This is a genomic window from Bhargavaea sp. CC-171006 (genome assembly GCF_009761675.1).
In the GTDB taxonomy this organism is placed as follows: domain Bacteria; phylum Bacillota; class Bacilli; order Bacillales_A; family Planococcaceae; genus Bhargavaea; species Bhargavaea changchunensis.
Map to the genome: position 1 here is coordinate 173,015 of NZ_QUZH01000027.1, position 56,775 is coordinate 229,789.

The 56,775-nt window shown below is 53.5% G+C and carries 57 protein-coding genes (1 of these 57 running past the window's edge); 23 read left to right on the top strand and 34 right to left on the bottom strand.

The window, feature by feature from the left end:
- Window positions 1-9 precede the first annotated feature (9 nt).
- On the top strand, window positions 10-903 hold the full coding sequence (locus DZC51_RS12985) for a hypothetical protein (protein ID WP_157296573.1): 894 nt from the start codon (window positions 10-12) through the stop codon (window positions 901-903).
- A 41-nt stretch (window positions 904-944) separates the two neighbouring features.
- Here the strand turns inward: DZC51_RS12985 and coaD are convergent, their stop codons facing one another.
- On the bottom strand, window positions 945-1,442 hold the full coding sequence (gene coaD / locus DZC51_RS12990; RefSeq protein WP_157296575.1) for a pantetheine-phosphate adenylyltransferase: 498 nt from the start codon (window positions 1,440-1,442) through the stop codon (window positions 945-947).
- Window positions 1,435-2,037: a 16S rRNA (guanine(966)-N(2))-methyltransferase RsmD gene (rsmD, locus tag DZC51_RS12995; RefSeq protein ID WP_255448128.1), complete on the bottom strand. Its 603-nt coding sequence runs from the start codon at window positions 2,035-2,037 to the stop codon at window positions 1,435-1,437. The genes coaD and rsmD overlap by 8 nt, the downstream gene beginning before the upstream one ends.
- A 47-nt stretch (window positions 2,038-2,084) precedes the next feature.
- Here rsmD and DZC51_RS13000 point away from each other — a divergent pair, with 47 nt between their 5' ends.
- Entirely contained in the window at window positions 2,085-2,468 is a 384-nt protein-coding gene (locus DZC51_RS13000) for a DUF7147 family protein (RefSeq protein WP_232524138.1), read from the top strand.
- A 1-nt stretch (window position 2,469) separates the two neighbouring features.
- Here DZC51_RS13000 and DZC51_RS13005 read toward each other — a convergent pair whose 3' ends face one another.
- On the bottom strand, window positions 2,470-2,742 hold the full coding sequence (locus tag DZC51_RS13005; RefSeq protein ID WP_157296579.1) for a YlbG family protein: 273 nt from the start codon (window positions 2,740-2,742) through the stop codon (window positions 2,470-2,472).
- 130 nt (window positions 2,743-2,872) lie between these two features.
- Between DZC51_RS13005 and DZC51_RS13010 the strand changes: the two genes are divergently transcribed.
- On the top strand, window positions 2,873-3,811 hold the full coding sequence (locus tag DZC51_RS13010) for a glycerophosphodiester phosphodiesterase family protein (RefSeq protein WP_157296582.1): 939 nt from the start codon (window positions 2,873-2,875) through the stop codon (window positions 3,809-3,811).
- 670 nt (window positions 3,812-4,481) lie between these two features.
- Here DZC51_RS13010 and DZC51_RS13015 read toward each other — a convergent pair.
- Together DZC51_RS13015 and DZC51_RS13020 are read right to left on the bottom strand one after the other, a co-directional pair.
- On the bottom strand, window positions 4,482-4,928 hold the full coding sequence (locus DZC51_RS13015; protein ID WP_157296584.1) for a YlbF/YmcA family competence regulator: 447 nt from the start codon (window positions 4,926-4,928) through the stop codon (window positions 4,482-4,484).
- A gap of 5 nt (window positions 4,929-4,933) precedes the next feature.
- Window positions 4,934-6,466, bottom strand: coding sequence for a UDP-N-acetylmuramoyl-L-alanyl-D-glutamate--2,6-diaminopimelate ligase (locus tag DZC51_RS13020; RefSeq protein ID WP_157296586.1), 1,533 nt, complete (start codon window positions 6,464-6,466; stop codon window positions 4,934-4,936).
- Window positions 6,467-6,580: 114 nt separating this feature from the next.
- Between DZC51_RS13020 and DZC51_RS13025 the strand changes: the two genes are divergently transcribed.
- Window positions 6,581-7,309, top strand: coding sequence for an amino acid kinase family protein (locus DZC51_RS13025; protein WP_157296588.1), 729 nt, complete (start codon window positions 6,581-6,583; stop codon window positions 7,307-7,309).
- Between the two features lie 9 nt (window positions 7,310-7,318).
- Here DZC51_RS13025 and DZC51_RS13030 read toward each other — a convergent pair whose 3' ends face one another.
- On the bottom strand, window positions 7,319-8,380 hold the full coding sequence (locus DZC51_RS13030) for a CAP domain-containing protein (protein WP_157296590.1): 1,062 nt from the start codon (window positions 8,378-8,380) through the stop codon (window positions 7,319-7,321).
- A 151-nt stretch (window positions 8,381-8,531) separates the two neighbouring features.
- Between DZC51_RS13030 and DZC51_RS13035 the strand changes: the two genes are divergently transcribed.
- The gene (locus DZC51_RS13035; protein ID WP_157296719.1) at window positions 8,532-8,897 is read left to right on the top strand and encodes a YugN family protein; all 366 of its coding nucleotides are present in this window, start codon (window positions 8,532-8,534) and stop codon (window positions 8,895-8,897) included.
- A 130-nt stretch (window positions 8,898-9,027) separates the two neighbouring features.
- Window positions 9,028-10,086 carry a sporulation integral membrane protein YtvI gene (gene ytvI / locus DZC51_RS13040; RefSeq protein WP_157296592.1) on the top strand — a complete coding sequence of 353 codons (1,059 nt, stop codon included), beginning with the start codon at window positions 9,028-9,030 and terminating at the stop codon, window positions 10,084-10,086.
- A 148-nt stretch (window positions 10,087-10,234) separates the two neighbouring features.
- On the opposite strand, the gene DZC51_RS13045 is transcribed toward ytvI, so the two are convergent.
- From DZC51_RS13045 to cyoE, 7 genes are all read right to left on the bottom strand, one after another.
- Window positions 10,235-10,696 (bottom strand): DUF420 domain-containing protein, encoded by a 462-nt coding sequence (locus DZC51_RS13045; RefSeq protein WP_157296594.1) that lies wholly within the window; start codon window positions 10,694-10,696, stop codon window positions 10,235-10,237.
- 26 nt (window positions 10,697-10,722) lie between these two features.
- On the bottom strand, window positions 10,723-11,649 hold the full coding sequence (ctaG, locus tag DZC51_RS13050) for a cytochrome c oxidase assembly factor CtaG (protein ID WP_157296721.1): 927 nt from the start codon (window positions 11,647-11,649) through the stop codon (window positions 10,723-10,725).
- Window positions 11,650-11,832: 183 nt separating this feature from the next.
- Window positions 11,833-12,165, bottom strand: a complete 333-nt coding sequence (ctaF, locus tag DZC51_RS13055; protein ID WP_157296596.1) for a cytochrome c oxidase subunit IVB — start codon at window positions 12,163-12,165, stop codon at window positions 11,833-11,835.
- Between the two features lies 1 nt (window position 12,166).
- On the bottom strand, window positions 12,167-12,793 hold the full coding sequence (locus DZC51_RS13060; RefSeq protein ID WP_157296598.1) for a cytochrome (ubi)quinol oxidase subunit III: 627 nt from the start codon (window positions 12,791-12,793) through the stop codon (window positions 12,167-12,169).
- The gene (gene ctaD, locus DZC51_RS13065; RefSeq protein WP_157296600.1) at window positions 12,793-14,667 is read right to left on the bottom strand and encodes a cytochrome c oxidase subunit I; all 1,875 of its coding nucleotides are present in this window, start codon (window positions 14,665-14,667) and stop codon (window positions 12,793-12,795) included. Before ctaD ends, DZC51_RS13060 begins: the two co-directional genes overlap by 1 nt.
- A 27-nt stretch (window positions 14,668-14,694) precedes the next feature.
- On the bottom strand, window positions 14,695-15,762 hold the full coding sequence (gene coxB / locus DZC51_RS13070) for a cytochrome c oxidase subunit II (RefSeq protein WP_157296602.1): 1,068 nt from the start codon (window positions 15,760-15,762) through the stop codon (window positions 14,695-14,697).
- A gap of 94 nt (window positions 15,763-15,856) precedes the next feature.
- Window positions 15,857-16,771, bottom strand: coding sequence for a heme o synthase (gene cyoE, locus DZC51_RS13075; protein ID WP_157296604.1), 915 nt, complete (start codon window positions 16,769-16,771; stop codon window positions 15,857-15,859).
- A 318-nt stretch (window positions 16,772-17,089) separates the two neighbouring features.
- On the opposite strand from cyoE, the gene DZC51_RS13080 reads away from it, so the two are divergent.
- A complete protein-coding gene (locus DZC51_RS13080; RefSeq protein WP_157296606.1) occupies window positions 17,090-18,010 on the top strand; it encodes a COX15/CtaA family protein in 921 nt (306 codons plus the stop codon).
- Between the two features lie 133 nt (window positions 18,011-18,143).
- Here the strand turns inward: DZC51_RS13080 and pyc are convergent, their stop codons facing one another.
- The 3 genes from pyc to DZC51_RS13095 form a co-directional block, all read right to left on the bottom strand.
- Window positions 18,144-21,584 carry a pyruvate carboxylase gene (gene pyc, locus DZC51_RS13085; RefSeq protein ID WP_157296608.1) on the bottom strand — a complete coding sequence of 1,147 codons (3,441 nt, stop codon included), beginning with the start codon at window positions 21,582-21,584 and terminating at the stop codon, window positions 18,144-18,146.
- 17 nt (window positions 21,585-21,601) lie between these two features.
- Window positions 21,602-22,765 carry an FtsW/RodA/SpoVE family cell cycle protein gene (locus DZC51_RS13090; RefSeq protein WP_157296610.1) on the bottom strand — a complete coding sequence of 388 codons (1,164 nt, stop codon included), beginning with the start codon at window positions 22,763-22,765 and terminating at the stop codon, window positions 21,602-21,604.
- A 66-nt stretch (window positions 22,766-22,831) separates the two neighbouring features.
- Complete coding sequence (locus DZC51_RS13095; protein WP_157296612.1) at window positions 22,832-23,113, bottom strand: Fpa/YlaN family protein; 282 nt, start codon at window positions 23,111-23,113, stop codon at window positions 22,832-22,834.
- A gap of 173 nt (window positions 23,114-23,286) precedes the next feature.
- Here DZC51_RS13095 and DZC51_RS13100 point away from each other — a divergent pair, with 173 nt between their 5' ends.
- Window positions 23,287-23,790 (top strand): peptidyl-prolyl cis-trans isomerase, encoded by a 504-nt coding sequence (locus DZC51_RS13100; protein WP_157296614.1) that lies wholly within the window; start codon window positions 23,287-23,289, stop codon window positions 23,788-23,790.
- Window positions 23,791-23,802: 12 nt separating this feature from the next.
- On the top strand, window positions 23,803-24,006 hold the full coding sequence (locus DZC51_RS13105) for a YlaI family protein (RefSeq protein ID WP_063179587.1): 204 nt from the start codon (window positions 23,803-23,805) through the stop codon (window positions 24,004-24,006).
- Window positions 24,007-24,698: 692 nt separating this feature from the next.
- On the opposite strand, the gene DZC51_RS13110 is transcribed toward DZC51_RS13105, so the two are convergent.
- Both DZC51_RS13110 and typA read right to left on the bottom strand, forming a co-directional pair.
- On the bottom strand, window positions 24,699-25,007 hold the full coding sequence (locus DZC51_RS13110; RefSeq protein WP_370513696.1) for a YlaH-like family protein: 309 nt from the start codon (window positions 25,005-25,007) through the stop codon (window positions 24,699-24,701).
- Between the two features lie 51 nt (window positions 25,008-25,058).
- On the bottom strand, window positions 25,059-26,909 hold the full coding sequence (typA, locus tag DZC51_RS13115) for a translational GTPase TypA (protein ID WP_157296618.1): 1,851 nt from the start codon (window positions 26,907-26,909) through the stop codon (window positions 25,059-25,061).
- 116 nt (window positions 26,910-27,025) lie between these two features.
- Here typA and DZC51_RS13120 point away from each other — a divergent pair, with 116 nt between their 5' ends.
- Window positions 27,026-27,211 (top strand): YlaF family protein, encoded by a 186-nt coding sequence (locus DZC51_RS13120; RefSeq protein WP_063179591.1) that lies wholly within the window; start codon window positions 27,026-27,028, stop codon window positions 27,209-27,211.
- Window positions 27,212-27,269: 58 nt separating this feature from the next.
- On the opposite strand, the gene DZC51_RS13125 is transcribed toward DZC51_RS13120, so the two are convergent.
- Window positions 27,270-28,067 (bottom strand): inositol monophosphatase family protein, encoded by a 798-nt coding sequence (locus tag DZC51_RS13125; protein ID WP_157296621.1) that lies wholly within the window; start codon window positions 28,065-28,067, stop codon window positions 27,270-27,272.
- Window positions 28,068-28,188: 121 nt separating this feature from the next.
- Complete coding sequence (locus tag DZC51_RS13130; protein ID WP_157296623.1) at window positions 28,189-28,392, bottom strand: hypothetical protein; 204 nt, start codon at window positions 28,390-28,392, stop codon at window positions 28,189-28,191.
- Between the two features lie 171 nt (window positions 28,393-28,563).
- Between DZC51_RS13130 and DZC51_RS13135 the strand changes: the two genes are divergently transcribed.
- Window positions 28,564-29,181 carry a DUF1054 domain-containing protein gene (locus DZC51_RS13135; RefSeq protein ID WP_157296625.1) on the top strand — a complete coding sequence of 206 codons (618 nt, stop codon included), beginning with the start codon at window positions 28,564-28,566 and terminating at the stop codon, window positions 29,179-29,181.
- Between the two features lie 25 nt (window positions 29,182-29,206).
- Here DZC51_RS13135 and DZC51_RS13140 read toward each other — a convergent pair whose 3' ends face one another.
- Both DZC51_RS13140 and DZC51_RS13145 read right to left on the bottom strand, forming a co-directional pair.
- On the bottom strand, window positions 29,207-29,497 hold the full coding sequence (locus tag DZC51_RS13140) for a UPF0223 family protein (protein ID WP_157296626.1): 291 nt from the start codon (window positions 29,495-29,497) through the stop codon (window positions 29,207-29,209).
- Window positions 29,494-30,474 (bottom strand): NAD(P)H-dependent flavin oxidoreductase, encoded by a 981-nt coding sequence (locus DZC51_RS13145; protein WP_157296628.1) that lies wholly within the window; start codon window positions 30,472-30,474, stop codon window positions 29,494-29,496. The genes DZC51_RS13140 and DZC51_RS13145 overlap by 4 nt, the downstream gene beginning before the upstream one ends.
- A 139-nt stretch (window positions 30,475-30,613) precedes the next feature.
- On the opposite strand from DZC51_RS13145, the gene DZC51_RS13150 reads away from it, so the two are divergent.
- Window positions 30,614-32,086 (top strand): aminotransferase class I/II-fold pyridoxal phosphate-dependent enzyme, encoded by a 1,473-nt coding sequence (locus DZC51_RS13150; protein ID WP_157296630.1) that lies wholly within the window; start codon window positions 30,614-30,616, stop codon window positions 32,084-32,086.
- Between the two features lie 46 nt (window positions 32,087-32,132).
- On the opposite strand, the gene DZC51_RS13155 is transcribed toward DZC51_RS13150, so the two are convergent.
- From DZC51_RS13155 to DZC51_RS13180, 6 genes are all read right to left on the bottom strand, one after another.
- The gene (locus tag DZC51_RS13155; RefSeq protein WP_157296632.1) at window positions 32,133-33,008 is read right to left on the bottom strand and encodes a polysaccharide deacetylase family protein; all 876 of its coding nucleotides are present in this window, start codon (window positions 33,006-33,008) and stop codon (window positions 32,133-32,135) included.
- 124 nt (window positions 33,009-33,132) lie between these two features.
- Entirely contained in the window at window positions 33,133-34,542 is a 1,410-nt protein-coding gene (gene lpdA / locus DZC51_RS13160; protein ID WP_157296634.1) for a dihydrolipoyl dehydrogenase, read from the bottom strand.
- A 3-nt stretch (window positions 34,543-34,545) separates the two neighbouring features.
- Window positions 34,546-35,892, bottom strand: a complete 1,347-nt coding sequence (locus DZC51_RS13165) for a dihydrolipoamide acetyltransferase family protein (protein WP_157296636.1) — start codon at window positions 35,890-35,892, stop codon at window positions 34,546-34,548.
- A 33-nt stretch (window positions 35,893-35,925) separates the two neighbouring features.
- Window positions 35,926-36,903 carry an alpha-ketoacid dehydrogenase subunit beta gene (locus tag DZC51_RS13170; protein ID WP_157296638.1) on the bottom strand — a complete coding sequence of 326 codons (978 nt, stop codon included), beginning with the start codon at window positions 36,901-36,903 and terminating at the stop codon, window positions 35,926-35,928.
- Between the two features lie 3 nt (window positions 36,904-36,906).
- The gene (gene pdhA / locus DZC51_RS13175) at window positions 36,907-38,022 is read right to left on the bottom strand and encodes a pyruvate dehydrogenase (acetyl-transferring) E1 component subunit alpha (protein WP_157296640.1); all 1,116 of its coding nucleotides are present in this window, start codon (window positions 38,020-38,022) and stop codon (window positions 36,907-36,909) included.
- 266 nt (window positions 38,023-38,288) lie between these two features.
- Window positions 38,289-38,936, bottom strand: coding sequence for a YkyA family protein (locus tag DZC51_RS13180; protein WP_157296642.1), 648 nt, complete (start codon window positions 38,934-38,936; stop codon window positions 38,289-38,291).
- 144 nt (window positions 38,937-39,080) lie between these two features.
- Between DZC51_RS13180 and def the strand changes: the two genes are divergently transcribed.
- On the top strand, window positions 39,081-39,644 hold the full coding sequence (gene def, locus DZC51_RS13185; protein WP_157296644.1) for a peptide deformylase: 564 nt from the start codon (window positions 39,081-39,083) through the stop codon (window positions 39,642-39,644).
- 59 nt (window positions 39,645-39,703) lie between these two features.
- On the opposite strand, the gene DZC51_RS13190 is transcribed toward def, so the two are convergent.
- Window positions 39,704-40,474 (bottom strand): Cof-type HAD-IIB family hydrolase, encoded by a 771-nt coding sequence (locus tag DZC51_RS13190; protein WP_157296723.1) that lies wholly within the window; start codon window positions 40,472-40,474, stop codon window positions 39,704-39,706.
- 275 nt (window positions 40,475-40,749) lie between these two features.
- Between DZC51_RS13190 and DZC51_RS13195 the strand changes: the two genes are divergently transcribed.
- Window positions 40,750-40,959, top strand: coding sequence for a DNA-dependent RNA polymerase subunit epsilon (locus tag DZC51_RS13195; RefSeq protein WP_157296646.1), 210 nt, complete (start codon window positions 40,750-40,752; stop codon window positions 40,957-40,959).
- A 5-nt stretch (window positions 40,960-40,964) separates the two neighbouring features.
- A complete protein-coding gene (gene rnjA, locus DZC51_RS13200; RefSeq protein WP_157296648.1) occupies window positions 40,965-42,635 on the top strand; it encodes a ribonuclease J1 in 1,671 nt (556 codons plus the stop codon).
- Window positions 42,636-42,735: 100 nt separating this feature from the next.
- Here the strand turns inward: rnjA and DZC51_RS13205 are convergent, their stop codons facing one another.
- Together DZC51_RS13205 and DZC51_RS13210 are read right to left on the bottom strand one after the other, a co-directional pair.
- Window positions 42,736-43,395, bottom strand: a complete 660-nt coding sequence (locus DZC51_RS13205) for a potassium channel family protein (protein ID WP_157296650.1) — start codon at window positions 43,393-43,395, stop codon at window positions 42,736-42,738.
- A gap of 111 nt (window positions 43,396-43,506) precedes the next feature.
- Window positions 43,507-43,791 (bottom strand): hypothetical protein, encoded by a 285-nt coding sequence (locus DZC51_RS13210; RefSeq protein ID WP_063179624.1) that lies wholly within the window; start codon window positions 43,789-43,791, stop codon window positions 43,507-43,509.
- Between the two features lie 67 nt (window positions 43,792-43,858).
- Between DZC51_RS13210 and DZC51_RS13215 the strand changes: the two genes are divergently transcribed.
- From DZC51_RS13215 to DZC51_RS13250, 8 genes are all read left to right on the top strand, one after another.
- Window positions 43,859-45,316, top strand: a complete 1,458-nt coding sequence (locus tag DZC51_RS13215) for a magnesium transporter CorA family protein (RefSeq protein WP_157296652.1) — start codon at window positions 43,859-43,861, stop codon at window positions 45,314-45,316.
- A gap of 167 nt (window positions 45,317-45,483) precedes the next feature.
- Entirely contained in the window at window positions 45,484-46,026 is a 543-nt protein-coding gene (locus tag DZC51_RS13220; RefSeq protein WP_157296654.1) for a helix-turn-helix domain-containing protein, read from the top strand.
- A 22-nt stretch (window positions 46,027-46,048) separates the two neighbouring features.
- Window positions 46,049-47,155, top strand: coding sequence for an ABC transporter ATP-binding protein (locus tag DZC51_RS13225; protein ID WP_157296656.1), 1,107 nt, complete (start codon window positions 46,049-46,051; stop codon window positions 47,153-47,155).
- Window positions 47,145-47,969, top strand: a complete 825-nt coding sequence (locus DZC51_RS13230; RefSeq protein WP_157296658.1) for an ABC transporter permease — start codon at window positions 47,145-47,147, stop codon at window positions 47,967-47,969. Before DZC51_RS13225 ends, DZC51_RS13230 begins: the two co-directional genes overlap by 11 nt.
- Window positions 47,953-48,753 (top strand): ABC transporter permease, encoded by an 801-nt coding sequence (locus DZC51_RS13235; RefSeq protein ID WP_157296659.1) that lies wholly within the window; start codon window positions 47,953-47,955, stop codon window positions 48,751-48,753. The genes DZC51_RS13230 and DZC51_RS13235 overlap by 17 nt, the downstream gene beginning before the upstream one ends.
- On the top strand, window positions 48,750-49,826 hold the full coding sequence (locus DZC51_RS13240) for an ABC transporter substrate-binding protein (protein ID WP_157296661.1): 1,077 nt from the start codon (window positions 48,750-48,752) through the stop codon (window positions 49,824-49,826). Before DZC51_RS13235 ends, DZC51_RS13240 begins: the two co-directional genes overlap by 4 nt.
- 148 nt (window positions 49,827-49,974) lie before the next feature.
- Window positions 49,975-51,195, top strand: a complete 1,221-nt coding sequence (locus DZC51_RS13245; RefSeq protein WP_157296663.1) for an MFS transporter — start codon at window positions 49,975-49,977, stop codon at window positions 51,193-51,195.
- 140 nt (window positions 51,196-51,335) lie between these two features.
- Window positions 51,336-51,488 (top strand): hypothetical protein, encoded by a 153-nt coding sequence (locus DZC51_RS13250; RefSeq protein WP_157296665.1) that lies wholly within the window; start codon window positions 51,336-51,338, stop codon window positions 51,486-51,488.
- A 94-nt stretch (window positions 51,489-51,582) separates the two neighbouring features.
- Here the strand turns inward: DZC51_RS13250 and DZC51_RS13255 are convergent, their stop codons facing one another.
- The 3 genes in view from DZC51_RS13255 to DZC51_RS13265 are tightly spaced (at most 16 nt apart) and all read right to left on the bottom strand, a layout consistent with a single transcriptional unit that may run on beyond the window.
- Window positions 51,583-54,153, bottom strand: coding sequence for a VWA domain-containing protein (locus DZC51_RS13255; RefSeq protein ID WP_157296667.1), 2,571 nt, complete (start codon window positions 54,151-54,153; stop codon window positions 51,583-51,585).
- The gene (locus DZC51_RS13260; protein WP_157296669.1) at window positions 54,137-55,897 is read right to left on the bottom strand and encodes a vWA domain-containing protein; all 1,761 of its coding nucleotides are present in this window, start codon (window positions 55,895-55,897) and stop codon (window positions 54,137-54,139) included. Before DZC51_RS13260 ends, DZC51_RS13255 begins: the two co-directional genes overlap by 17 nt.
- A 16-nt stretch (window positions 55,898-55,913) precedes the next feature.
- A protein-coding gene (locus tag DZC51_RS13265) for a DUF58 domain-containing protein (protein WP_157296671.1) crosses the window boundary here: on the bottom strand, window positions 55,914-56,775 show its 3' portion. 5 nt of this gene lie beyond the right edge of the window; only the last 862 of its 867 coding nucleotides appear in the window; its start codon lies off the right edge, out of view — the gene reads right to left on this strand; its stop codon occupies window positions 55,914-55,916.

The window sequence follows — 56,775 nt, forward strand, 5'->3', positions numbered from 1 at the left end:
ATTATTTTCGTGTATACCGTCATCATATGGTGCCTCATCGCACTGTTCCTCCTCCAGCCGGGCCTTGCCCGTGAAGGGGCTGTATTCGGCATTGAACTGTTTACGGAAGCCCTCCTCCCGTATCTGCTTCCCTACCTGATCCTGACCCAGTGGCTGCTCCGCCTCCCCGGGAAAGAACCGAAAAGACGGACAGGCACCTACTGGAAAACCTATCTGCTGGGGGCTTTCGGCGGTTTTCCGGTAGGGGCTGTCTCGGTATCGCACCAGGTCAGGGACGGACGGCTGACAAAGCGCGAAGGCGCGTTGCTGACGGCGATCTGCCACGCCCCCAGTTCCATGCTGCTGATCGGCTATGTCGGCAACGAGCTGTTTGGCCGCGCCTCGGTCGGCTGGCTGCTAATGGCCGTCATCCATGGGCTTAATCTGATCTTTCTTCTTATTCTGTCCATCCGCTCAGCCCTTCATCCGGAGAGTCAGCCGACTTCCTCGGTGATCTCAAAGAAGAAAGCCGGCTCTCCGCTCACTGAAAGCCTCAAGGAAAGTTCCCAGACCATTGTCCTTGTTGCGACGACCGTCGTCTTCTTTTCCGCCGTAGGCACCGTGGCGGCAGACCTGCTGTCCAGACTGAGCCCATTGGATACACAGATGGCAGGTATGGCGGTGTTCCCGCTGTTTGAGATGACAGCAGGCCTTCAGACGGCCCATGACCTTTTCTCGGGGCTGGATTTGCATGCAGCACTGACTGCGCTTATCCTGTCCATGAACGGTCTGAGCATTCATCTGCAGGTTGCTGTCATCGCCAGGGGTGCGGGTATCCCGATGCGCTGGTATGCTGCAGCCCGCCTTGCGCACATGCTTATCGTGCCGCCCGTGTTCATGTTGCTCTTGGCCATTTGGAATTAAAAAAACGTCCGGGAAGCCTGCTGGCTTCCCGGGCGTTTTTGTCATTGCCGAATTTCTTTGATGTTGTATTTTTCCCTGAGCGCCTGTTCGACAACGGGCGGTACGAGGTCCGATGTATCAGCCCCGTACTTGGCCACTTCCTTGACGATGCTGGAGCTGAGAAAAGAGTACTGATTGTTGGTCATCATGAAGAAGGTCTCAATCTCTTCCTCGAGCACCCTGTTCATCGAGGTGATCTGCATCTCGTATTCAAAATCCGATACTGCCCGCAGGCCGCGGACAATCGCGGTTGCGCCGACTCCTTTTGCATAATCGACAAGCAGTCCGGAATACGACTCGACTTTCACATTGTCGATGCCTGAAGTCGCCTCGCGGATGAGCATGATCCGCTCATCCACTGTGAACAGCGGGTTTTTTGATGAGTTGTTCAGCACGCACACCCGGATTTCCCCGAACACGCGCGAAGCGCGCCTGATAATATCCAGATGGCCATTGGTCACCGGATCGAAGCTTCCCGGAACTACCCCCATTTTACCCATTTGTCTCCCCCTCGCCGGCAACGTGCCGGTAAATAGAAATCACCGTGCCGCCATAAACAGATTCTTTATCTTTCCGGAAATCCCCGAAGCTGTCCGGCAGGGTCACTGAACGGTCATGTTCGCAGACGATTGTGCCTCCGCTTCCGACCAGTCCAGACTCCGCCAGTTCCCCGGCCAGCTTGTAATATGTATCCCGCGCATATGGCGGGTCCAGGAAGACCATATCAAACGGTTCCCCATTGGAGATGATCCGGCGTACAGCCTGCCGTGCATCTGCACGAATCAGTTCCACCCGGTCATCATATCTGCATTTGGCCACATTCTCAAGGATTGCCGCCTGGGCGCGCCGGTCTTTTTCGATCAGGACCGCATGATCCATTCCCCGGCTGAGCGCTTCAAGTGCCAACCCTCCGCTTCCGGCAAAAAGATCCAGCACCCGGCCGCCATCAAAATATGGCCCGATCATATTGAATACGGACTCCTTGACCTTGTCCGAAGTCGGTCTGGTACCGGTACCTGATGACGATTTCAGTTGCAGGCCCCTGCGTTCTCCGGAAATGATTCTCATCTTCTCACCTTCCTGTTTTGCACTAATCCCTGCTCTGCCGGTATGATAGGATGAACAGAGAAAGGAGGACCCGCATGATTACACAACGCTTTATTGAACTCGGCGAAGGGCTCGGTGACGTCTTTGAACTGTGCGAGCTGATCCGTTCAAATTCCGGCCGCCTTCATCGCGCCTTCATCTTCACCGCAAGAGACAGCGGTGTCCTGTCGCTGGCCGCGGCCTTTGAACCCGCCGGAGAGGGCAGCTTCATGCCGATCTACATCTGCCGGGAAGGCATCCGGAACAGCAGCAAAGGAAGTGCCCGTGTCACCCGCTTTCAGGAAGCCGCTGCAGAAGCCGGCGCCACTCCAGTCACAGTGGAAGTGCGTCCGTCAAAAGACTTTTCTGATCGGGACCAGTACTTCAGGCACATCACCGGCATCCTGCGGCTCAACCATCTGATTCCGCCGCTCCGGTAAATCAGATGCCTCCCTTATAATCATACTCCTTTGCCTTGTCAGGTTTCGCGTTCTCAAATTCCGTTTTGATGAACGGCTTCATTGAGAGCTGGACCGACCGGACATATTGGAGTTTCTCAAGTTTTTTTGCCGTATCTTCCGCATCGTCGAAATCGCAGTACAGTACGGCATACTTCATCCGCTTGGAAATATATTGGACATGTCCATATTTCCTGAGCGCCTTCACCTGTTTGAGATGGTGAAGGTGGACGACGATTCCGCGCCGTTCAATCATGATCATCCCTACTTTCCTACCATAAAGAATACCATAAGGCGGAAAATCACGGCAACCGGATGGATAATGACACAGAAACCGGTTTCTTTTATACTGGAGATAGTTTTCTCGGATACAGGGAGGGGTCAGAATGACAAAGAAAAGAAAAGTCGCCCTGACGGTTGCAGCGGCCGGAGCCGCCGCCTGGGCCGGTTCGAAAATCTTATCGAAGCCCGAGGGCCGGACATCTGTACCTGCCCTGGATTATGACGTGCCCATCATACTTGCCCACCGTGGCGGTGCCGGACTCGCACCCGAAAACACGGTGGCAGCCTTTGAGCGGGCCGCAGGGCTTGGTGTGCATGGATTTGAAATCGATGTCCACCTTACCAAGGATGAAGAGGTGATCGTCTTTCATGACGATACACTCGGACGGACAACCAACCTGGACGGCCGTCCCGGCGACTATACGCTGGCCGAACTTGAGGAAGCGGATTTCGGCTACCATCATGAAGGCGAGGACGGTTCCTATCCGTTCAGGGGAAAGGCCGGGGGAGCCGTGCCGCTCCGGACACTTCTCGAGGACTTCCCCCATATGTTGGTCAATATCGACATGAAAGATGCGCCGGATACATACGAAGGCGGCCTCCTGCCTTCAAAGCTCTGGCGGGTCATCGAAGAAGCAGACGCAAGGCACAGAGTGGTCGTCACCAGTTTCCATGACAGCCAGATTGACCGGTTCAATCTATACGCCAGAAATCAGATTGCCATCGGTGCCGGTGAACAGGAAGTCAGGCGCGCTTACCTCGCATTTGCGAGCGGCTTCGGCCACTTGTACCAGCCGAGGGCAGATGTGTTCCAGATTCCGGTCCGGTCCGGCATGTTCCCGCTGGATCTTCCGCCTTTCATCCGTTTTCTCGGGCGGCTCAATATCCCGGTCCATTATTGGACGATCAATGACAGGACAACCATGGAGCGGCTGATCGCGGCCGGCGCAAAGGGGATCATCACGGACCGTCCGGATCTGGCCGCGGGACTTGCAGGCGGACCGGAAGACGAATTTGGGCACTCACAGGACGGCTTGGAGTAAATCAGACCGCTCTGACAGATCATTAAGCTCATGAAATAAAGAGCCACCGGCACTCCTTATTAATTCATTCAAGAGATGTCATTTAGAATGATTTACATTTTTTCAAGAGAAGTGTTGATTTACGGACGGACGCTTTCCGCGGGGAAGGCTAAGAGCCGGCGCCCATGCGAAGGTGGGCGTCTGCGCCCAAAAGCATAGCGTTGGGCAGCACCTACCTGCGAAGTCTCTCCGCACTTCCTTTTCCGCAGGAGTCGCCGCCCTTCACTCCAATCAACAAATCAAGAGACTATGTATGGATTGAAGCGGAGGGCCCGAGACACCTGCGGGAAAAGCGTTAGCCGAAGACCCCGCAGGATGTTGCGCAATGCTCCGCAACGCTGGCGCTTTTGCTCGCAGGAGATCTTCCGCTACGCGATGCGCACAGACGCCAGTCTCCGTACTGGCGCCGGCTAAGGCAACGCCCGCGGACTAGCGGACGCCGTCACGAAGAACGGCGTCTGTGCCCAAAGCTTTACCTGCCACCAAAACGCAGTTTTGGTAAGCAAGGGCCCGCAGCGGAAATCCGGAGGATTTCAAGGAAAAGAAAAAAACTGCAGACAAAGGAGCCATACACACTCACTTTGTCTACAGTCTGAAAGGAGATGCCCTCAGGCATCTCCTTTTTCTGTATTCAAGCACTGCAGGAACATCCGCCGCCCGTTCCGCAACTCCCGCCGCATGCTGAGTCGGTCTCGAAGAACGGGTTGCTCACAGGGACCTTGACGGATTCGGATACCGTCTTTCCGATCAGCAGGCTCACTTCATCCAGAAGGTCCTGGAGATCGTTCTCGGCCACTTTAAGTGCGGCCACCTTGTCATTCAGGTCAAGCTCCCGTTTTTTTGTACGGACTTCCTTCATGACGGTGCTGTAGTCGGGATGATAGCGGCCGAACCGCTGTACTTCCTCGTACTGTTCCTTCAGCCTTGCAAAATCAGCGATCTCCTGCACAAGGCCGGGATCGGAATAAACTCTATGATGGGCAAGCCGGTACGCCTCCGCCGTTTCGGAAGAGACAATCATCCGGCTGAGCAGTTCGGATTCCTCGATGACCCGGAGCCATTCGTCGGTCATCATCATGGGCATCACTCCATTCCACTCCCATCATACCAGAATCTGTCGGTCGTTTGTACTCTGTCATCTCCGTCTGCTGCGCCAGCTTCTGCCTCCCGCTCATCGAGAAACCGGAGAGCTGTCCGGAAATCCGAGAACGGTCTCGAGGAAGACTTTGAAATCTGGATCTCCTCGTGCCCCTTTCCGGCGATTAACACGATGTCCCCGGGATCAGCCTCGTAGATGGCACCGCGGATTGCCTGCTCCCTGTCCGGCTCGGCTCGGACCATGGCTGACGAATTCTTTAGCCCTTCCATGACGTCGGAGATAATCCGGGCCGGCTCCTCGCTTCTCGGATTGTCGGAAGTCACCCAGACAGAATCCGAATACTCTCCCGCGACCCTCCCCATCTGGGGCCGTTTTTCCCTGTCCCGGTCCCCCCCACATCCAAAAACCGATATCAGCCTGCCGGTACACACAGAGGAAAGCGCACTGAGGACAGCCTCAAGGGCATCGGGTGTATGGGCATAGTCGACAAATACTCTGATACCGGCACCTCCCGCTTCCTGCATCCTGCCCTCGGGCAGGGATAGCCGGGCTGCATATTTGCATAGATCTGCCAGCCCGAACCCTGCCGCCATAAGAGATGCAAAAGCCGCTGCGGCATTTAGCCGGTTATGCCGGCCTTCAACCGGGGCACGGATGCCTGCATGCGTCTCACCGGCAGTGATGATCCAATCCCCTTTGCCGTTATCAACGATTCTGAGATGTGTTTCTCCTCCGGACTGCTCGCCGAAGGTCTTCACCGGCAGCCTGTCACCGGTAATAGACAGGACGGCAGGGTCCTCAGAGTTCACAATGATCTGCCCGGCAAGATCTGACAACCTGCCCTTGGCGCGCAGATAGGCTTCTTCGCCTCCGTGTTCTGCATGATGGTCCGTTCCGATATTGAGGAAGATCCCGTAATCAATGCTGCAATGGTCGAGCCGTCTGCCCGATAACCCGAGCGAGGAAGCCTCCATTGCGACATGCGTGACCCCTTCATCCGCACAGTACCTGAGAACTCTGTGAAGATGGGCGGGCGGCAGGGTGGTCATCGGCGGGATCTGAAGAGGGGCTTTTCTTCCAGCGATCCACACACCGAGTGTACCGATTACCGCAGCCCGAATGCCGCATGATTTCAGCAGCTGTCCGATAAACCTGGTGGTTGTTGTTTTTCCGTTCGTTCCGGTCACTGCGAACACGGTCAGCTCCCTGGATGGATGGCCGTAGAATGCAGAGCAGGAATATGCCAGAAAATCAGCGGCATCCGGTACTGAAACTGCCGACACGCCCTTCGGAAGCGCAGGCGGACGGGAAATGTCGGTGACAACCGCAACTGCGCCGTTGCGAAGAGCTTCCTGTATATGATCCAGACCGCTGGACGAACGCCCTTTTCTTGCCACGAACACCGAACCGGGAGTGACCTCGGCCGAATGATCCGTCACGCCGCTGACAAGCGCCCGGAAGTCCCCGCCCTTTGCCGTGCACGGCCAGTTTTTCAGCAGCTCGCATAATTCGATCATGCCTGACCCCTTCCCGAACATTTTTGTTCCGAGCGAATACATTATGTTGGAGTACCCTCCATCGTATGTAGGACGGTGGTTGAATGACACGAAGAAAGATGGTGGCGTAGTTCGATGATCATCCAGAAATTTGGAGGGGTCGCCATGAGGGATAGCAGCTCCAGAAAAGCATGCATTCGTCATATCAGAAGGGCGATCAAAGAACATGGGAAGGTCGTCATAGTCGTATCCGCCATGGGAAGGACAGGAGATCCATACTCGACGGACAGCTTGCTGTCCATCAGTGAAGCGCTCGGCATCTCTCCTCATGCTCAGGATGTAGCGGCCGGTTGCGGAGAACTTCTGGCCTCGGCGATCATGTCTGCAGAGCTTGAAATGGAAGGAATAGAAAACGAACTGATCTATGGCGGCCGTTCCGGAATTCTGACTGAGGGACCATTTGGCAGTGCAGACCTTAAGATGGAACTGGAGCCGTTTTTCCGGATCTGGGGTGACCGCAATGTTGCAGTCGTTCCCGGTTTCCAGGGAACAGGTCGCGACGGGCGGATCAGGACGACAGGACGGGGCGGAAGCGACCTCACAGCGGTGGTGCTGGGTGATATGCTTGGTGCTGAAATCGTCGAATTCTTCAAGGACGTACCGGGTGTATTGGAAGCGGATCCTTCCATTAAGCCGGATGCAAAGCTGTATGAATCACTTTCCTACACAGAATTGCTTCCGCTTCTCGAGACAGGGCGTCCCGTTATCCAAAAAAAAGCGGCACTGTATGCCGCGATGGCATCCGTGCCGCTTCATATCCGCAGTTTTTCCGAAGAATGTCCGGGAACCTTCGTAACCGGGTGACCGGCCGCCTCACTCGGATGAGCCGGCCGGTTCCTTCCGGTTAAGAAACAGATGTGAATACACTTTATTGGATACACCGGCTGCCTGCCGGTTGTATTTCCGATCAAAAATCAATTCACGGTGCTCTGTGGAATTAATCCAGCCGTGGACGGTTGCCGCGGAATCCACGTAGTCAGCCGCAATGTTTTCTCCAGCCTCGCTGTAATTGATGCCCGCCAGTTTGAGCTGGTCTGACAGCGGGCCGACGCCTTCCTCCGAACGGCTGCTTCTGGCAGCATCGGCCGCGCGCTCCCGGGCTATTACAGCCACACCTGCGTCCGCCTTCAGCGGCAGTAATTCATACCGCTGCCGGAAAACATTCGTCAGTTCCATGACCTGTTGCTCGGCCGCCCGGTCCGCAGCAATCTGCACTGCAGATGACAGCGGCTCCGTCGCAATGAGATGCCCTTCGTACGTCATCTCGTACGGCTGATGCAGGACAAGCACACGAGGAGTCACGAATCGGACAGCCATGACCTCTCCCTCTTCCCGGTCGGCATATACCTGGGCATAAACGCCGTCGTAGGCCACAAGGAGCCGCTCCTCCAAATCATCGCCGTTCAGGGAGAACAGGTACCGGCTGGTCCCGATTTCAACGCTGACCTCAGGTTCGATGATGGTATAACGGTAGATTTCCTCCATCGGCTCTCTGATGCTGAACGGGCTTACATCCAAGTCCACGCCGGCAGCATACACCTGATTGACTGTCCCGTCCTGGACACCGGCCATCATATAAGTATTCTCAGAGCGGTTATATACCCACCATTCGTATCCATACATCGAAGGCTCTATCCGATCCGGCCTCCCGAATTCTTCGGTTAGCTTTTCTGTCCCCTCACCGACAAGAACAGAAAGACCGCTTTCCGGCCGGCTGACCGTCTCATACCCCGACGGCGAGGCCCCCTCTCCAGGCATGGCCGAATTCGGCACAGGCGAAATCAGAGGTTCATTCTCTTTTGTTCCCTGTGTCGTGAAGAGGAACACTGCCGTAATGGCAGCCAGGACCGCAATTAGCCTGAGAGTAAATTTCAATTAAAAAACTCCTCGATCTCTGTTTATTGGGACCATTATAACAGTGCGGCGACTTTGGACACAATCTTGTCATTGCAACTGTTTTCCCGTTGTTCTATCATAGATGGGGTATGATATGCAGACAGACCGCACCAAAGGAGGCGTACTGAATATGTACTTTGAAAACACCGGCATCGAAGGCGTTGCCGCCGATCTTCAGTTACTTGATGACATTATGAACAAACATGGCCTCATCCGCGCTGAACAGTGGGACTACGAACGGGTAAGCTATGACAAGAAAATCGTCATCAAGGAAGGCACTTACTATCTCCGCGTTTTCGGATACACGACAGACGGCGACGTCGGAGCACGGGATGCGGTTATTAATCTGAAGAAGCCCGTAATCGGCAAGCACTATTATCCGCATGGAGTCGAATATGGTGAAGATGAATACTTCCCTGACTACCTTCTGGAAAACTGCACACAGACCCTTCTTGCACTGAAAGAAGATCTGAAACCGTACGAACTGCAACGCTGACGGCATGCCCCGCTTCTCCAAGCGGGGCTTTTTTTATTGTACGCTTGAGAAGGTTGAATTTTCTCTTCTATTCAAACTTCTTTTTGTTGGCTATAATAAATGTATCAACCATCTGGGAGAGACCTCATTCATGGGAAAATGGCTGAACCGCCGCACTTTTACAATCATCTTCCTCACCATCATCGCAGTCCTGACCGCTTTCTTTATCCTGCCGGTCTCACTGCCGCTCATATTCGCCCTGATCACCGCAATTCTTCTTGAGCCGATTGTCCGGATGACGATGACCCGGTTCAAATGGAAGAGAAAGATGACCGTGATTTCGGTGTATGTCTTCTTCCTGCTTCTGCTGGTCCTTTTAATCTACTTTACAGTGACACAGCTTGTCGGTCGTCTGATCAATTTCACGAAGTCTGCTCCGGATACATTTAATGCCATAGCCGGCGCTTGGATCGACATGCAGGACAAAATGTTCAACTACACGGAAGGCATGCCGCTTGAAGTTGTGGAGTCCATCCAGAACGGGATGAATCAGGTAATTGAATCGGCCCGGGATTTCCTGCTTGCCTTCGTCAACTACGACGTGATCACCGGACTTTTGACCGGAATTCCAAATTTCCTGGTCAGCCTCCTGTTCTATGCCATTGCGCTCTTCCTATTCATGCTCGATCTCCCAGGACTCAAAAACAAGGTCTTCAAGCACCTGACCGACGGCACCTCGAAGAAGGTGAAACTGATGACGGACCGCCTCAACCGGACCGTTTTCGGCTTTATCAAGGCACAATTCCTTGTCAGCCTGATTATCCTTGCCGCGTCGTTTGTCGGCCTGCTCATCATAAAGCCCGAATATGCCATACTGATGTCGATTATAATTTGGATCATCGATCTGATTCCAATTCTCGGGTCAATCATCATCCTTGCCCCCTGGTCGATTTATCAATTTGCAATCGGTGATGTGGCAGAAGGAACGAAACTGGCAATCCTTGCCGCCATCCTTCTCGTAATCCGCCGTACAGTGGAACCGAAAGTGATGGGCGAGCAGATCGGCCTTTCCCCTCTGGCCACACTGATCTCAATGTTCATCGGCCTGAAACTTTTCGGCTTTCTCGGACTGTTTATCGGCCCGATGATCGTCATCCTCTTTACGACAGCGCGGGAAGCGGGCATCATCCGGCTCGAATTCAAGATCTGAATATCTGCTTTCATAAGAAATCTCGGACTGCCGGCAAAAATGGCTCCGCCCTGCCTGCAGTCTTTTTGGCTATAAGCAAATCCAAAAAACAGCATGTCATGCTGTTGAGCATGACATGCTGTCTGAGACCGCCCGAAGCGGTCTTTTTTTAATGGCCGAAGATGGCCTTGAGCATCGAAGTCGTTTCTCCGCCTTCATAGAAAACATACAGAAGCAGGTAGACGGCCACACCTGTGATGGCGGTAAAGAACCAGATGATGCTTGTAACGGGACCTATCTTACGGTGGCGCGGAAGAACTTCCTTGAGACCGGTGTAAATCGAAACAAGTCCGAATACTGCACCTGTTGTCGCCAGAATGATGTGGAAAACCAGGAAGACGGTGTAATAGATCTTCAGTTCTTCCGGACCGCCGAACGATGTATTCCCTATAAACACAGTCCTTGACAGATAAATGATGAAGAACAGAAGGGCTGAAACGCCTGCAGCCAGCATTGTCTTCTTGTGGGCTTCCACTTTCCGCTTTCTGATAAGCGACCATCCGATGGCGACTAAAATCGCACTCAGGACGATGAAGAATGTACTGATGGTCGGTAAGATCGGCAGTGACATCTGAATGTTATCCCCCTATTGTCAGCTCAGTTGTACATCGAGAGCCGCTTGCGTTCAAGCAGTTGTTTTTGTGTGAGTTCATCGGCATTGTCACGCTCATGACGGAACCAGCCCAGGAAGATCTTGCCGAGTACAACCCCGTATATGATTTCCTGGAGAATCTTCATCATGACACCGCCCATCTGCTGATCATAGAGGATCGGCATGGAAGTGAACACTTCCGGTCCTGAAAGGCCGGTGCCTGACAACGCACTGAGGGTCGAGGCGGGAACGCAGAGCGCCATTGACATGAGCCATGCTTCCCCGCTTTGATAGGTCTCGTATACAGGCGTATCGACAAATATGATGAGTGCACAAGCAGGAGTGATCAGAATCGCGCTGGAGATGATATAGGCGATTTTGTGCAGACCCTGCTTAAGTCTGGGTGCAAAGTCGTTCTCGTTGATGAGCGGCCACCAGAGGCACAGCGCCGATATAAAGAGCGTAATTGTGAAGACCGCATGAAGCGGGATGCTGAGCTTGATCGTATCGAGAATTGCTGGGAGGTGATAGACCGAGAACATCGCGCTGAATAAGATGACGCTGACAAGCGGTTTCGTAAGCACACGGAGAACTGTTCCGAGAACAGGTACAGCGAATACTTTTCTCCAGATCCACATCGGAATCCCCTTGATGAGGAACGGTGCAGCGATCAGGAGGAGAACCGCCATCTGGACCATATGCATGCTGAACAGAATATGTCCAAGAAGATCAATTGGCGAACCCTTGGTGATGTATACCAAGAGCAGCCCTAATGAAAAGTAGATCAGTTCACTGCGAGAGAGCGGTTCGCTTCCCCCGAACCGGTCACGCCATTTAACGGTGATGGCCAGGTAGAGCAGGAACAGGACAACGAGCGTCAGAAAAAAGTAGGGGCTCCAAAGCGCCCTGAAACCGAATATGCTAATTGGCACCATTGCCATCGCTCCTTTTAAAGGTCTCCTCCCATTATAAGCCCGGGAGATAGGCGAATCAATGAACGAACTATGACACCTGTCTGAAAGGACTGCAACAGACGGGCCGCCTGTTCCAAGCATAAGCCAACAGAAAACGAAAAAAACATCCCGGAAGCAATTTGCTTCCGGGATGTTGCAGCATTACCACCAGATGATGGTGACAAATGCCAGCACGGTCAGGAATGCAATGAGCATCCCGCCGTACATGAAGAAGGCAACCAGGCCATGGCCTTTTTCGCTCATGTGCATGAAGTAATACAGCTGCAGTCCGACCTGTACCGCTGCAAGAAGCAGCACGACCGGGACGACGAAGTAGGCAGAGAAACCTGCCTGGACAGCCGCGAAGGAGATCAGCGTCATGAAGATCATGAGCGCGAACATCATCAGCTGGCTGCGCATCAACCGGTCAGAACGGCGCTTCTTGTACGAATACTCGGCCGGTGTCTTTTCAATGATCTCGATATCGTGTGCCATCTTAACCGACCACTCCCATCAAGTAGACTACCGTGAAGATGAATACCCATACGACGTCGATAAAGTGCCAGTAGAGCGAGAACGTATAGTACTTCGTGGCATTGTACAGGTTCAGTCCGCGTTTTGCGTTCCGCAGGATCAGAAGCGTCAGCCAGACAAGGCCGATCGCAACGTGGAGACCGTGCGTGCCGACAAGTGTATAGAATGCCGAACTGAATGCACTGTTGCCGAATGTGAAGCCGAGATGGATGTAGTGATTGAACTCGTATACTTCAAGAGCAAGGAAGCCGAGGCCAAGGAAGCCGGTGATGGCAAGCCAGACCTGCATCGCCTTGAAGTTGTAGTTTTTCATGTGATACATCGCATATACGCTCGTAAGGGACGAAGTCAAAAGAAGCATCGTCATGACGAAGACAAGCGGCAGTTCAAAGAGCGTCTCGGTGCGGAACTCGTTCCCGTCAGGAACCGAATTTTTAAGCGCGAGATACGTTGCAAAGAGCGTGGCAAACAGGACGGTCTCTCCACCGAGGAAGAGCCAGAAGCCAACAAACTTGTTCTTGGCTTCCATCGTAGCCGTTTCGGGATGATCCGGCCAGGACTGAGGTGTGAATTTAGTATTCAGATCCATCAGTCACGCCCCCTTTCCGTGCGGCGGATTTGGTCTTTCGTTACGTAATATCCGAGGTCATCCTTGATCGAGCGGAGCGCCATCATCAGGAACGTGAAGGCAAGCCCGAAGATCAGGACAGCAAGTCCCCAGCTATGGTCGACGCGGTACATCGCACCAAAGCCAGCGATAAAGAGTCCGAGTGTCATGAAGAACGGAATGATCGAACCGTTAGGCATGTGGATATCGGTTACCGGCTCGGCAGCAGTATAACCGTTATGGCCCTCCTGCTTTTCGATCCAGTACGTGTCCAGGCCGCGGACGAGCGGAGTCTGGGCAAAGTTGTAGAACGGTGGCGGCGAAGGAATCGCCCACTCGAGTGTACGGCCGTCTTCCCATGGGTCGTTGCCGACACGAACGTTCTTCGCAGTTGTCATGATGATGTTGATGATGAGCACGATGACGCCGATTGCCATAAGGATTGCACCAATCGTACTGATCATGTTGAACAGGTTCCATCCCTGGCCGTCCATGTAAGTCCATACCCGGCGAGGCATCCCCATCAGACCGAGGAAGTGCTGCAGGAAGAACGTCATATGGAAACCGATGAAGAAGAACCAGAAAGTGATTTTGCCGAGCTTTTCGCTGAGCATTGTACCGAACATCTTTGGCCACCAGTAGTGTGTCGCTGCAAGAATCGCGAGAACGACACCACCGACGATGACGTAGTGGAAGTGGGCAACGATGAAGTACGAGTCATGGAGCTGGTAGTCAAGCGGTGCAGCACCCTGCTGGACACCTGTGACGCCGCCCATGACGAACGACGGGATGAATCCGAGCGCATAAAGCATCGGAGTCGTGATCTTGATGCTTCCGCCCCAGATGGTCAGAAGCCAGTTGAAGATCTTGACCCCTGTCGGAACGGCGATCGCCATTGTCGCAACGGCGAAGATCGCGTTGGCCGTCGGTCCGAGACCGACCGTGAACATGTGGTGGGCCCATACCATGAATCCGAGGAACCCGATGAGGACCGTCGCGAAGACCATCGCAGAGTAACCGAACAGACGCTTCCGGGCGAATACCGAGAAAATCTCAGAGAAGATCCCGAACGCCGGAAGGATCAGGATGTATACCTCAGGGTGACCGAAAATCCAGAAGATATGCTCCCAGATGATCGTGTTGCCGCCCGCCGTATGATCAAAGAAGTTACCGCCGAACATCCGGTCGAATGTCAGGAAGAAAATCCCGATTGTGAGTGGCGGGAATGCGAACAGGATCAGTGCGGATGCCACAAACGTTGTCCAAGTGAACAGCGGCATACGCATGTAAGTCATACCAGGTGCACGCATGTTGATGATTGTGACGAGGAAGTTGATCCCCGCCATGAGCGTACCCGCACCGGCAATCTGGAGACCGATTGCATAGAAGTCGATCCCGTGGCCCGTCGAAGCAATCGACAGGGATGCATAGGATGTCCACCCGGCATCAGGTGCAGCGTCCAGGAACCAGCTCAGGTTCAGGAAGAGACCGCCGAAGAAGAACATCCAGAAGCCAAGGGAGTTGATGAATGGAAACGCAACGTCACGCGCCCCGATCTGTAACGGGACGATGGCGTTCATAAATCCGAACAAAAGCGGCATCGCTGCCAAGAAGATCATTGTCGTACCGTGCATGGTGATTAGCTCGTTAAAGAAACCAGCACTTACGAAGTCGTTATTCGGTATGAGAAGCTGCAGACGGATCAGCATGGCTTCAATACCGCCGAGGACGAAGAAGAAACCGCCGCCGATGAGGTAAAGGATACCGATCTTCTTGTGGTCGACTGTGGTCAACCAATCCCACAGCGTCGCGCCGAACCCTTTCTTTTGTCCGACTGAATTCGCAACAGTTGTCACTGTTTGTTACCCTCCTTTACCGGTACCTTATTCTTCTACTTTAAGATCAAGCAGATAATCCGCAATTGCATCAAGGTCTTCATCCGACAGACTGTCGAATGCCGGCATCAGGTTGCCAGGCTTGTACTTCTGCGGATCCTTGATCCAGTCGATCGTGTTTTGCTTGTCGTGCTCCAGGAAACCTGCAACTCGGTTGCGATCACCGAAGGTGGTAAGGTTCGGAGCCGATGCGCCGCTTGTGCCGACAGCGGAAACTGCGTGGCACGCGAGACAGCTTTGTTGGAATGCTGCTTCCCCTGCGTCGGCAGAGTCCGCACTTGCCGTTGCGCCTTCCGTTTCCTTCATGGCTGCAACCCAGTTGTCAAACTTATCCGGGCTCATGGTTTTCACCTTGAAGTCCATAAGCGCGTGGGAAGGACCGCAGAGTTCTGCACATTTTCCGTAGAACACGCCGTCTTCAAGATCTTTCGATTCTTTATCGAATGTCAGATAGAACTTGTTGACGTTCTCGACGTTCGTATCAAGCTTACCGCCGATTGCCGGAATCCAGAAGGAGTGCTTGACGTCGGAAGAGATCAGGTTAAAGTACACTTTCTCTCCTGTTGGAACAACGAGTTCCTGGGAAGTGACAATTCCGTGATCCGGATATTCGAACTCCCACCAGTACAGTTTTGCCGTCACATTGACGACAAGGTTTTCCGCGTTGCCTTCATCGTCTGTCGCTTCCATTGCAGATACATCACCCAGTTTGTAGGTGTAATAGACTGTCGGAACCGCCATGATGATGACGAGAAGAATCGGGATCGCCGTCCAGATGAATTCGAGCTTGTGGCTTCCTTCCACGTCTTTCGGCATGTGACTGTCACCCAGCTTCTTGCGGCGGAACTTGGCAAGCGCAATGAAGTAGATGGTGAAGACGACTGCCATGACGAGGATCATGATGCCGGTCGTCAGGAGCAGGAGATTAAACTGATCCTGGCCGACTTCCCCTGCCGGTAGAAGCGTCGAGAGGTATTCTTCGCCGCAACCCGACAGGATGATGGTGAGGGCTGCCAGCAGCGTTACAAGGCGCCATTTCTTGAGTCCTTTCATCATCGATTAACCAAACCTCTCTTTCATAGATGTTTTCAAATATGAGGACGAAGTGCCCAATTTATGATGAATTCTTATCAAAGAAAGAATTCCGCAATCAGATGATGACCGCGAAGATGATCATCGAGACGAATAGGATCGTCATGTAGTTCAGCGAATACACGAACATCCGTGTTGCCCATTTGATGTCGTCTTCCGCCCTGAAGCCTTTCAGGGCGATAAAGAGCCAGCCTGCGTTAAGCGCCGTAGCCAGAATGATAAACGGCCAGCCGAGCTGAGGCAGCAGGAACGGGAGCGGGAAAAGAACGAGGACCCAGGCGAGCATCGATTTTTTCGTCCTGGCAAATCCTTTTACCACCGGCAGCATCGGAATGCCTGCAGCCCGGTATTCTTCCGTCCTTCTCATGGCGATGGCATAGAAGTGAGGCGGCTGCCAGGCAAACATGATCAGGAAGAGCGCCCATGCACCAGGGCCAAGCGCCGGCTCGATGGCTGCCCACCCGATCAGCGGGGGAATGGCCCCGGAAATACTGCCGACAATCGTGTTGCTGACATGCTTCCTCTTGGACCACATCGAATAAAGAACGACATAGCTGAAGACTCCGGCAATCCCCAAAAGTCCGGCCGTCGTGCTGGCGGAGAACAGAAGAATCTCCCCGATCAGCATGAATGCGATGGACATGGCGAAAACCGCCGGTGCCCTGAATCGTCCCGTAACCGTCGGACGCGATTTCGTCCGCGACATGACCGGGTCGATGTCCCTGTCGATCAGATTGTTCATCGCCGCTGCTCCGGCAACGATCAGTGCGGAGCCGATTACGACATAAAACAACAAGTCCAACTCGTCCAGAAAGTGCCGGCCGGCGAATTGGATGGCAAGGAAGAAACCGGTAAACGCCGTTATGACATTTGAGTTCACGATGCCGATCTTGATGAGTGCCAAAAAGTCCTTGATAAAGGAAGCGGATTCAGCTTCCGCCGCTGTTGCATGTGCGGTGCGACTGTTTGTCATGAAACCCCTCCTTTCGAACTGCCGGCAAGTTCCGCTATCCTTAACTATAGCTGAATTTCGGGCTGAATTCTATACATAACCCGAATTTGTCGAATGATAGCGGACCGTCCGTATAATAGAGCACAGCATCTCTATAGTAATGCATTTGGGAAATTCATTTGTGAAGCCTTTGAGCCTTTTTTATGAACAAATTGTGAAATGGAGTGCGGCCGGGTGTTCCATCCGGGTGTCGCCGTTGTTTTTGCCCTCCGTTTCCGATATCATCAGTTAAGCGACACCGTCACCAAACGGTTTAGAACTCTTAAAGAGGTGTCATCCATGCAGCATAATCGAACACTGAAATGGCTCGCCGTCGCTTCGACGATCGGCATGCTCGCCATTCTTCTCGGCGGGGCGCTCGTCACAAAGACGGAAAGCGGGATGGGCTGCGGCAGGCACTGGCCCGGCTGCAACGGAGAACTGATCCCATCGGAGATCAACGCGGAAGTGCTGATCGAATTCTCCCACCGCCTTGTTACCGGCGCGGTCGGGATCCTGATCGTTCTGCTTTCCGTCTGGGCATGGCGTGCACTCGGACATATACGCGAAACAAAGTTCCTGTCGTTCATGGCCATTTTCTTTCTCGTCCTCCAGGCACTGATCGGTGCGGCGCAGGTACTTTGGGGCCAGGGTGATTTCATCCTTGCCCTCCACTTCGGCATCTCGCTGATTTCCTTTACTGCGGTTTTCCTGCTTACACTGCTCATTTTCGAGGTCGACCGGAAATTCGATGCTGAGAATGTGCGGATCGGAAATAAACTGAAGTGGCATACGATCGGCGTTACCCTTTATTCGTATATCGTCGTTTATACAGGAGCACTTGTCCGCCATACGGATTCCGGACTTGTCTGCCGCGACTGGCCGTTCTGCCGGAACGACGACATCGGCCTTCCGACAAATATGCATGAATGGGTGCAGATGGGCCACCGCCTTGCTGCACTCCTCATCATCATCTGGATCGCCTATATCTTCTTCCATGCCTGGAAGCATTACCAGAACCAGAAGGTAGTCAGCCGGGGCTGGCTGATTGCGCTCATTCTCGTTCTGGCTCAGGCATCGACCGGAATGCTCGTGGTCTTCACACGGGCGAACCTGGCCGCCGCACTGATCCACTCGCTGATCATCTCGCTCCTGTTCGGCCTCCTCTGTTACATGATTCTGCTCGTCTCCAGAAGCAGGCATTTCGGGAAAAATTCATAAAACTTCAGGACAGTACCGCAGACAACAGCCGTTGTCTGCGGTATTTTCATGATTTCACACGAAAGCGCACCCTATCCACTTTTCATAAAAAAACTGCAGCGAATGCCGATAACGGCATTCGCTGCAATTTTAATCAGTCTTCATCCATTTCAATCAGAAGATCCCCGGTGGAGATGGAGTCTCCCGCCGAAACATGAATTTCTTTGACCGTGCCGTCAAATGGTGCCTGAACGGTCGTTTCCATCTTCATGGCTTCGGTGATGAGAAGGTGTTCCCCGCGCTTCACCCGGCTGCCCCGGTCAATGGCGACTTTCAGCACAGTTCCCGGCATCGTGGCGCCGATATGATTGCTGTTGCCCTTTTCCGCCTTTTTACGCTGGACGTGATCCGTTTCGGCAGAAGCGTCATCAATGCAGACCTCACGCGGCTGGCCATTGAGTTCAAAGTAAAGGTTCCGCGTTCCGTCCGGCTGGACTTCTCCTATCGAGACGAGCTTGATGATGAGGGTCTTCCCTTTCTCGATCTCCACTTCCACTTCCTCGCCGAGTTTCAGTCCGTAGAAGAACGTTGGCGTATCGAGGACGGAGACATCTCCAAATTTCTCAGCCTGGGCCGCAAAATCATCAAATACTTTTGGATAAAGCGCATAGGCCAGAATATCATGGGCGGAAACCGGACGGTTCAGCTTTTCAAACAGCTGGTCACGGGTGCCTTTGAAATCGAATGACTCCAGAAGTTCGCCCGGACGTACAGTGAGAGGCTCCCTTCCCTTGAGGATGACTTCCTGAAGCTCTTCGGGGAAACCGCCGTACGGCTGGCCGATTTCTCCGCGGAAAAATTCGATGACCGAATCCGGGAAATCGATGGAACGACCCCGTTCAATTACTGACTTTTCATCCAGGTTGTTCTGGACCATGAAGAGTGCCATATCACCGACCACTTTTGAAGACGGCGTGACTTTGACGACGTCACCGAACAGCATGTTGACGCGGCCGTACATTTCCTTCACTTCCTCCCAGCGCTCGCCGAGGCCCACACCTTTCGCCTGCTGCTGCAGGTTACTGTACTGGCCGCCCGGCATCTCGTGGGCGTAGATCTCCGAGTGCGGGCTCTTCATGCCGCTCTCGAATCTGCCGTACATTTTCCGGACGTCTTCCCAGTAATGGGAAAGCTCTTCAAGTGAACCGATATCCGCCCGGACATTGCGCTCCCTACCTGCAAGTGCATAGGAAAGCGACGAAGCGCTCGGCTGGGAAGTCAGGCCGGCCATCGAACCCAGTGCCGTGTCGACGATGTCCACTCCCGCATCAATTGCACGGGAATACATGAAGATTCCGTTTCCGCTCGTGTCATGCGTATGCAGATGGATCGGGAGCGATACCGTATCCTTCAATTCGGAGACCAGACGGTAAGCCGCTTCAGGCTTCAGAAGTCCGGCCATATCCTTGATGGCGAGAATGTGTGCACCTGCATCTTCCAGTGCCTTTGCCATCTCTTTATAATAGGAAACCGTATATTTTGCGCGGCTGTCGTCCAGAATGTCCCCGGCATAACAGATGGCCGCTTCCGCAACCTTGCCGGACAGCCGGGTTTCATCGATGGCGACTTCCATCTGCTTGATCCAGTTGAGGCTGTCAAAGATGCGGAATACGTCAATGCCGGCATCGGCGGATTTCCTGACAAACTCACGGATTACATTGTCGGGGTAGTTCTTATAGCCGACCGCATTGGAACCCCGGAACAGCATCTGGAACAATACATTCGGTATTTTCTCACGGAGCTTGATCAGCCTGTCCCAAGGGCTTTCACCCAGGAACCTGTAGCTGACGTCGAATGTTGCGCCGCCCCACATCTCAAGTGAAAATGCATCCTGCATGAGGCGGGCGGTTTCATCTGCGATATCAAGCAGGTCATGCGTGCGGACCCGGGTGGCGAGCAGGGACTGGTGGGCATCCCGGAATGTGGTGTCGGTCAGGAGGACATCGTCCTGTTCCCTGATCCACTGGGCAAGCCCTTCGGCCCCCCGCTCATCGAGGATCTGCTTTGTCCCCGGTTTTGGAGGGACGGACAGATCGACGGATGGTTTGCGCGCCGGGTGGAACACCGGCTTTTGCTCCTTGCCGATGCCCGGGAAGCCGTTGACCGTGACATTGCCGATATAAGTAAGAAGTTTTGTCCCGCGGTCTTTCCTGGCCGGGAAGATGAACAGGTCAGGAGTCTCATCAATGAACGCTGTATTATACTTGCCGCTTAGGAAATCCGGATGTTTGACGACGTTTTCAAGAAACGGAATATTCGTTTTGATGCCGCGGATCCGGAATTCCTGGAGGTTCCGCTCCATCTTGGCTGCCGCTTCCTTGAAAGTCATCCCCCATGTGGACACTTTGACAAGAAGTGAATCGTAGTGCGGCGTGATGACTGCCCCCTGGAAGCCATTGCCCGCATCCAGACGGACGCCGAAGCCGCCGCCTGAGCGGTACACCATAAGCTTGCCGGTATCCGGCATGAAGTTGTTCAGCGGATCTTCCGTCGTCACCCTGGATTGGATCGCATAGCCGAACAGCGGTATGCTTTTCTGTGCCGGAATGCCTGTCTCCGGATCGGACAGGCTCCTGCCTTCCGCAATGTAGATTTGAGAGTGCACGATATCGATCCCTGTAACCATTTCCGTGATGGTATGCTCCACCTGGATCCTCGGATTGACTTCGATGAAGTAGAAGTTGTCTCCGTCCACGAGAAATTCAACCGTTCCGGCATTGATGTATCCCGCATTTTTCATGAGTCGGACAGCCGCTTCACAAATTTCAGCCCTGAGCTCGTCCGAAATCGTAATTGACGGCGCTATTTCCACGACTTTCTGATGGCGACGCTGAACTGAGCAGTCGCGCTCGTACAGATGGACGACGTTGCCGTATGTATCAGCCAGAATCTGGACTTCGATATGTTTCGGCTTATCGAGGAATTTCTCAACATAGACTTCAGCCGATCCGAAAGCGGCCTTGGCTTCTGATCTGGCCCGATCGAAAGCTTCAGCCGTTTCATCTGCAGCCCGGACAACCCGCATCCCGCGGCCTCCGCCTCCGAGTGCTGCCTTGATGATGATCGGATAGCCATTCTGTTCGCCGAATGTTTGCACATCTTCAAGCGAAGAAACAGGGCCGCCGCTTCCCGGAATAACTGGCAAATCAGCCTTGACCGCCTGTTCGCGTGCCTTGACCTTGTCGCCGAACATATCCAGGTGAGTAGAGCGTGGCCCTATGAAAATGATGCCTTCTTCTTCGCATCGCCGTGCAAATTCAACGTTTTCCGAAAGGAAGCCGTATCCCGGGTGGATGGCGTCCGCACCGCAATCTTTCGCGATGGCGATGATGCCTTCAATGTCAAGATAAGCATCGATCGGCTTCTTCCCCTTACCGACCAAATATGCCTCATCCGCTTTGTAGCGGTGGAAAGATCCGCTGTCCTCCGCCGAATAGATGGCGACTGTGCGGATCTTCAGTTCTGTGCAAGCACGGAAAATCCGGATTGCAATCTCTCCCCGGTTCGCCACCAGGATCTTCTGGATTTTCCCCATTTCCCCCATCTCCTTCATCATGATTTTGTTTCGTTCTTGACGAACATGGATACATTGAGCAGTATCCCTATGCAAAATGATAACAGGATTAATGACGTTCCGCCATAGCTTATAAACGGAAGAGGTACACCGGTAAGAGGCATCAGTCCTGTCATCCCGCCAAGATTGACGAATGTCTGGAAGCCGATGAGGCTCCCGATACCCGCCGCAATCATGCGAGCCTGGGGGTTTTTTGTCTTGAGTGCAATCGTGATGGCCCGCATGACGATGAAGCCCAGGCCGCCAACGACAATCAGCACACCGAGGATTCCAAGTTCTTCGGAGATGATCGCCATGATGAAGTCGGTCTGCGGCTCGGGCAGATACCCCATCTTCTGGACCGACTGGCCGAGACCGAGACCTTTCAGCCCCCCTGCGCCGATGGCCAGGTATCCGTTGATGATCTGGAACCCCGAACCGAGCGGATCTTCAAATGGATCCATGAAAGTGGTCAGCCTGGAGAGCCGTCCTTCAGTCAGAAGCTGTTTGCCGCTCACGACGGCTACAAGGACAAAGAGGAATGCCGCCGCGACTGCAAGTCCAGAGAACTTAAAAAATGTCTTGGGCTTCATGCCGCTCGCAGCCATTACCGAGACGGAGGTGACCAGAAGGATCATCGTTGCCCCGATATCGGTTTCCATCATGATTGACAGCACGGCAAACGCGAGAAGAATAACAGGCGGGAACACCGAGTTGTTCAGGTCATTGATGGCGTTCTGCTGCAGTTTCTTCGCGAAGAAACCGGAAAAGTATAAGATGAAGGCAATCTTCGCCACCTCGGAAGGCTGGAGATTGATCGGGCCCAGGTTGATCCAGCTCCTGGCCCCCGCTTCATCACCAAAGCCGATAAAGTGGACGGTGATGAGCAGGCCAAACGTGACGAACAGCATTAGCGCCATGAATCCTTTCCGCTTATAATGCTTGAACGGGATAAATGCACCGACTGCCAACGCAGGCAAAGCGATAGCGAGGTTGATCAGCTGACGTTTATAAAAATGGTCCGCGTCATATCCGTAGCGGTTCACCGCCCAGACCATGCTCGCACTATAGATCATCACGAGCCCGAACAGGCAAAGTGCCAGATAGACGAAAAAAAGCGGAAAATCAAAATTTCGGATATATCGCTTTAAGTATGCTTTCATAGAATTCCCTCAATCTTTCTTCTAAACAAAAAACTCAAACCGGCAAACGAGTTTGAGTTTTTTGCGTTATTTCTTCGTATATGCATCATGCAAAATCGACAGCTCGCGCTCAAGGGAAGCCAGAATCTGTTTTCCCTGTTCACGGTCAATCAGGCCCAATTTTGCTGCGAACTCGATTTCGCGGGAAAGCCCGAACATCTGTGTATCGAGCACTTCTTCATACAGAGGGCACTGCGGCATCGTCAAATGGTCCATCTGAACTTTGATCAGCTGGGCGATTTTTTCCGCATCCGCCTGAAGAAGTTCCAATGCCTTTTCATGATACGCCGGTTGAACATTTGTATCCATGAAGCCGCCCCCATCAGCAGGATTTCTGCTACAGTATATCTATTAGAGTTTATCTTTTAGGAGCGGAAATTGCAAGCACCCTTCATATGGACGTTGCTTGCCGCCAGAGGTTCCCCCTTTTGCCGGAGCCGGCTTTGCTGTAAACTGAACATGCGACAAACTGGAGGAGATAGATGATGCTGATCATTCCAATACAGGGAAAATGCAAGTACCGCATTTCGCTGGATCCGACCACCTGGATCTTCGATGACCGGAAACTTGACCTGAATACTTATTTTACTCAAGAAAAAGAAACGGAAGATGGTATGAGCGACTATATCAAGTCGACGTCCAAACACTGGTCACGCGAGCTGATGGAGGGTGCGAAAACACAGGAAGAGCTGGAGAAACCGGCAAGGAAGTTTAAGAAGCAGGAACTTCTCACCGGTACGTTCGGCATCGCCCTGGAACCTTTCCTGAAGAACGCGGAGGCGGATGAAGACGCGGAAGCGATCGTCTTTGCCGACAAGGATGGAGGCGAGCACCGCTTCCCGATTGAAGAAGCATACGGTCTGCTTTTCCAATTCAGCCGTGAAGGCAAGCCGCTGGGAGAAGAAGGCCCCGCTTTCCTCCTCCTTCCCGACGGTTCGAATATGGAGGACCCGATCAAGGGAATCCGCTCCATCATATTCGTCTGAGGAGGTGGAGTCATGCATGTGCGCTGTGTAATGTGCGAACGAGAAGAAGAGATTCCGGAAGACTCCCCGGAGGCCAAGCGGATCCGGAACAGGCCAATCCATACGTATATGTGCAGGGAGTGCCATGATCGCATCGCCGAAAAAACCGCGGAGCGGCTCGCCACCGGAAAATTCATATTCCGCCGCACATCCGAATCATCGGAAGAAGAATTTTAGGCTGTGACCAACAACCTTATAGCTGCAGACAAAGCCAGGTGAATCCTCTTTGTCTGCAGCTTTTTTCTAAGTAAATACAGCAAACGGCACGGACTCTGCAGACCAACGCTTCGCTTTTGGTCGCAAAAGTGGTCGCTTACCGCGGGCCGGCGCCAAGCCCCGCGACTGCGTCTTGCGGGTCTCGCCAGCCCGGCTTTTCCCGCAGGTGTCTCCCGGCGTCCGTGCCGTTTGCCATATGGTGTGCAGAACTAAGTTTAAACCCTCTTGGCATCAGCGGTTACCAGAGAACGATTAGTGATTACGCGGAATACTGCCAGCTACACCCCGCAGCCGAAACTCGACCAAAGGCGTCTGAGTTCCTGCCAAGCCCAGGTGAATTACAACATAAGCCTTCGGTTCAACTGAGAGTGTTTCATCTTTATACCGAATTCCACTAGTAAAAGAAGATTAGTTTATTTCGAGTTAGAGCATCATTTTAAAATGGCACGTTTGCCTAAGAAGCCCCATGGCGGATTGAAGCGCAGGGTCCGAGACACCTGCGGGAATAGCGTTAGCCGAAGACCCCGCAGAGCGCAGCTCGAGGAGGCTGAGGCAACGCCCGCGGTAAGCGAGGACCCGTAGCTGAAATCCGGAGGTTTCTCCATAAGAGCATCTTTTGCTGTCTCTACAGGAAACAAAAAAAGATTCCACGCTCAAACAGGCGTGGAATCTTTTTGTTCGTTTTTGTCGTCGTTGACCCGGCGGATCCTGTAAATGATCAGGATCAGTGCCGCGACAATCAGCCCTTCCACAATCGGAAGGAAAAACGCGAGGAATGTGAGGACCAGGCATCCGAGGAACAGGAAAAGATAGATGACCACGTTCTGCCAGGACTTCAGCTTCTTCGCAAATCCAAGATAATACACGAGGGCCGATAAGGCGAAAATGATGAAGAACAGGACATATCCCGCTGAAGTGAAAGATGGCATCGCTTCATAGACATAGCGGGAGATGGCCGACATTCTTCCGAATACTTGCTCCTCTTGCAAAATGGACATTCCTTTCGGATTCGGTTACGCGTCCTGCTCCGCCAGCTTTTTCCTCTTTGCTGCCCGCTCCCGTTCGTTTTTGTCCAGGAGCTTTTTGCGGAGACGGATGGACTTCGGCGTGACCTCACAATATTCATCGTCACTGAGGTATTCGAGCGCTTCCTCAAGCGACATGATCCGGGGCTTTTTCAGAGTGGTTGTCTGGTCTTTCGTCGCCGACCGCACGTTTGTTGCATGCTTCACTTTCGTGACGTTTACAGTCAGGTCATTGTCCCGGCTATGCTCGCCTACGATCATGCCCGCATACACTTCCGTACCCGGCTCGACAAAGATGGTACCCCTGTCTTCCACCTGAAGTATACCATATGGTGAAGCTGTACCGTTATCCATAGAAACGAGGACACCCTGATGGCGTCCGCCGATCCGGCCCTTTTGCATCGGCTGATAGCTGTCATACGTATGGTTCAGGATGCCGTAGCCATGAGTCATGGTCATGAACTCGGTCGTATAGCCGATCAGGCCGCGGGCAGGCACGTTGAAAACGAGCCGGACTTGCCCATTCCCGTTGTTGACCATATCGAGCATTTCGCCTTTTCGCTCGCCGAGCGATTCAATGACCGAACCGGTGTATTCTTCCGGTGTATCGATCTGGACACGCTCGACCGGTTCGCATCGGACACCGTCGATTTCACGGACGATGACTTCCGGCTTTGATACCTGCAGCTCGTATCCTTCACGGCGCATATTCTCGATCAGGATCGACAGGTGCAGTTCACCGCGGCCCGATACAACCCAGGCATCCGGAGAATCTGTCGGATCGACACGGAGCGAGACGTCTGTCTGGAGCTGCTGTTCCAGACGTTCTTCGATCTTGCGCGCAGTGACCCACTTGCCTTCGCGTCCGGCGAACGGGCTGTTGTTGACAAGGAATGTCATCTGAAGTGTCGGTTCATCGACATGGAGGGCAGGCAGTGCCTCAGGATGATCGACCGGGCATACTGTTTCCCCGACGTCGATGTCTTCAAAACCGGAAATGGCCACAAGGTCCCCTGCATAGGCTTCTTCGATTTCAATCCGTTTAAGACCCATGAATCCGGACATTTTGGTGATCCGGAAGTTCTTCAGCGTTCCGTCGTTCTTCATGAGAACGACCTGCTGGCCGACATGCATGGTACCGCGGAAAATACGGCCGATTCCGATCCGTCCGACATAGTCGTTGTAATCCAGCAGCGAAACCTGGAACTGAAGGGGCTCCTCCCGGTTGTCGGCAGGGGCAGGAATATTTTCCAGAATCGATTCAAACAGCACCTGCATATTTTCTCCCTGATCTGCAGGATCGGGCGAAAGGCTTGCGGTTCCGTTGATGCCGGATGCATAGATGACCGGGAATTCCAGTTGTTCGTCGTTGGCATCCAGTTCGATGAAGAGTTCAAGCACTTCATCGACCACTTCTTCGGGGCGGGCAGCGTCTTTGTCAATTTTGTTTACGACAACGATCGGCTTCAGATTCTGTTCAAGGGCTTTTTTCAGTACAAAACGGGTCTGGGGCATGGTGCCCTCATAGGAGTCAACGACAAGCAGTACGCCGTCGACCATTTTCAGGATCCGCTCGACCTCGCCCCCGAAATCGGCGTGGCCGGGCGTATCCAGAATATTGATTTTGATGTCGTGGTATTGGACAGCGGTGTTTTTCGCGAGGATCGTGATGCCCCGCTCCCGCTCGATATCATTCGAATCCATTGCGCGCTCATCGACATGTTCATTAGAACGGAAAATGCCTGATTGCTTCAGCAGCTGGTCGACAAGAGTCGTTTTTCCGTGGTCAACGTGGGCAATGATGGCGATATTTCGTAGATCTTGACGTAGGTTTGTCATATTTTCACTCACTTTTCTGTTGCCGGATTCATAACTGTGCTATTATATCACAGGAAAGGCATTTGTCATCTAATAACTACCAAGAGGCGAAAATAGCAGTTCCGGAGGAATCATTCATGAAAAATGTTCAATGGGTATTTATTCTGTACGCGCTCGCTGCGCTATTCTCAATGATCGCGATCGGTTTTGCCATCGGAGTAAAAAGTGTTCTTGGCATCATCGGCGGTATTATTTTGCTGTTTGTCGTTATGGGGATGGGTTTCAAAACGAAAAAAGCCATGCGGGACAAAGGACTCCTTTGAGTGGACCGGTTTCCCGATTCGATATAAAAGCGGAACCCGATTCAGGGCTCCGCTTTTATTATGTCTGTTTAAGCCGGATATATTGGTCCAATATGGCCTGGTGCAGTCCCTGACGGGCGGCGATGAATGTATCATTTGAAATCATGTCCGGATCTTCGCCGCGAAGGTTAGTCGAGATGGCGCCCACTTCCCGGATGATAACGGATCCCCCCGCTATGTCCCACGGTGCGAGCCTCATGGAAAGATAGGCATCGAGGCGCCCTGTAGCAACGTGCGCGAGCTCGATTGCTGCGGAGCCGTAGGACCGTGTTCCGCGGCAGTCCGCAACAAGCCGGCCAACCGCTTCATGATCGATATACCTGTTCGGAGCCACCCAACTGGCATTGATTCCTATGATAGACTTATCAACCTCCACAGGTTCCAGGACGGGCAGGCGTTCGTCGTTGCGATATGCGCCTTCTCCCCGGTAGGCGTGATAAAAATCATCCGCCATCACATCATAGATATATCCGAGCATGCCGACTCCGTCAGCGAAGATTCCAAGTGAGATGGCAAAATTGCGTCTTTGATGGATAAAGTTCATCGTCCCGTCGATGGGATCAAGGATCCATACCACGCCTTCACCCGATCTGACGTCATCACCGAAGCCTTCCTCGCCAAGTATCCGGTGCCCGGGAAAATCTCGGCGTATCCTCGATATGAAGAACTGCTCAATTTCCCGGTCAATGTCGGTTACGAGATCATTGGCGTCCGCCTTTGTCTCAATCTGTATCTTTCCCGCAAAGCTCACCCTGATTCGGTGTCCTGCTTCCTTAATCAATGATTTTGCATAACGGTCAATTGCTCCCCAGTCCATCAGGCTCCCCCTTCCCGCCTGCGCCGCAGGCCGTTCTTCTATTATAAACCGAAAGGGGATCCGCATCATTCAATGTAGCTTGAATGAATCCGGATCCCCTCGGTCCCTGTCCGCCAAACGGTCAGTTCGCCTTGAACGCTTCATACTTCTCCAGTTCTGCGTGGATCTCCTTTAGTCGTTGCTTGCTTTTCTTCTTCTGGTCGGCATCCGATTGGGACATGGCATCGTAGAGTGTGGCGAGTTCATAGTCCAGTTCCAGGTTGAGCATGCTGATATACTGTTTTTCAACTTCGGCTTTCCGGATCACATGGATGACTTGTTTCATGCTTATGCACCCTTTCACGGATTTTTTGGTCATCTCGAGCATCGTTTCAGGATCGGTCCGAGCGGTTTGTTGAGATGTCCTGTTGCAAAGATTGTTCCCCGTTTTTTGTTACAATAAACGTGGAGACGAAAAAGGAATCATCTAAGCAATCAATCGAAGGAAGTGAATAAAATGATGTTCAACGGATTTATCCGGGAGGATTTCGACACATTTAAAATAGAAGGTCTCGCCGAGCGGATGCAAGCCATCGAGGAACGTATCCGGCCAAAATTCCGTGAGCTCGGACAGGAGCTCACGGATGATCTTTCAGCGATTCTCGGACAGGAAATGCATCTCCATATCGCAAAGCATGCACGCCGCACGGTGAACCCGCCGAAAGATACGTGGCTCGCGATCGCCGGTAACAAAAGGGGATATAAAAAACATCCACATTTCCAGGTCGGGCTTTTCGACGACCGGGCGTTCATCTGGCTCGCATTCATCTATGAGCTTCCGGATAAAGCAAACATTGCCCAGCGCTTCCTGGACAGGATCGATGCGGTCGAATCGACGATTCCCGATGGGTATGTCATATCACAGGACCATATGAAAAAAGGGGCTGTGGAAGTTTCTGATATCGATCTTGCTGATGTCCTTGAACGGTTCCGCACCGTCAAGAAAGCCGAGTTGCTGATTGGCCGGAACATATCCGCAGGCGATCCGGTTTTGGAAGACGGAGAGGCGTTTTACCGGCTTGCCAAGGAGACTTTTGATACGCTCGTTCCTCTCTATAAGATGGCATACAGCTGAGAAAGCAGAAAAAAGGAGCGGGGGCTTATCGCCCCGCTCCTTTTATGATGGCTTCATCCGGTAGATCCTTCAGCTTCTTGATGACCGGATAAGCCGAGTAGCCGCTCGCTTCTTCAAACTCGGCAAACAGTTTCTTTTCCCCGGACTTCGACGGCTCGATGTCCTTGAATCTGCGATAGGCATTCATCAGTTCTCCGCGCCGGATCCCGCTTTCATATGCTTTTTCCACTGCTTCGAAGAATTTGACCGCATCAATGATTTCGTCAGTTGTCCAATCCGTCCGAAGCGGATAGGAATATCCTTCACTTGCCATCATTCATTCCTCCCGTTTTTCCCGGAGCCCCATCTCGCACGGATTTGTCCGGCTTCTTCCACCATGCGTGCGAACAGTTCCTGCACATTCGGCACATCTTCGATGAGGCCGGCAACCTGCCCTGCCCAACCGAACCCTTCATCCTCTTGTCCATCATGGATAAAGCGCCGGTTCGCCTCACCGCTGATATAGGATTTCAGTGCTTCGTACGTCGGATTCTCCTGCTCGATTTCAAGAATTTTCTCAGTCCAGCTGCCCTTCAGTACACGTGCCGGGGCACCGATCGAACGCTTGATGATGCTTGTCCCCGTCTCGGATGCAGCCAGAAGAGCTTTTCTATAGGCATCGGAAGCATCGAAGCATTCCTTTGTTGCGATAAATCGGGTCCCCATCTCGATGCCTTCCGCGCCCAATGCATGCGCTGCCATCCAGCCCCTTCCGTCACCGATTCCTCCGGATGCGACCACCGGAATCGTGACGCTGTCGACAACACGCGGCACAAGGACCATTGTTCCGATGTCGTCCCGGCCAAGATGCCCGCCACCTTCCTGGCCGACCACCATGACGGCATCCGCCCCGAGGCTTTCCGCCTTCTGAGCCTGGCGAACCGCTGCAACAAGCACCAGTTTCCGGACTCCTGTCCCTTCCAGCCGCTCAAGAAGTGGCGCAGGGTTGCCTCCTGTCATTGTGACCGCGGGGACTCCCTCTTCGATGGCGACATCCAGCATATGTTCGTATGGCCGTCCGTGCTGGCCGATTGCATAGTTGACCCCGAACGGCTTGTCAGTCATTTCTTTTACCCTCCGAATCTCCCGGCGGAGCTCATCAGGTCCGGGAAGGCTCATTGCAGTAATCTGTCCGAGCCCTCCTGCGTTAGAGACGGCTGCCGCCAGATCAGCATAAGCGAGATAAGCCAGCCCCCCTTGAATGATCGGATACCTGATGCCAAGCAGTTCAGTGATCCTCGTGTTCCATTCCATGTCAATCCCCCCTTGCTTCCATCTTATCGCATGGGAAAGAGAAGTTGAACAGTGCCGTTGTTTTCGGTGACATTTGATGGCAGTCGGTGCTATAATATCCCCTTGATATCCTGCAACATGAGAACGAGGGGGCTCCAGATTGTCACAGCTCGAAACACCATTATTCGACGCGCTCCTGAAACACCGGAACCGTCATCCGATACAATTCCATATCCCTGGCCACAAAAGAGGGCGGGGCATGGATCCCGCATTCCGGGAATTTGCAGGAGACAATATCCTGTCGGTTGACCTGATCAACATCGCTCCGCTTGATGATCTCCATGCGCCGAAGGGGGCCATCCACAAAGCACAGGAACTGGCGGCCAGAGCGTTCGGGGCCGATTACACCTTCTTTTCCGTACAAGGGACGAGCGGTGCCATCATGACGATGATTCTCAGCGTCTGTGAACCTGGGGATAAAATCATCGTTCCGCGAAATGTCCATAAATCAGTCATGTCCGCCATTGTCTTTGCCGGAGCCGTGCCGGTGTTCATCCATCCTGAAGTCGACCCGGAACTCGGCATCTCGCACGGAATCTCTGCGGAAGCCGCTGAAACAGCGCTTGCGGCCCACCCTGATGCAAAGGGCCTGCTCGTCATCAATCCGACCTATTATGGGGTCTGTGCAGACCTGGAGAGGATTGTTGACATCAGCCATGGCTATGGCATACCGGTGCTGGTCGATGAGGCGCACGGCGTTCATATCCACTTCAATGACAGCCTGCCCGTATCCGCCATGCAGGCCGGTGCCGACATGGCCGCCACTTCCGTACACAAGCTCGGCGGCGCGATGACGCAAGGCTCCGTCCTGAATGTGCGGGAAGGTCTTGTGTCAACCAAGCGGGTCCAGTCGATCCTTTCGATGCTGACGACCACATCCACTTCGTACCCGATCCTGGCGTCGATCGACTGCGCCCGCAGACAGCTCGCCATGCACGGCAATGATCTTCTGGATGAAACGATCCGGCTGGCGAAGGATGCACGGAAGCGGATCAATAAGATCCCGGGCCTCTGGTGCCCGGGCCGCGAACTGATCCGGAGTTCGGCCACCTATGATATTGATCCGACAAAACTTCTGATCAGCGTCAAGGACCTGTCGATCACCGGCAGCCAGGCTGAAGTATGGCTGCGGGAAAATGCCAACATCGAGGTTGAACTGTCGGACCTGTACAATATCCTGTGCATCCTCACAATCGGCGATACCGGAAAAGAAGTGAGCCTATTGGTCAACGCGCTAAAGAGGATGGCCGACACATTCGCACCGGATGGTTCCGAACGCCCGCCGTTTGTGGCCCTTCCGGAGATTCCTGCACTTGCGCTCACTCCGAGGGATGCCTTCTATGCGCAGACCGAAGCCATTCCGCTCGATGAAGCGGAGGGGCGGATCTCCGCTGAGTTCATCATGGTGTATCCGCCGGGAATCCCGATTGTCATCCCTGGGGAAATTGTCACACAGGATAACATCGACTATATCCGGATGAACATGGAAGCCGGCCTCCCTGTCCAGGGACCCGAGGATGACACGCTGCAGAACCTTCTCGTCATCAAAGAGAGGATGCCGATCATCTCGTGATTCAAAATAAAAATGGAGAGCGCGGATCATTCCGGCGCTCTCCTTTTTATTGGGCCGTTTCCGGCATTTTGATTGTTGCTGGATCAATCAGCGTGTACCCTTTATCACGCAGTCCCTGAACAATCTTCGGCAGGGCGGCAGCCGTCCATTCCCGGTCATGCATCAGCAGATTTGCCCCGTTGTTCAGATATTCCGTGTTGACCATGATATCAGCAAGAGCCTCACTGTTCTGATACTGGGACTCCCAGTCATAGCCATATGTCCAGTTCATGATGAGCATCCCTTCGTCCGCTGCAAGTTGCCGGGTGAAATCCGTATTCACCCCGAACGGCGCCCGGAAGAACTTCGGCTTTTCCCCCGTCACCTGCTCCACGATTTCATTTACGCCGAGAATCTCCTCACGCTGAGCCTCCTCGGGAATCTGCTTAAGGTTCGGATGTGACATCGTATGGTTGCCGATCGGGAACCCCATCTCGTGGATCTCTTTCAGCACCGCCTTTTCTTCGTCGGTGTCGATGAAGTGGCCGTTGACAAAAAAGATGGCCGGCGCGTCCATTTCCTTCAGGGTCTTCGCCATCTCAAGCGCGTGCTTGTCCGGTGCATCATCGAACGTCAGCAGGGCTGCCTTCGGATCGGCATCACCGATCGGCTGGAACGACCAGGTGGCTTCATTCAGCTCATAGAGCGGTTTGGCTGGTTCCGCAGCGGCCGGTACTTGCCCGTCGCCGTTGCCTTCTTCTTTTTCCTCATCGGTATCTTCCGCAGGCTTCTTCTCAGCTTCGCCGCTGTCCGCTTTTTCTTCTGTCTGTTCATCCTGGCGGTCCTGCGCATCTTCGCTGTCTGCAGAATCCTCCGGACCCGCGCAGCCTCCGAGCAGGACGGCAGCCAGTGCGGCACCCGCCATCCAATATCTAAGCTTCATTTCTGCACCACATCCCTTCTCTTCTATCAGTCTATCATCGCCGAAGGTCACGGCACAATCCGACAAAGGGAGTTTTTAGGAAACGAAAAAAGAGAGCGGAAAGTCCGCTCTCTTTCTGTCGTGATTATTTCAGGATATGGATCGGATTGCCAAGAACGACTTCCGCCGCTTCCATCGAAATCTCCCCGAGTGTCGGGTGAGCGTGGATGGTCATGGCGATATCTTCGACTGTCATACCCGCTTCGATGGCCAGTCCAAGTTCCGCGATCATATCGGATGCGCCTGCACCGACAATCTGAGCGCCAAGGAGAAGTCCGTCTTCCTTGCGGGAGACCAGTTTGACGAAGCCGTCTGCAGCGTCCAGCGCGAGCGCGCGGCCGTTTGCACCGAACGGGAATTTGCCCGCCGTCACTTCGTAGCCTTCCGCTTTCGCCTGCTCTTCGTTCAGGCCGACTGTTGCCAGTTCCGGATCCGTGAAGCACACAGCCGGGATTGCCATGTAGTCGACTTCCGATTTTTCGCCGGCAATGGCTTCAGCTGCGATTTTACCTTCATAGGAAGCTTTGTGTGCGAGCTGAGGGCCCGGAACAATATCTCCGATTGCAAAGATGTTGGACACGCTTGTGCGGCCCTGGCGGTCGACTTCGATGAGACCGCGCTCTCCGAATTTCACGCCGGCTTCCTCGAGGCCCATCTCGTCAGTGTTCGGGCGGCGTCCGACTGTAACGAGGACGTAATCCGCCTCGATTGTCTGTTCTTCACCTTTTGCTTCATAGGTGACCTTGACGCCGTTCTCAGTTTCTTCTGCGCCTTTCGCCATCGCCTGAGTGACGATTTCGACGCCTTTTTTCTTGAGGCCTTTTTTGACGATCTGCGTCATCTGCTTTTCAAAGCCTGCGAGAATATCCTTCGCACCTTCGAGAATCGTCACTTCGGAGCCGAGGTTGGCATATGCCGAGCCAAGCTCCGTGCCGATATAGCCGCCGCCGATGACGACCAGCTTGCCTGGAACTTCTTCAAGGTTCAGTGCGCCTGTCGAATCGATGATGCGCTTAGAGAACTTGAACGAAGGAATTTCCACGGGACGGGATCCTGTTGCAAGAATCGCATTCTTGAATTTATAAGTCTGTGCGGATTTGTCATCCATGACACGGACTGTGTTGGTGTCGACAAAGTAGGCTTCGCCTTGTACGATTTCAACTTTGTTGCCTTTCAGGAGGCCTTCGACTCCGCCGGTCAATTTCTTGACGACGCTATTCTTGAATTCCTGCGCCTTGGAGAAGTCAAGTTTCACATCGGAGGTGCTGATGCCCATGTTGTCTGCGCCTTTCGCTTCGACAAAGCGGTGGCCGACACTGATGAGCGCTTTGGACGGGATGCAGCCTACGTTCAGGCATACGCCGCCAAGATTTTCACGTTCTACAATCGTCACTTTCTGGCCCGTCTGTGCTGCGCGGATTGCTGCAACATATCCTCCCGGGCCGGAACCGATGACGATTGTATCTGTTTCAATTGGAAAATCACCTACTACCATTTTTTACGCCTCCATTAGTAAAAGTTCCGGATTCGACAGCAGCCGCTTGATATGGTTCAGCGCCTGCTGGGCCGTGACGCCATCGATCATCCGGTGATCATAGCTCAATGATAATGCTAACATAGGAGCCGCCACGATTTCACCATTTTTGACAACCGGTTTTTCTGCAATGCGCCCGATTCCGAGGATTGCGACTTCCGGATGGTTGATGACCGGTGTGAACCACTGTCCGCTTGCAGAGCCGAGGTTCGAGATGGACATCGAGCCGCCCTTCATCTCGTTTGGCGCCAGTTTGCCATCGCGTGCTTTCGCCGCAAGCTGATTGATTTCATCAGAAATCGCGAAGACCGATTTCCGGTCGGCGTTTTTGATGACCGGCACAAGCAGTCCGCGATCGGTGTCTGCCGCGATGCCCACGTTGAAGTAATGTTTCTGGATGACTTCTTCTGTCGAATCGTCATAGGACACGTTCAGCTGCGGATATTCACGGAGCGTGCTCACGAGTGCTTTGACGACATATGGCAGATACGTCAGCTTGATTTCCTTTTCCGCAGCAATCTCCTTGAACTTCCGGCGGTGTTCCACAAGTGCCGTCACATCGACTTCATCCAGATGCGTGACGTGCGGTGCCGTGTGCTTCGAGTTGACCATCGCTTTGGCGATCGCCTTGCGGATCGGGGAGATCTTCTCCCGGGTTTCCGGAAATTCTCCTTCAGGCAGCTGAGTTGCCGCAGCCGGACGTGCCTTTTCTTCTCCTGCAGGCGCCGTTTCCTGGGCTGCAGCAGATTCCTGTCCTTCAGCCGGCTGCTGGCCGCCGTTCATGAATGCGTCCACATCTTCTTTGAGAACACGGCCGTTTTTGCCGCTTCCTCCAACCTCGTGAATATCGACATCATTGTCACGGGCGTATTTTCGCACCGATGGCATGGCAATTACACGTCCGTCTTTCTGCTTGCCCGATTTTTGGGAAGCAGCCGGTGCTACGCCCTGCTCTTTTTCGGTTTTCGGCGCTTCTTCTTTTTCGAGGTCCTGTCCGGATTCAAGGGAAGCCTGCACCTGGTCATCGGTTTTGTCCGAGCCCTCGTCCTGAGCTTCCTCTTCGCCTTGATGGTCAGGTGAATCGATTTTGATCAGGAGATCTCCGACAACTGCGACTTCACCTTCGCCTACCAGGATGTCCTCGACTGTTCCGTCCACGGGAGAAGGAATTTCAACGACTGCTTTATCGTTCTGCACTTCGCAAAGAACGTCATCTTCCTGGATGGTATCGCCTTTGTTGACGAACCACTTTACGATTTCTCCTTCATGGATGCCTTCACCGATATCCGGCATACGAAATTCAAATGCCACACCTCTCACCCTTTCTTTATTTAAAATCGGCTATCAGAATTCAAGAACTTTTTTAGCGGTTTCCACAATATCCTTTGCCCCCGGCAGCCAGGTGTTCTCGCCCTGCGCATAAGGATAAATCGTATCAGGGGCCGTCACACGGAGGACAGGAGCTTCCAGGCTCAGGATTGCGCGCTCCGTGATTTCCGCAACCACGTTCGCGGCGATGCCCGCCTGGCGCTGTGCTTCCTGGACAACGATCGCCCGGTTGGTTTTCTCGACCGAAGAGATGATGGTTTCGACATCGAGCGGCTGGACCGTGCGGAGGTCGATGACTTCAACTGAATGACCTTCTTTTTCAAGTTCCTCGGCCGCCTTCAGGCTTTCGCGGACCATGGCACCGTATGTGATGATCGACAAGTCTGTGCCTTCTTTTTTCACATCGGCCTTGCCGAGTGGGATTGTGTATTCTTCCTCCGGAACTTCTTCGCGGAATGAGCGGTACAGCTTCATATGTTCAAGGAAGATGACAGGATCTTCGTCGCGGATTGAAGAGATCAGCAAACCTTTCGCATCGTATGGCCCTGAGGGGATGACCACTTTAAGGCCCGGTTGCTGTGCCATGAGCCCCTCAAGGCTGTCGGCATGCATTTCCGGTGTGGCGACCCCGCCGCCGAACGGCGAACGGATGGTGACCGGTGCGTGGAAATGGCCGGCACTGCGGAAGCTCATCCGTGCAAGCTGTCCGCTGATTGAGTCCATCACTTCATAGACGAACCCGAAAAACTGAATTTCCGGTACCGGACGGAAGCCTTGCAGCGAGAGACCCACCGCCAGGCCGCCGATGCCGGATTCGGCCAGTGGCGTGTCGAAAACGCGGTCTTCTCCGAATTCTTTCTGGAGTCCTTCCGTAGCACGGAAGACGCCTCCGTTAACGCCGACGTCCTCCCCGAAGACGAGGACATTCTCATCATTTTTAAGCTCAGTACGGAGTGCATCCGTAATCGCTTGGATCATCGTCATTTGTGCCATCGGTCACTTCGACTCCTTCTCTGTATAGATGTCAAGCTGCTCTTTCACATTCTGCGGCATTTCTCCGCGGTACATGATGTTGAGGAAATCGCTCACTTTCTGTTTTGGAGCGGCATCCGCCTTCTTGATTGCAGCCTTGATTTCTTCCTTGGCTCGGTCGATCACTTCGTTTTCCTTTTCCTCGTTCCAGAGGCCCTTGCCCTCCAGATACTTGCGGAAACGGATAAGCGGATCGCGTTTTTCCCATTCCGAGTCAGTCTCGGATGTACGGTAGCGGGTCGGATCGTCCCCCGCCATCGTGTGCGGGCCATATCGGTAGCACATCGTCTCGATGAGTGTCGGGCCGCCACCGTTAATCGCGCGTTCACGTGCCTGCTTTGTGACCGCATAAACGGCAAGCGGGTCCATCCCGTCAACAAGTACGCTCGGGATTCCTGCGGCAATCCCCTTCTGTGCCAGTGTTTTCGCTTTGGTCTGAAGCGAACGCGGTGTCGAAATCGCATACTGGTTGTTCTGGATGATGAAGATTGCAGGAGAGTTGAATGCCCCTGCAAAGTTGATCCCCTCGTAGAAGTCACCCTGCGAAGTACCACCATCACCCGTATAGGTGATGACAACGGACTTTTCGCCACGCTTCTGCTTGCCGAGCGCTACGCCGGCAGCCTGGATGTACTGGGCACCGATGATAATCTGAGGCAAGAAGATATTGACACCGTCAGGAACATCGCTGCCATGGAAATGGCCGCGCGACCATAGGAATGCCTGTTCCAGCGGCAGGCCATGGAAAATGATCTGTGGTACGTCTCGGTAACCAGGCAGAATGAAGTCTTCGCTTTCCAGCGCGAAGTGGGATGCCAGTTGGGAAGCTTCCTGGCCTGCAGTCGGCGCATAGAAACCGAGTCGTCCCTGTCGGTTGAGGGAAATAGAGCGCTGGTCAAGGATCCTTGTCCAGACCATACGGGTCATCAGCTCTGTCAGTTGCTCATCGCTTAGTCCCGGGTCCATCTCTTTATTGATGATTTCCCCTTCATCATTGAGAATCTGGAGCATTTCGAATTTATCTTCGATTTCACGGAGGTTTTGTTCCGGATCGAATGCGTTTGCCTTCTTGGCAGCCATTGCGGCAACTCTCCTTTAGCTGTATTATCGTTTTTATTTCTTTGATTGGTACACTTGACTCGGTTTGAATTATACAAGACCGCAAAATGCTAGTCAATACAAGGGTTTGAAAGCGCTTTTAGTATTAGTACACAGATGATTTTTCCATCACCTGTATTAACACATGGGATCGGTTTGTTTTAGCGCGCATTCGTCAACATTTCCAGTATTCCCTTTATGGAAATGAAAAAACGCCCGGAAGTCGATGCTTCCGGGCAACTGGTCATTCATTTTTCTTCAGAGCCGCTGATTGCGGCATAGGCTTCTTTTTTCTGCTCGTTGACAGCTTCGGTCGCTTCGTTGAAGGCATCCGCCGCAGCGGTCACTTCCGCATTTCCATCGTTGACCGCTTTCACCTTCTCCTGGATCGCCTGAAAATCAGCTTGTTCATCCGTTGCCAGGCTATACAGTTCTTTTTGCAGGCCGGCTGTCTTTTCATAGATTCCGGAGAATTCCTCATGTGCTGCATACCGGTCGGCCATCGACTTCTTCAGTTTCCCGACTGCTTCACTTACCGGAGCTTCTTCATCCTTGCCGATTTCATCAAGTCCCGACAATTCTTTTTCCGCTTTGCCGAGCGCTTCTTTCCCCTTTTCCAGCAGATCAAGGCGTTCTTCGGCAGATTCATTCGCTTCATCGGCCAATACCGACAGTTTCTCACGATCTTCCTGGGTCAGCTCCATCATTGCGTTGAACTTTCCGAACTCTTCTTTTTCAAGCGACGCCATTTTCTCCTGTGCTTCCAGGAACGGTTGCTCCTTTTCCTGGATCGTTCCGATCGCATCTGAAAGCCGTTCTTCGGCGGATGCGCCGAAAGAGCAGGCGGAAAGGAGCATCGCTGCAGCAAGCATTGTGCCCGCCAATCTTTTTTTCATCTCCGTCTCCCCTTCCATTTCCTATTTCTACTATATTCGCTGGACGCTATGTTTTCAATGAGACGGGACATTTTGTTTCATCAACCCGCCTGTGCCGTATATAATGGGAAACAAGGTATACCGTACGAAAGGAAGTCAGCTGCCATGATTACGATGGACCAGATTATCCGCGAAGGTCATCCGACCCTCCGAAAAAAAGCGGAGGAAGTGAAATTTCCTCTCACACAAGAAGAAAAGAAAATTGCCGGCGATATGCTCGAGTTCCTGAAAAACAGTCAGGATCCCGAGAAGGCTGAAAAATACGGATTGCGCGCAGGCATCGGGCTCGCAGCCAACCAGATTGATGTACCTAAGCGGATGTTCGCCCTGCATATTATCGATGAAGGCGCGGAGCCGCTCAGCCTGACGATCATCAACCCGAAAATCGTCAGTCATTCCGCCAAGAAGTCCTATCTTCCCGGAGGAGAAGGCTGTCTGTCTGTGGACAGGGACGTGCCGGGCTTTGTCCCCCGCTACTCCAAAATCACAGTCAAGGGCTTCACACCCGAGGGAGAGCCCATCAAGAAACGGCTGAAAGGCCTGCAAGCAATCGCTTTCCAGCACGAGCTTGATCACCTCAATGGTGTGATGTTCTACGATCACATCGATCCGGACGAACCGTTCCGCGAGTACAATGATGCGGAACCGCTGAAGGCCGATGAAGAATAATAGCCGGGTCCGCTATCGGTCCCGGTCCTTTGCAGACAGGCTTGTCCTGTCTGTTTTTATTAGATAAGTTTCAGCTGATCGAGGATTCGGGCAATACCGTCTTCCGCTACGTCTCCGGTGATGAAATCGGCCCGCTTTTTGGCTTCTTCATGAGCGTTCCCCATAGCTACACCTATACCCGCTGCCCTGAGCATCTCGATATCATTGAGGCCGTCTCCGAATGCAACGGCGTCGTCCATCGTGAGACCTTCCCGGTCAAGGATCCGCTGCATCCCTTCGGCTTTGGAAGTTCCTGCAGGAAGGATGTCAGTGGATGTTCGGTGCCAGCGGACAAACTTCATTTCCGGAAAAGCTTCGGTATAGGCCCGCTCATGTTCCTCGGTGCAAAAAAGCAGCGCCTGATGGATCGGCCGCTCCTTATAGAATGTCTCCGATGCCCTCGGGTAAGGCATTTTAAGTGAGCCCAGGCTGTCTTCGACATGCGGATGTCCCGTCTCGGTAGCGACCATTTCCCTGTCATCCATGAAAATGAGCGGGAAGCGGTCCCGGTCCGCCTTTTCTTTGATTCGGGCCAGGATATCAGGTTCGATGACGCCGCCGTGGATCAGTTCGCCCTTGTGGACAACATATTGTCCGTTAAAGCAGATATATGTATCGATGTCCAGGTCTTCGAGCACCGGACCGATCATGAATGGCGCGCGTCCTGTTGCAATGGCAACGAGATGCCCCTTTTCACGTGCTGCCATGACCGCTTTCTTCGCTGACTCAGGCAATTTTTTGTCATGGTCGTACAGGGTGCCGTCGATATCGAAAAAGAGGATATTCTTCATCGTTTCCAATCTCCGCCTTCCTATATAATTTCTTTAAAAACCGCCCTTGACAGAACATTCAAAATGACCTATAATAGGTCACAAGGAGTGATAGCCATGCTGAAACGCCTGAAACGCAAATGGTTGAAGCGGCTCAATGGCATCCTCGGCAAGAAGTCCATTGCATAGTGAACTCATGCCCCCGCAAAAACGGGGGCTTTTCTTTATTTCACTGGGCCTGCATGCTATTATAAACGATATGGCAAGTATTTGAACGTGAAAAAGGAGAGCAGACCATGATCTACAAAGTGTACTACCAAGAAAACCTGCATGAAGTACCAGTCCGCGAAAACACAAAATCCATGTATGTGGAAGCAGAATCGGTACGTGCCGTACGCGCTGCACTGAAAGAGCGTGAACTGTACGTTGAACACATCCAAGCCTTGGAAGACGGCCATCTGGAATACGAAAAAAAATCGCCTGACTTCCACGTCGAACAGGTGTGACCCGGATGAAATCGGTCAAGAATGATCAGACAGCCGTATTTGCGCTCGGCGGACTGGGCGAAATCGGCAAAAACACGTATGGGGTCCAATTCCAGGATGAAATCATCCTCATTGATGCGGGGATCATGTTCCCTGAAGATGACCTGCTCGGCATCGACTATGTGATTCCCGACTATACGTACATCGAGCGGAATGTGGATAAAATAAAAGGCTTATTTATCACACATGGCCACGAGGACCATATCGGCGGTATTCCTTACCTGCTCAAAAAGGTGAACATCCCGGTTTATGGCGGCAAGCTGGCGCTGGGCCTCCTGCGCAACAAGCTTGAGGAGCACGGACTCCTCCGCCGCACGAAACTGATCGAAGTCGGAGAAGATGACGTGATCAAATTCAGGAAAACTTCGGTCAGCTTTTTCAGGACGACCCACAGTATACCCGATGCCTTCGGGATCGTGGTGAAAACACCTCCGGGCAACATTGTCCACACCGGTGATTTCAAGTTCGACTTCACTCCTGTCGGTGAGCCGGCAAACCTTGCGAAGATGGCGCAGATCGGAGAAGAAGGCGTACTCTGCCTTCTCTCCGACAGTACGAATGCGGAAGTGCCTGATTTCACGATGTCCGAGAAGACTGTCGGAGAAAGCATCGATGAGATTTTCCGGAAAGTGAACGGAAGGATTATCTTTGCGACATTCGCCTCCAATATCTACCGGCTTCAGCAGGCAGTGGAAGCCGCCATCCGTCACGGCAGGAAAATCGCCGTGTTCGGCCGTAGCATGGACAATGCAATCACCATCGGCACGGAACTTGGCTATATCGATGCGCCGAAGGAAATGTTCGTTGATACCCAGACGCTGAACCGCCTTCCTGCCAATGAGGTCATGATCCTCTGCACGGGAAGCCAGGGCGAACCGATGGCAGCACTTTCACGGATTGCAAACGGCACACACCGGCAGATCCAGATTCAGCCTGGGGACACGGTCATCTTCTCTTCTTCCCCGATCCCGGGCAATATCGCCAGTGTCAATCGGACCATCAACCTGCTGTTCCGTGCAGGCGCTGAAGTCATCCATGGGTCCCTCAACAACATCCATACTTCCGGGCACGGATCTCAGCAGGAGCAGAAACTCATGCTCCGCCTGATCAAGCCGAAGTTCTTCATGCCGATCCACGGTGAATACCGGATGCTGAAGACCCATGCCGGGCTTGCTGTCCAGTGTGACGTGCCTGAGGACAACATCTTCATTATGGAGAATGGAGATGTTCTCGCGCTCAGCTCTAACGAGGCCCATCTGGCGGGACGGATCCCGTCCGGAGATGTCTATATCGACGGCAGCGGAATCGGTGACATCGGCAACGTCGTCCTGCGCGACCGCCGTGTCCTTTCTGAAGACGGGCTCGTTATCGTGGTCGTCACGCTGAACAAGGCAAAGGGCAAGATCGTTGCCGGTCCTGACCTGATCTCACGCGGATTCGTCTATATGCGTGAATCCGGCCAGATGATCAACGAAGCGCAGTCGATGCTGAACCGGCGTCTTCGTCAGTCGGTTGCCAATTCTGATACGCCGGACACCGAAGCGCTCAAGAGCCAGATCACAGATATTCTTGGTCCATATCTGTACGAACAGACCAAACGCAAGCCGATGATCCTTCCTGTCGTCATGGAAGTCTGATCAACGAAAAAAGCTGCACGGAATCGTATTCCGTGCAGCTTTTTATATTGTTACCCGTCAAAAAAGCCCCGGCTATGTATGCCGGGGCTTTCATCGCTGCTCAGTGCAGCGCTTTTTTCTCAAATCTCAGGATATCCGCGTCTGACCCGATGATGATCAGGATGTCCCCTTCGTGGATCGGTTCCTCCGCCATAGGAGAGACCACTACGTCCTCTCCCCTCTTGATCGCCACGATGTTGATGCCGTACCTCGCCCGTATATCAAGGTCCAGGATGGAATGGCCTGCAAGCATCTCATTCGCCTTGATCTCCATGATGGAGTGCTCATCGGACAATTCAAGATAATCAAGAATATTATTTGAGATCATATTATTCGCGATACGGATTCCCATGTCCCGCTCGGGATGGACGACCTGGTCCGCCCCGATTTTCTGGAGCACTTTCGCGTGATAGTCATTTTGCGCTTTAACCGTGATTTTTTCGACGCCGAGTTCCTTCAGAATCAAGGTGGTCAGGATGCTCGACTGGATGTCCTCTCCGATTGCAACAATCACATGTTCAAAATTCCGGATACCGAGAGACACGAGCGCCTGCTCGTCGGTCGTGTCCGCCACGACGGCCTGTGTCGCGATCGAGGCGAACTCGTCCACCCTCTCCGGATCCTGGTCGATGGCGAGGACGTCCGCCCCCTGCTCCACCAGTTCACGGCAGATGCTTCCGCCGAACCGGCCCAGTCCGACTACGACAAACTCTTTCTTCATTTTTCTTGCCTCCAGCCGCAGGCCCGCCCCGGTGCGGTCCGTGCGTAAATTACAGCTTCAATTTCCGTTTACGCCCCCCAGGATAAAGGGAAGGATGAGGGGGGAGGCTGTTCAGCCCCGGTCAAACGGACGCTTTGGCCGGTCCGTGCAGAACTGGCATTTCGGATCTGTACAGGTCTCTTCGCGCCACTCATTGCATCCGGCGCAATACGCGGAATCATAGGTGGCATCATAGGACAGTGGTTCCAGACAGAATTCACAATAATCATCCAGTTCTTCATAAGGGATGATGCGATCTTTTGTCATCAGGAAAACCCCTTCGATGACGGGCGTTACGCCATTGCGGCTTCGCCCCCGGCCATGGTCCGGACCCGGGAAGAAATTGTTCTTGCCCATTGCCACCCCTCCTTTTTCCAATAGTGTACCACATCATCCCAAAACTACAATGAATGGCGGTGAAAACATGACAGAGGTTCCTGATACGAAAGATTTCATTGTCAAAGACGGGTATCTCTCCTTTATCCTGCCATTTGCCTATAGAAAAAAACAGATCAAAAAAGCGGCTGATGCGCTCAGGAAAGACGGATTTCACTTTTTTACACTTGAGGATCCCGGCGGACAGATCAATGATCTCTATGAAGGTTCCATCGAGATTTCCCAGGAGGAGCTGGATCAGTATTTCCTTCCCTATGTGGAACGCAAAATCTTCCCTCCGACTATCGAGGAATATGGTTTCCACCGCTTCTACAAAGTGATCGGAGAAGATTTTGAGCTGACGGCCGACGGAGAGCGCTATCCGTTCCGCTTTATGAGCCTTGATGTGACGCTGGGTCCTTTCGGCATCGCGTTCTTTACGTCCAGGGTACGCCTGCTGGACAACGGGCTGCCGCTATCCTCCGTCCTGAATTTCATGCAGCACTTCAGGGCGGCCGAAAACAAGCTGAAAGAGGAGAAAGGATCGGTCATTTATTGTGAAGATGGCATTGAATTTTCAAACGTCCATGAATTTCTTCTCGACCGCTTCGCTTCTGCCATCAAGTCGTTTATCATCCACGATGATCGGCTCAAAGGCTATTTCGGGAGCCTCCCCTATTTCGAGGATGAGCGGATGTTCGTCACCTCCTTCCTGTTCGCAGAACCGGGCACGGAACTTAGTGATGAGCAGCTGTTCCGGATCGGCAAGGTCGACGGACTCTCTCCCGAAGGAAAACCGTTCATCTCGGCTTCCAACATGAACTACATAAGAGATTATCTGGACAAGTATTTGCACGACCGATGGGCACCGGATCTGTACACGCTTGCCACAGATCTCTCCTACATCAATGTAACCACGAAAAGTTCTGAGGAGATGCAGCGCCCTCTTGCCCACTTCATGGGAACACACTACTATAATTTTTTGCTGCATTACTTTTACCGGATCATGCTTCTTCGGGTATCGTTCGAGTATAGCCGTCTCCAATGGGACAAGGATGAAGAGTACCTGAAGCGGCTGATTGAGCTGATTACGATTTTTTCATCCTGGTACTACTTCAAACATGTCAGTGTCCGCCAGGAAGGACGGGAATTGGGGCTGCTCTTCAGGCAGGCATTCAGCCTGGACGACCTGTATGAGGAAGTGCACACCACACTCGATGAGTTGTACCGCACACAGGAAAACGCGGCTGCGAACCGGATGAACCTGCTCCTTTTCTTTCTCACCGTCTTTACTGTCATCTCGGGCATCTACGGGATGAACCTGGTGATTGACGACTGGAAAAACGATACAAGCTGGAAAGAGATTTCTTCATATGGATTGTTCGGATGGATCGCGCTCATTACCGCTTTACTTGGTATCGGCATGTCGATTTATCTCTTCTTCTCTTACCTCGGCCGGATCGTATGGCGTAAGCTGAAGAGAAAAATGGATGATCTGGACTTCTGATCCGTCAGTCCGGAACGCAAATATCGGCGTTCCGGGCTTTTGTCATGCCTTCCGCTATGAAACGGATGAAATTTTCCTCTTGCAATCACGAATGAATTTTGTATAATAAAATCCGCTATTGCTAAACTTAAAGTTTATTATAAGTAAACTCCACAGGAGGCTGTCCCATGCAAATCGGGAAAAAGATCAAGCAGCTCCGGCTGAAAAAAGGGCTTACACAGGAAGAACTCGGCGAGAGGACAGATTTGAGCAAGGGCTATATCTCCCAGCTTGAACGCGACCACACCTCTCCGTCCATCGAGACCCTGTTTTCTCTTTTGGAGGTACTCGGTTCTTCCCCCAAGGAGTTTTTCGACGACGGCAGCCCTGCGTCCAAGGTCGTCTTCAGCAAGGACGAACATATCCTGAACACTGATGAGGACCGGGGATACTCCGTCCGGTGGCTAGTTTCCGAGTCAAACGAGAAGGAGATGGAGCCCGTCCTGCTGACTCTTGAGCCCGGCGGAGGATTCAAAGAGTTCGAGCCTTCCCTATCGCAGACGTTCATTTACGTATTGAAAGGGCAGATCATGCTCCAATTGGGTACAGAGAGTTATAAGGCCGGAACGGGCGATGCCCTTTACTACGAAGCATCGCATGATCATCAGCTTTCAAATGCCGGTCCCGGGGAGGCCCGATGCCTGCTCATCGCCACTGATTCTTATTTGTGATTATTGATACTGGAGGTAAGACATGACCCAACAGCCTATTATCCGCTTCGAAAATGTCTCCAAGCGGTACAACGACGACACGACCGTCCTGAACAACATCAGCTTCGAAATGGAGCGCGGCAAATTTTATACCCTTCTCGGCCCTTCAGGCTGCGGGAAGACGACGATACTCCGCCTGATTGCAGGCTTCATCGAGCCGAGCAGCGGTGAAATCCAGTTTAACGGCAAGAAGATCAATGATACCCCTCCGAACGAGCGGCAGGTCAATACCGTGTTCCAGGACTATGCCCTCTTTCCACACCTGAACGTCTTTGAGAACGTCGCCTTCGGGCTTCGCATCAAAAAGATCAAACAGGCGGAAGTGAAGCGCCGTGTCGAGGAAGCATTGCGGTTCGTCAACCTCCAGGGATATGAAAATCGCGAAATTTCCGAGATGTCCGGCGGCCAGCGTCAGCGTGTGGCCATCGCCCGCGCCATCGTCAATGACCCGGAGATCATCCTTCTAGACGAACCGCTGTCCGCTCTCGACCTTAAACTCCGGACAGAGATGCAGTACGAGCTCCGCGAATTGCAGCAGCGCCTCGGCAAAACGTTCATCTTCGTCACCCATGACCAGGAAGAAGCACTCGCGATGTCGGACGAAATTTTCGTCATGAATGCCGGCGAGATCGTTCAGTCCGGCACGCCGATCGATATTTACGACGAGCCGATCAACCGGTTTGTCGCAGACTTTATCGGCGAATCCAACATTGTCGATGGTGTCATGATCCGCGACCATCTCGTCCGTTTCGCGGGCAGAGAGTTCGAATGCGTCGATGCCGGCCTCGATCCGAATGAAAAGATTGAAGTGGTCATCCGTCCTGAAGATCTGGAGATCACTTCCCCCGACCGCGGAAAACTAGTCGTTACTGTAGACACACAACTGTTCCGCGGTGTCCATTATGAACTGTCCACCTACGACAAAGACGGCAATGAGTGGCTCGTTCATTCAACGAGAAAGGCGCAGGTCGGAGATGAAATCGGCCTGGACTTCGACCCTGAGGCAATCCACGTCATGAGGCTGAACGAATCGGAGGAAGATTTCGACCGGAGGCTCGAATCCTACGAGGTGTCCGACCATGCAGAATAAATCGACACGCGCACTTTACCTGATTCCCTATGGTGCCTGGATCCTACTGTTTGTCATCGCGCCGATTGCACTTGTCGTGTATTATTCGCTGTTCAATATCCACGGTGATTTGACGCTTGCCAACTACCGTGCATTCTTTTCTTCGATCTACCTGGAACTGACACTCAGCTCGTTCTGGTACGCTTTCCTGATCACACTGTTTTCACTGCTGATCGCGTATCCGACAGCCTACTTTCTGACGAAGACCAAAAACAAGCAGCTCTGGCTGCTGCTGATCATCATCCCATCCTGGATCAACTTGCTCCTGAAGACATATGCCTTCATCGGGATTTTCGGTCAGTACGGTCCGATCAACGCCTTTTTCGCGGCAATCGGCATCGGATCCACACAACTCCTGTTCACCGACTTCAGCTTTATTTTCGTATCGGTATATATTTTCATTCCGTTCATGATCCTTCCGATTTTCAATGCAATCGATAGGCTCAATCCCGCGCTGATCGATGCATCCCGTGATCTCGGGGCAAGCCCGTGGACGACGTTCAGGAAGGTCATCCTCCCGCTCACGATGAATGGTGTGAAATCCGGCATCCAGGTGACCTTCATCCCGGCGCTATCGCTGTTTATGATCACACGGCTGATTGCCGGAAACAAGGTCATTACGCTGGGCACAGCCATCGAGCAGCAGTTCCTTGTCACCCAGAACTGGGGAATGGGATCGACGATCGCAGTCTTCCTGATCCTGTTCATGTTCATCATCATGCTGTTCACCGGCCAGAAGGAGAAAGGAGGCGCATCCGTTGGGAAAACAAAGTAATATCCAGAAGTTCTTTCTCACGATTGTATTCATCATCCTGTATGCGCCTATTTTCTTCCTGATCTTTTATTCGTTCAACTCGAACGGAACGATGTCATCGTTTGAATCGTTTACTTGGGAACATTATGCCGCAGTCTTTGAAGATACCCGGCTGATCATGATCGTGTTCAACACGGTGATTGTCGCCCTGTTGTCGGCACTGGTCTCTACCGCGGTCGGAGTCCTTGGCGCACTTGCGATTGTTTATCTGAAAAACCGGAAGTTGCGAAACACGCTGCTTTCTTTGAATAACGTGCTGATCGTCAGTCCTGATGTCATCATCGGTGCGTCGTTCCTGATCCTTTTCACCGCGGTTGGCGTGCGTCTCGGATTCGCATCGGTGCTGATCTCACACATCGCATTCAGCATCCCGATCGTCGTCCTCATGGTTCTGCCGAAACTGCTGGAAATGAGCGACTCGCTGATCGATGCCGCCCGCGACCTTGGCGCATCAGGCAGGGACGTTCTCACGCGTGTCATCATCCCATACATCAAGCCGGGCATCTTTGCAGGTTTTTTCCTGGCACTCACCTACTCGCTTGATGACTTTGCCGTGACGTTCTTCGTCACCGGGAATGGCTTCAGTACCCTGTCCGTCGAAATCTACTCGATGGCGCGGGCCGGCATCACGCTGACGATCAATGCGCTTTCCGGCCTGATCTTCATCGTCACCGTCGGTCTTGTCCTGGTCTACTATGCGCTGAATAGGCGCAATCGCACACCTGTCACGGGGGTGAAGAAATGAAAGAGATTATCCGTGCCGCAGTTGCCGTGATCGTCGTATCCGCACTGCTGCTCTACATCAACAGCCAGCTCGGAAAGACGTCGGGCAGCACGGGAAGCGACACCATCACTGTATATAACTGGGGCGAATACCTGGATCCTGAACTGCTGGATCAGTTCACCGAGGAAACCGGCATCCGCGTCGTCTATGAGACATTCGACTCCAACGAAGCGATGATGACGAAAGTCCAGCAGGGCGGTACATCCTATGATGTCGCCATGCCGTCCGAATACATGATCGAGAACATGAAGGAGGAAGATCTCCTCATACCGCTCGATCACTCAAAAATTCCGAACCTGAAAAACATCGATCCGTATTTCCTGGATCTGCCGTTCGACCCGGACAACGAATACTCCGTCCCCTACTTCTGGGGAACCGTCGGAATCGCCTTCAACCCGGACCTTCTCGAGGAGGACTTTGACTTCACGAGCTGGGAGGACCTGTGGAGGCCCGAGCTCCGCGAGCAGATCATCCTCGTCGACAGTGCCCGCGAGGTCATGGGGATGGGACTGAACAGCCTCGGCTATTCCCTCAACTCGACCGATGAGTCCGAACTGGATGCCGCATCAGCCAAGCTGGATGAACTGACACCGAATGTAAAAGCCATCATCGGCGATGAGATCGTTGAGATGATGCGGCGCAACGAGGCAGCGATCGCACTCACCTGGTCGGGCCAGGCCCTCGACATGATGTATATCAACGAATCAATCGACTTCGCGGTGCCTGAGGAAGGATCCAACCTCTGGTTCGACAACATGATCATTCCGAAGACCGCGGCCAACGTCGATGGCGCGCATCAGTTCATCAACTTCATGCTCGATGCGGAAGTTGCGGCACAGAATGCCGATTGGGTCGGCTATTCTACGCCGAATGCCGCCGGACTTGAGCTGATGGACCCCGAAGTGACCGGGGATGAGCGTTTTTATCCGGATGAGGAAATCCGCGAGCGACTTGAAGTATACCGGAACCTCGGGCCGGAAATGACCGGTGAATACAACGAACGCTTTCTCCGCTTCAAGATGGGGATGAACTGATACAGGCAGTCCGGAATCTGCATATTCCGGACTGTTTTTCTGTCTGGGGCAGATATTTTCTGTTGGAGACATTCGACGATGGTGAAACGGGTATGATGGGTATGGTAGAATTGTTTGACACACGAAACTTTAAAAGGGGGGCCCGGGCATGGCGGAGGGAACCAATCGTTCTGCATTGTATATCCTCATGTTCAACATGTTCATCGCGATGTCCGGCATCGGACTGATCATCCCGATCATGCCGGCTTACCTGGAGACATTTGGAGCAGCCGGCCAGGTGCTGGGTTTCCTGATTTCCTCCTTTGCTCTGGCGCAATTCCTGTTCTCCCCGATATCCGGCAACCTGTCTGACAGATATGGCCGGAAGAAGCTGATCATCTTCGGGCTTGTCGTCTTCGGCCTGTCACAGCTTGCCTTCGGCCTCGCGACTGAACTTTGGATGCTGTTCGTCGCCCGGTTTATCACTGGCTTCGGTGCTGCTTTCCTCATCCCGCCGATGATGGCGTTCGTGGCCGACATCACGACCTTTGATGACCGCGGAAAAGGGATGGGATGGCTCGGTGCTTCCATGTCCCTGGGCTTCATGATCGGCCCATCCATCGGGGGATTCCTCTCGAACGTGAGCCTGCAGTTCCCGTTTTATATCGCCTGCAGCGTCGCCCTGATTGCCGCATTGTCCTCTACCCTGATTCTTCCGGACCCTCGTCCAAAAAACGGACCGGAAAAGCAGGAGCCAAGGAAGCAGGAAAACATCCTTGGCCAGCTAAAGCGTTCTGTTGCACTGAATTACTTTATCCTGCTGATTATCACGCTTGTCTTCTCGTTCGGACTCGCAAACTTCCAGGCGACGATCTCCATGTATATGGACAAAAAATATGCCTACACCCCGGCCGAGATTGCGATACTGATGACAATCGGAGGCTTTGTCGGGGTCGTTGTCCAGACTTTTGTCGTCGATCCGCTGTTCAGGAAGTATGGGGAGATGCGTGTCATTCTTGTGAACCTGCTGATTGCCGCCTTTGCCATGACCGGCATTCTGTTTGTGGACCGGTTCTGGTCGCTGATGCTGATCTCCACTTTCTTCTTCACGGCGACCTCGCTTCTGCGTCCGGCACTCAACACGCTGATCTCCAAGATGGCCGGTAATGAACAGGGATTTGCCGCCGGCCTGATCAATGCCTACATGAGCCTCGGCAATATGTTCGGTCCTGCGCTCGCGGGCACGCTGTTCGATATCAATATGGCCATCCCGTATATTTTCGGGACTGCGGTACTGCTCGTCTGCTTCGGCATCACCGCTTCCTGGGCAAGGCTCCACCGGGAACAGCTCCGGACGCTCCGCTCCAGAAAGGTTGCAGTGACCCGGTAAAAAATGAAAACCGACAATTTATGCAGGACCACTGAAAGCAAAAAGGGCCGTCACTCAGATTTTGAGTGACAGCCCTTTTTCTTGTGCCCTGCTGATTTCTGCTCGTAGGGATGGGTTTTCCCTACAGGGAGAGATCCTCAATGCATACGGCGGTTTCGTCATTCACGCGCTTGGTTTCGTCATTCGCATGCCCGATTTCGTCATTCGGCCCCCCGATCTCGTCATTCGCCAGCTTCCTGGGGTCGAATGACGAAATTGCCCGGATGAATGACGAAATCACCACACTCGGCTGATCGCGGTCACCACCTGCCCCGGTTTCATCATTTCCTCAACCGATGGGTTCATCAGAGGCCAGGCGCTTTGTATGGCCAACTCCTGCGTTTCACATTATTGATCCTGCTTTTTTGCTTTCAGCAGCTTTTCCAAGCTCGTTTCTTCCATGTTCGCTGCTGATTCCCTTGTCCCTCCTGCAGACCTGCCTGGTTTCCGGATTCGCGGCAATCCAAATCTCCGCAGTGTGATATCCGCAAAGAAGATCAGCATTGCCGCAAGGGCGAACCAGTCCCAGGCCGGGAGGATCTCCTTCTTGGAGGATTCAGGCGGTCTCAGGGCTTCTTTGGCCGATTCCAGCACTCGGCCTCCCGACCTTTCTGCGATGGCAGAAAGGCGTTCCTGATCCGGAGGTCCGGGCCGGTACTCGGCACCATACGGAATCGAGATGCCGGCTGTCGTGACACTCTCCCCGTCCCCGGATATCCTGAAGAAGACGAGGCTCGGGCCTGACTGTACCCGTACGCGCGCCGTACCCGGCCTGACCGGTTCAACAGCCGTCCCGAGCTCACGGCCCCCTTCGTCGACGGCGGCTATGTCCAGGAAGGGCATGGACTCCGGTCCGGTCACCGTATAGGAACCGTCTTTGTTCCTGCGGATGTCGAACGCCTCACTGCGGTATTGGGGAAGAATTCTTGAAACGGCGGTTGTCCACAATTCTCCCCATCGGTCCCAGGATGCGAACCCGCCGCTCCAGCCACCCGAGCCGGATGTATAGGCGAGAGTCCTGCCCAGGCCGTACCGGCCTTCCGCGATGATCGGATCGCCTTCCGGGCTCTCCAGGATGACATCGGAATCGGGTTTTGCCGTCGTCGCGATGTAAGCGTTCATCTGCGGCAGCCCGTTGCCGAACAGCGTATCCCAGCCTGTCCCCCCGCGTACGGCGGGCGTGAAAGGCTCGTCCACAATATAGGTTCTCGACAGCATGGCAGTCTCCCTGGACAGGATGGACGGAACCGAGTCTGCATCTGTCACTTCATAATAGCGGCCGGAAGCCTGATCGGCGAGCTGCCGGAGGAGTTGCCGGTCCGCATCCTCACCTATTGCCACAGTCGACATGGTCACCCCGTCGGAGTCACCTTTTTCTGCAAGAGACGCGTAATTCCCGCCTGCCGCAGACATTCCGTCTGTCAGAAGGATGATGTGCTTCCGTTCCAGATCCAGGCCACTGAGCCGTTCGTAGGCCAAAGCGACTGAAGGATAAATATCGGTGCCGCCGCCCGGCGTGACCGACATGATTTTCCCCGATGCTTCATTCGGATCACCGATCGGGGACGTTTCGATTACTTCCCACGGACTCTCGTCAAATGCAATAAATCCGAGCGTGTCGTCTTCCCTGAGAAGGGCCACAGAGCGTGCGGCTGCCTCTTTCGCCAGCTCAAGTTTACGCCCGGCCATGCTGCCTGAGCGGTCCAGTACGATCACGAGGCCCAGTGATGGGATGACCTGTTTGCCGGTCACGTCCATATCGACAGGAAGTATCTTCTCGATCGGCGTACGGAAATAACCGCCCAGCCCAAAGCTCTCCTCTCCGCCGACCATCATAAACCCGAGGCCGAATGTCCGGACGGCCTGTTCAATGACAGCCATTCTTTCCTCCCCGACCCGATGGCCAGGCACATTGTCGAAGATGATGGCATCATACTGCAGATAGGACGAAAGGTCCTGCGGAAGGTCTCCGGCATGGACCGTCTCAACGCTGATCCCGCTTTTTCCGACCAAGTTTCCGAGCTGGCCCGGAGTCCCGGTGCTATCTGCGATCAGCACGCGCGGCGGTCCTTCAATCTCGGTGACGGCAGTCATCCGGTTGTTTTCCTGAATGCCGTCCTCCTTCATGATGACTTGCACCTCATATTTCACGAGTCCCTCTTCAGTCTGGACCTCGCTGAATGTAAAGCGGTTTTCCCCTTCGGAAAGCTCAGTGTCCCTCTCGGCAACCGGCTGATCATTGCGGAACAGGATCAGCCGTGCCGCCGCAGGCGCGGTCGCCCGGACGGTCACGTCCAGCTGCTGCGACTCGCCTTTCCTGCCCGTTGTCGGGACGGTGAATGATGAGACGGATACGTCTTCTGAATCCGGTGCGGCGAATACTGCCGCGTCTACCGTGACATCTTGGGGCAGTTGGCTGCGGATATACTCCAGCGCATCCCCCCTCGTCTCTCTGCCGTCTGATAAGACCACGATTCTGGCGGGACTTCCCGCAGCAGCGGCTGACGCATACCGAAGTGCACCTTCGAGATCCGTTTCTCCGGTGTGCCTGGTGATATCCGGGCTCCCGGACTCCAAAGGGTCATTCCATGCCTCTCCCGCAAACGATAGCACTGTGACATTGCGGTCCTGCCCCTGGCTGACTGCCTCTTCCAGGAAGGCTGAAACCTCTTCCTCAGTCCCTTCCATCGAGGCGGAGCGGTCCACAAGGAAGAACAGCCGCTCCTCCTCCGCCCGCATCAGAAGGTAAGGGGAGGCTGCCGCAAAGATCAGGAGTGCGGCAACAGATATTCTCATACCTAGAAGTACAAAGGCCTTGCGCCCACTTTTTCCCTGCTCCAGTTTCCATGACCAGAAAAGATAGCCGAACACCGGGAGAAGAAGCAATAGATAGGCCGGATGTTCAATACGAAAGTCCATGACGCCGCTGCACCTCCCATTCCGCAAGAATCAGAAGCAAGATCAGGAGGACAAGCGGCACCACAATCGGCTGATTGTCGGCGGATCCAGAAGTCCCGCCGCTTTCTCTCTCGCCGGCGGTGTACGAAAGTCCGGCCTTCACCGTACGTTCTTCCTCAGGCAGGATGACGGCCAGGTAGCGCTCTTCCTTACCGGCCCGGAGAACATACAGCCCGGGCTGATCAGGCGCGGCCACCGCCTCGGCGGGGCCGAATTCCGCGAGGTATTCTCCGTCCGAGGTATATAATTGCCAGCCCCCTTCAAGCGAAGGCGTGACCGAACGCCTTTCTCCGGGGAGGAAGGTTCCGGCACCAGCCTGCTCCCGGGAATAGCCGTCAATTGCACTCCAGAGAAACAGCGGGAAGGATGGACGGAGCGGCCAGTCCGTCATGGACGGGTCGGCCAGCACCGCAATCCTGCCGTCGGAAGCCCTCTGGATCAGCGGGCTGCTCTGAGGGCCTGCGACCGCCTCCATGTCCGGGAAGGGAGGATAAAGTCCGGAGACATAGATATCCTCACCTGGCGCAAAACCGAACAGCGGAACCTCTGATGGTGTGATGAACACCGGATTTTCTTCGGGTTGCCCTTCCCGTCCGAACAGGATCGTGCGTCCCCGGCGTTCCTGGAATGTCTTTTCCGAACCGGTTACGACAATCGCCTCTTCCGGCAGTTGCTCCGCCTCGTCCCTTCCATAAGCGGTCACATCGGCACCGGTCGCCAGGAGGGCTTTATGAACCAGCTCATGCAGTCCGGCATCCGCATAGACCTGCAGTTCCCCTCCGCCGGAAACGGCATGGACGATATTGTCCGCCGGATAGCCATCATCTGTTTCCATTGTGAGTTTGAGTCCTGGGACGGCCGGCAGCCCATCAAACACAATCCGTTCCGACTCGCCTTCGGCTATTGTCAGTTCGTGCACTTTCCCTACCGGGTTGCCCTGTCCATCTTCAAGGGAAAGCACGATTTTTTTGTCCGTCGGAGAGTCATTGGTCACGACCGCAATTGCCGACTGTCCGTCTTCCATCCGGGCGATGCCGAACTGCTCGATCGATACATTTTCCGGAAGGGTTGACGCGGCATGAATTCTGTAAACCAGCCCGGGCATAGCTGGCGGAAAGTCTTCCGGGCCCGCAGCGTCGGTGAAAACATGCACATCCGCCTTTTCTCCGCCGGCAACTGTGCCTGCGAGCGCCATTGCCGCATTCAGATCCTGATGTGCATAAGTCAGTCCCATGCTCCTGACAATCCCGATCGCTTGATCCGCCTGTTCGGAACCCTGCAGCAAGACATCCGGGGATCCTGATGCACGGATGATGGTGAATCGCGCGCCTTCATTATCGCGGATCAATGATTCCATCTTGGTCTTTTGCCGTTCAATCAGTGGCTCACCGTCTTCATCGGCCAGCATCGTGGCAGATGTGTCCGCCACGATGATTAAATGTCCTGAATTATTGCCGGAACCGGCTATGCCCGGCTTCATCAGCAGAAGCACGAACAGCAATAGGGCCGCCATCTGCAAATAAAAGAGAGCATTCCGGTTCAGGTGACTGATAAGAGGAGAGCTTTCCGTATGCTTCCGGGATTGTTCCCAAAAAAGGATGGACGGCACCGTGCGTTCCTCGTATTTTTTCCTGAAAAAATAATAAAGGAGGACGATGGCGGGAACGGCCAGCGTCCAGATCATTCCGATTGAACCGAAACCCATCCGATCTCCTCCCTGCTCAGCGGACCCAGCCCGCTCTTCTCATCTTTTTTGACACAAGCTCCAAAACACCGTCCTGCTCCTCCGCCTCAAGCACGGCAACAGCGTATTCCCGGCATAGGGCTGCAAGCTCTGAAAAATGCCTTTCACTGAGCGCCTGCTGCCTGTGTATCGCAGCTGCCGTAAGCGATACATCCACCGCCTTGCCGGTCTCCGAATCGACAAAACGGACATCGCTGCCCCGTTCGGGAATATCCGGAATGTCATCCTTCAATAGAATCATCCTTACCTCACCCGCACTTTTCCTGAGCTTACGGAGAAGCGGACGGAATGATTCGGTCGGCTCCAATCCGTCGGTCACGACATAGCGGACTGATGCGCCGAGAAGGTTTTCCGAAGCCGCATCCCCTGCAAAGCTGTTCCCTCCAGGAGGCTGCAACTGTTCCAGATGACCCAGGAAACGGCTCCTGTTCCGGACGCCCTTTGCCGAAAACACGGACGGCTTTGGGCCACCCGCTGTCATGAAAACAAGATGGTCATCAGCCGACAGCGCCATCATGCCAAGCATTGCACACAGCCTCCGTGCATAGAGCCACCGGTCACCGCCCATTGACCGGCTGGCATCCAGGATCACGGACACACGCAGTTCGCGCTCGTCCATGAAACGCTTGATGAACAGCTGATCTGTCCTTGCATAAATGTTCCAGTCGACATTTCGGATGTCGTCACCGGGAGCATAAGGCTGGAAATCCGAGAAATCCGGAGAGGTTCCGCTCCTGCCCGAGGCATTTCGCCCATGACGCATCCCTCTCGGAGCAGTTCGGGCCAGATGCCGGAGCCTGGCGGTGACAGCGGCAGCGGTCGTTGGAAAAAACGATTCA

Coding starts and splice junctions, on each gene's coding strand:
- coaD (WP_157296575.1), bottom strand. CDS start 1,442: ATGGGTAAAATGGGGGTAGTTCCGGGAAGCTTCGATCCGGTGACCAAT.
- DZC51_RS13000 (WP_232524138.1), top strand. CDS start 2,085: ATGATTACACAACGCTTTATTGAACTCGGCGAAGGGCTCGGTGACGTC.
- DZC51_RS13005 (WP_157296579.1), bottom strand. CDS start 2,742: ATGATTGAACGGCGCGGAATCGTCGTCCACCTTCACCATCTCAAACAG.
- DZC51_RS13010 (WP_157296582.1), top strand. CDS start 2,873: ATGACAAAGAAAAGAAAAGTCGCCCTGACGGTTGCAGCGGCCGGAGCC.
- DZC51_RS13015 (WP_157296584.1), bottom strand. CDS start 4,928: ATGATGATGACCGACGAATGGCTCCGGGTCATCGAGGAATCCGAACTG.
- DZC51_RS13020 (WP_157296586.1), bottom strand. CDS start 6,466: ATGATCGAATTATGCGAGCTGCTGAAAAACTGGCCGTGCACGGCAAAG.
- DZC51_RS13025 (WP_157296588.1), top strand. CDS start 6,581: ATGATCATCCAGAAATTTGGAGGGGTCGCCATGAGGGATAGCAGCTCC.
- DZC51_RS13035 (WP_157296719.1), top strand. CDS start 8,532: ATGTACTTTGAAAACACCGGCATCGAAGGCGTTGCCGCCGATCTTCAG.
- ytvI (WP_157296592.1), top strand. CDS start 9,028: ATGGGAAAATGGCTGAACCGCCGCACTTTTACAATCATCTTCCTCACC.
- DZC51_RS13045 (WP_157296594.1), bottom strand. CDS start 10,696: ATGTCACTGCCGATCTTACCGACCATCAGTACATTCTTCATCGTCCTG.
- ctaF (WP_157296596.1), bottom strand. CDS start 12,165: ATGGCACACGATATCGAGATCATTGAAAAGACACCGGCCGAGTATTCG.
- DZC51_RS13060 (WP_157296598.1), bottom strand. CDS start 12,793: ATGGATCTGAATACTAAATTCACACCTCAGTCCTGGCCGGATCATCCC.
- coxB (WP_157296602.1), bottom strand. CDS start 15,762: ATGATGAAAGGACTCAAGAAATGGCGCCTTGTAACGCTGCTGGCAGCC.
- cyoE (WP_157296604.1), bottom strand. CDS start 16,771: ATGACAAACAGTCGCACCGCACATGCAACAGCGGCGGAAGCTGAATCC.
- DZC51_RS13080 (WP_157296606.1), top strand. CDS start 17,090: ATGCAGCATAATCGAACACTGAAATGGCTCGCCGTCGCTTCGACGATC.
- pyc (WP_157296608.1), bottom strand. CDS start 21,584: ATGGGGAAAATCCAGAAGATCCTGGTGGCGAACCGGGGAGAGATTGCA.
- DZC51_RS13090 (WP_157296610.1), bottom strand. CDS start 22,765: ATGAAAGCATACTTAAAGCGATATATCCGAAATTTTGATTTTCCGCTT.
- DZC51_RS13095 (WP_157296612.1), bottom strand. CDS start 23,113: ATGGATACAAATGTTCAACCGGCGTATCATGAAAAGGCATTGGAACTT.
- DZC51_RS13100 (WP_157296614.1), top strand. CDS start 23,287: ATGATGCTGATCATTCCAATACAGGGAAAATGCAAGTACCGCATTTCG.
- DZC51_RS13105 (WP_063179587.1), top strand. CDS start 23,803: ATGCATGTGCGCTGTGTAATGTGCGAACGAGAAGAAGAGATTCCGGAA.
- DZC51_RS13110 (WP_370513696.1), bottom strand. CDS start 25,007: ATGTCGGCCATCTCCCGCTATGTCTATGAAGCGATGCCATCTTTCACT.
- typA (WP_157296618.1), bottom strand. CDS start 26,909: ATGACAAACCTACGTCAAGATCTACGAAATATCGCCATCATTGCCCAC.
- DZC51_RS13120 (WP_063179591.1), top strand. CDS start 27,026: ATGAAAAATGTTCAATGGGTATTTATTCTGTACGCGCTCGCTGCGCTA.
- DZC51_RS13125 (WP_157296621.1), bottom strand. CDS start 28,067: ATGGACTGGGGAGCAATTGACCGTTATGCAAAATCATTGATTAAGGAA.
- DZC51_RS13130 (WP_157296623.1), bottom strand. CDS start 28,392: ATGAAACAAGTCATCCATGTGATCCGGAAAGCCGAAGTTGAAAAACAG.
- DZC51_RS13135 (WP_157296625.1), top strand. CDS start 28,564: ATGATGTTCAACGGATTTATCCGGGAGGATTTCGACACATTTAAAATA.
- DZC51_RS13140 (WP_157296626.1), bottom strand. CDS start 29,497: ATGATGGCAAGTGAAGGATATTCCTATCCGCTTCGGACGGATTGGACA.
- DZC51_RS13145 (WP_157296628.1), bottom strand. CDS start 30,474: ATGGAATGGAACACGAGGATCACTGAACTGCTTGGCATCAGGTATCCG.
- DZC51_RS13155 (WP_157296632.1), bottom strand. CDS start 33,008: ATGAAGCTTAGATATTGGATGGCGGGTGCCGCACTGGCTGCCGTCCTG.
- lpdA (WP_157296634.1), bottom strand. CDS start 34,542: ATGGTAGTAGGTGATTTTCCAATTGAAACAGATACAATCGTCATCGGT.
- DZC51_RS13170 (WP_157296638.1), bottom strand. CDS start 36,903: ATGGCACAAATGACGATGATCCAAGCGATTACGGATGCACTCCGTACT.
- pdhA (WP_157296640.1), bottom strand. CDS start 38,022: ATGGCTGCCAAGAAGGCAAACGCATTCGATCCGGAACAAAACCTCCGT.
- DZC51_RS13180 (WP_157296642.1), bottom strand. CDS start 38,936: ATGAAAAAAAGATTGGCGGGCACAATGCTTGCTGCAGCGATGCTCCTT.
- def (WP_157296644.1), top strand. CDS start 39,081: ATGATTACGATGGACCAGATTATCCGCGAAGGTCATCCGACCCTCCGA.
- DZC51_RS13190 (WP_157296723.1), bottom strand. CDS start 40,474: ATGAAGAATATCCTCTTTTTCGATATCGACGGCACCCTGTACGACCAT.
- DZC51_RS13195 (WP_157296646.1), top strand. CDS start 40,750: ATGATCTACAAAGTGTACTACCAAGAAAACCTGCATGAAGTACCAGTC.
- rnjA (WP_157296648.1), top strand. CDS start 40,965: ATGAAATCGGTCAAGAATGATCAGACAGCCGTATTTGCGCTCGGCGGA.
- DZC51_RS13205 (WP_157296650.1), bottom strand. CDS start 43,395: ATGAAGAAAGAGTTTGTCGTAGTCGGACTGGGCCGGTTCGGCGGAAGC.
- DZC51_RS13210 (WP_063179624.1), bottom strand. CDS start 43,791: ATGGGCAAGAACAATTTCTTCCCGGGTCCGGACCATGGCCGGGGGCGA.
- DZC51_RS13215 (WP_157296652.1), top strand. CDS start 43,859: ATGACAGAGGTTCCTGATACGAAAGATTTCATTGTCAAAGACGGGTAT.
- DZC51_RS13220 (WP_157296654.1), top strand. CDS start 45,484: ATGCAAATCGGGAAAAAGATCAAGCAGCTCCGGCTGAAAAAAGGGCTT.
- DZC51_RS13225 (WP_157296656.1), top strand. CDS start 46,049: ATGACCCAACAGCCTATTATCCGCTTCGAAAATGTCTCCAAGCGGTAC.
- DZC51_RS13230 (WP_157296658.1), top strand. CDS start 47,145: ATGCAGAATAAATCGACACGCGCACTTTACCTGATTCCCTATGGTGCC.
- DZC51_RS13240 (WP_157296661.1), top strand. CDS start 48,750: ATGAAAGAGATTATCCGTGCCGCAGTTGCCGTGATCGTCGTATCCGCA.
- DZC51_RS13245 (WP_157296663.1), top strand. CDS start 49,975: ATGGCGGAGGGAACCAATCGTTCTGCATTGTATATCCTCATGTTCAAC.
- DZC51_RS13250 (WP_157296665.1), top strand. CDS start 51,336: ATGCATACGGCGGTTTCGTCATTCACGCGCTTGGTTTCGTCATTCGCA.
- DZC51_RS13255 (WP_157296667.1), bottom strand. CDS start 54,153: ATGGACTTTCGTATTGAACATCCGGCCTATCTATTGCTTCTTCTCCCG.
- DZC51_RS13260 (WP_157296669.1), bottom strand. CDS start 55,897: ATGGGTTTCGGTTCAATCGGAATGATCTGGACGCTGGCCGTTCCCGCC.